Origin of the sequence: Delftia tsuruhatensis NBRC 16741, assembly GCF_001571325.1 — a bacterium.
Classification (GTDB): domain Bacteria; phylum Pseudomonadota; class Gammaproteobacteria; order Burkholderiales; family Burkholderiaceae_C; genus Comamonas; species Comamonas tsuruhatensis.
This window is the reverse complement of the sequence record NZ_BCTO01000030.1, coordinates 1-56,307: the sequence shown is the minus strand read 5'-3', so window position 1 is coordinate 56,307 and position 56,307 is coordinate 1. Positions and strand designations below refer to the sequence as shown.

Here is a 56,307-nt window from a genome sequence, read left to right as displayed (position 1 = left end):
GCCCCAGCCCATGCGGGCCGGATCGTGGTAGCCGGCGAAGGAAAAGTGGTGCTTGGCATCGAGCCAGCCGTGGTTGGCACCGCCAAGGGCTTGGAAGGGACGGCGTTCGATCATGGTGTTCTCCTGCTGCGTTGTGTGTTGCGATGGATGAACTTTATGTTTTGCCGATCAAGAAGAGAATAGAAAATATGCAAAGACATCTATTCCAAAACTTTCATGCCAAGACTTCCTGACCTCGAAGCCTGGGCCGTCTTCGCCAAGGTGGCCGAGACGGGCTCCTTCGCCAAGGCCGCCGCCGAGCTGGGCGTCTCCCAGCCCACCATCTCCAAGGCCATCACGCGGCTGGAGACGCGGCTCAAGACCAGCCTGTTGCACCGCACCTCGCGGCGCATGTCGCTGACGGCCGGCGGCCAGGCCTCTCTGGAGCGGGCCGCGCGCATCCTGGCCGAGGGCGAGGCCGTGGAGGCCGAGATCAGCGAGCAGTCCAAGAGCCTGCGCGGCCCCATCCGCATTGCGGCGCCCATGTCGTTCGGCATCTCGCACCTGGCGCCGGCCGTGCCCGCCTTCATGGCCGAGCATCCCGAGGTCACGCTGGACCTGCACTTCAGCGACGAGCTGATCGACGTCGTGGCCCAGGGCTTCGACATCGCGCTGCGCATCTCCTCGCTGCCCGACTCCAGCCTGCTGGCGCGGCGCCTGTGCACGGTGCGCCTGCTGCTGGTGGGATCACCCGAATACTTCGAGCGCCACGGCCGCCCCACCCATCCGCGCGAGCTGGCGCAGCACCGGGCGCTGCGCTATGTGCACAGCCGCCTGGGCGAGGCCTGGCGCTTCGTGCATGCGCGCCGCGGCGAGTTCGCCCAGGTCGTGCCCACGGCCATGCGCGTGAACAATGCCGAGGGCCTGGCGCCGGCCCTGCGCGCCGGGCTGGGCCTGGCCCTGCAGCCCGAATTCCTGGCCTGGGAAGATTTGCAATCGGGTGCGCTGCAGACCTGCATGGACGACTGGCAGGTGCCCTCCATCGCCCTGCACATCGTCACGCCGCCGGGGCGCGCCCGGCCGGCGCGCGTGCAGGCGCTGATCGATTTCCTGGCCGCGCATTTCGCGCTGGCGCCCTGGGCGCGCGAGCCGCAGGCGTAGATCGCAAAAGGGGAGGGCTTCGGTGGGGGGCTTCGGCCTCAGCTGGCCCAGGAGGCCGGCAGCAGCTGCAGCAGCACCACCGTCATCACCACATAGCGCAGGAACTTGCCGATGGCCATGTAGAACACGCAGGGCCAGAACGGCAGGCGTAGCCAGCCGGCCACGGCGCACAGCGGATCGCCCACCACGGGCAGCCAGCTCAGCAGGCAGGCCTTGGCGCCCAGGCGGCGCAGCCAGACGCGGGCGCGGCGCTCGTGGCGTGACAGATTGCGCGGCGGCTTGGCCCGTTCAGGCGGCAGCCCGGCCAGCCGCCGCTCGCGTGCCGCGCGCCAAGCCTTGTGCGCGCCCAGGCCCATCCACCAGCTGATGGCCCCGCCCAGCGTATTGCCGGCCGTGGCCACGAAAACCGTCTGCCAGAACAGGTCGGGATTGAGCTGGAGCAGGCCGACCACCGCAGGCTCCGAGCCCAGCGGCAGCAGCGTGGCCGAGATCAGGGCCACGATGAACACGGTGCTGAGGCCGAACTGCGGCAGCGCCAGCCAGCCCAGCAATTGATGCATCCAGACTTCCATAGGTGCTGCCAAGTGTAGGTCTGCGCTGGCTGACGCCTTGTCGGCCTGAAGCTATCGTGGGGCCTGGTCCGGAACCACAAAGAACAGGGGGCGTCATGCAGACAGGGCGGATTGCAGGATGGGCGGGATGGGCGGCATTGGGAATGGCAGCAGCCGGCCTGGCCGGCTGCGCCGCGTTGCAGCCATCGCCAGGCAAGGACACCACCGTGGTGGCACAGGCCGCTGCCCAGGCGCCACCGACCCAGGAGGCCGCACCGACCTCGGCCTGGGGCAAGGCGCTGCAGGCCAAGGGCTGCACCCTGCCGGACCCGGCCGTGGCCGACAGGCTGGAGCAGCTGCAGCGCGAGCTGGAGCCTCTGGGCCTGGAGCCGCGTCTGCAAGGCTGCGTGAGCCTGGCCGGTCCCGAGCCCCGCCCGGCCCTGGTGCTGGACGCCTGGGTGACCGACGGGCGCAAGGCCATGGCCGTGGTGCGCGGCCCGCTGGCCGACGGCGAGGCGCTGGACCTGGGGCTTGAGGCTGGGCTGCACGCAGCCGGGCCGCAGAAAGCCGGGCTGCAGAAGGTCGGCCTGCGCCCCATGCCCGACGACCAGGTCTCTCCCGACGTGCAATTCAACCGCCGCTGGTGGCAGGGCCGGCTCGGCGCCTACGGGCTGCAGGCCGTTCCGGGCCAGGTGCGCACCTTCGTTCCCACACCATGAAACCGCTGCGCTGTCTTGTTTTCGCCGCTTGGCCGCCTTGACGGCCCGGTTTTAGCCCTGCTGAAAATTTGGGCAGGTACAATCTTGGTCCTTTGTTGCCGCCCGTTTTGTGATCGGCGCGCGCGTTTTCTCCGGCTTTCCCGATGTCCTCCCTTCCCCTGTCCATAGGCCCCCATGCCCTGGCCAACCGCCTGTTCGTCGCCCCCATGGCGGGGGTGACGGATCGGCCGTTCCGCCAGCTGTGCAAGGCCCTGGGTGCGGGCTATGCGGTCAGCGAGATGGTGACTTCGCGCAAGGACCTGTGGAACAGCCTCAAGACCTCGCGCCGCGCCAACCATGAAGGCGAGCCCGGCCCCATCGCGGTGCAGATCGCGGGCACGGACGCCGAGATGATGGCCGAGGCCGCGCGCTACAACCTGGACCGTGGCGCCCAGATCATCGACATCAACATGGGCTGCCCGGCCAAGAAGGTCTGCAACAAATGGGCCGGCTCGGCCCTGATGCAGAACGAGGCCCTGGCCGTGGAGATTGCCCAGGCTGTGGTAGAGGCCTGCGCCCCGCACGGCGTGCCCGTCACGCTGAAGATGCGCACCGGCTGGTGCGACGCGCACAGGAACGCCGTGGTGCTGGCCCGCCGCTTCGAGGAGGTGGGCATACAGATGCTCACCGTGCACGGTCGCACGCGCGAGCAGGGTTACAAGGGCTTTGCCGAGTACGACACCATCGCTGCCGTCAAGGCGGCGGTGCGCGTGCCCGTGGTGGCCAATGGCGACATCACCGGCCCCGAGAAGGCGCGCGACGTGCTCGCCTACACGGGCGCCGATGCCGTGATGATCGGCCGCGCCGCCCAGGGCCGGCCGTGGATCTTCCGCGAGATCGCGCACTTCCTGGCCACGGGCGAGCACATGGCCCCGCCCCTGGTGGCCGAGCTGCGCCGGCTGCTGCTGGAGCATCTGCAGGACCACTACAGCCTGTACGGCGAAGGCACCGGCGTGCGCAGTGCGCGCAAGCACATCGCCTGGTACCTGCGCAGCCTGCCGGGCGGCGAGGCATTCAGACAACACATCAACACCATCGAGGACTGCGCGGTGCAATGGCAGGCCGTGGCCGACTATCTGGACGCCCTGGGCGCGCAGATGGACCGGATACCAGCCGCCATCGATGCCGGCGCCACAAGCGCCGAATTCGCAGAGCCCGCAGGAATGACAGTATGAGCAACCAGAACATCGAACAATGCGTGCGTGAAAGCCTGGAGGGGTACTTCCGCGATCTCGACGGCGAAAAGCCCAATGGCATGTACGACATGCTGATCCACCTGGTCGAAAAGCCGCTGCTGGAAGTGGTGATGAGCCAGGCCGACAACAACCAGTCCCGCGCCGCCGACTGGCTGGGCCTGAACCGCAACACGCTGCGCAAGAAGCTGCTTGAGCACGACATGCTCTGAGCGGCACGAATTCCCCTTTTTTCAAACTCCCTGCACCGACGCCCATGAACGCCCTGCTCTCCGTCTCTGACAAGACCGGTATTGTCGAATTCGCCCAAGGCCTGCACGCCCTGGGCATCAAGCTGCTGTCCACCGGCGGCACCGCCAAGCTGCTGGCCGAGGCCGGCCTGCCCGTGACCGAGGTCGCCGAAGTCACCCAGTTCCCAGAGATGCTGGACGGCCGCGTCAAGACCCTGCACCCCAAGGTCCACGGCGGCCTGCTGGCGCGCCGCGAGCTGCCCGCCCACATGGCGGCCCTCAAGGAGCACGGCATCGACACCATCGACCTGCTGGTGGTGAACCTCTACCCCTTCGAGGCCACCGTGGCCAAGGCCGGCTGCACGCTGGCCGACGCCATCGAGAACATCGACATCGGCGGCCCGGCCATGGTGCGCTCTGCCGCCAAGAACTGGGCCGACGTGGGCGTGATCACCGATGCCGGCCAGTACGAGGCCGTGCTGGCCGAACTCAAGGCCAACGGAAAGCTCTCCGACAAGCTGCGCTTTGCGCTGTCCGTGGCCGCCTTCAACCGCATTGCCCAATACGACGGCGCCATCAGCGACTACCTGTCCAGCGTGAAGTTCGAGGACGACAAGCTCTCCGAAGCCTACGTGCCAGAGCGCAGCGCCTTCCCGGGCCAGAGCAACGGCCACTTCACCAAGGTGCAGGACCTGCGCTACGGCGAAAACAGCCACCAGCAGGCCGCCCTGTACCGCGACCTGTATCCGGCCCCCGGCTCCCTGGTCACGGGCGAGCAGCTGCAGGGCAAGGAGCTGTCGTACAACAACATCGCCGACGCCGATGCCGCCTGGGAATGCGTCAAGAGCTTCGAGCAGCCCGCCTGCGTGATCGTCAAGCACGCCAACCCCTGCGGCGTGGCCGTGGGCAAGGACGCGCACGAAGCCTATGCCAAGGCCTTCCAGACCGACCCCACCAGCGCCTTCGGCGGCATCATCGCCTTCAACCGCACGGTGGACAAGGCGGCGGCCGAGGCCGTGGTCAAGCAATTCGTCGAGGTGCTGATGGCCCCCGACTTCACGGCCGAGGCGCTGGAAATCTTCAAGCCCAAGGTCAATGTGCGCCTCATGAAGATCGCCCTGCCGGCCGGCGGCGAGCGCGCCTGGGACCAGGGCCGCAACGCCGTGGACGCCAAGCGCGTCGGCTCGGGCCTGCTGCTGCAGACCGCCGACAACCGTGAGCTGGCCCTGGCCGACCTCAAGGTCGTCACCGTCAAGCAGCCTACGCCCGAAGAACTGCAGGACCTGCTGTTCGCCTGGAAGGTCGCCAAGTACGTCAAGAGCAATGCCATCGTGTTCTGCAAGAACGGCATGACCATGGGCGTGGGCGCAGGCCAGATGAGCCGCCTGGACTCGGCGCGCATCGCCTCCATCAAGGCCGAGGCCGCCAAGCTGAGCCTGCAGGGCACGGTCGTGGCCAGCGATGCCTTCTTCCCCTTCCGCGACGGCCTGGACGTGGTCGTTGACGCAGGCGCCACCTGCGTGGCCCAGCCCGGCGGCTCCATGCGCGACCAGGAAGTCATTGACGCCGCCAACGAGCGCGGCGTGGCCATGGTCTTCACCGGCGTGCGCCACTTCCGCCACTGATGGCCGGCCAACTGCCTCCTGGCGCAGACGACGAGGGCGACGACGCCCCCCAGCGGCCCCGCTGGCTGGGCTGGGCGCTCGTGGTCTTCATGCTGCTGGTGGCGCTGGGTGTCTTCAACATCGGCTGGCGCATCATGCGCGGGCCGGCTGTCGGGGCCACCACGGCGCCGGCCGCAGCTGCCGTGACAGCCGACGCGCAGCTGGCCGCCGGCAAGGCCCTGGTGGAAGGCAATGACTGCCTGCGCTGCCACGGCCTGGTGCGCCACTACGTGGGCCCGTCCTTCCAGCAGATCGCCGGCCGCTACCGGGGCCGCGAAGATGCCGCCGACTACCTGGCGCGCAAGATCCGCGAGGGCGGGGCCGGCGAATGGGGCCGCGCCATCATGCCGCGCCACCCGCACATCGATACGGCGCAATCCCTGCAGATGGCGGCCTGGCTGCTGTCCCTCCCTTCTCCCGAACCCGGGAAATCCTGACCATGTCCCGCCTGTTCACCGCCCCCGACGGCCGGCCGCGCTGCCACTGGTGCGCGGCCACGGACAGCTACCTGGCCTACCACGACCGTGAATGGGGCTTTCCCGTCACCGACGACCGGCGCCTGTTCGAGAAGCTCAGCCTCGAAGGCTTCCAGTCCGGCCTGAGCTGGCTGACCATCCTCAACAAGCGCGAGAACTTCCGCGCGGCCTTTGCGGGCTTCGACTTCCACCAGGTCGCGCGCTTCACCGAGGACGACGTGCTGCGGCTGCTGGGCGATGCGGGCATCGTGCGGCATCGCGGCAAGATCGAGGCCGTGATCAACAACGCGCAGCGGGCGCTGGAGATGGTGGAGGCGCAAGGCTCGCTGTCGGCCTTCTTCTGGCGCCATGCGCCGGAGCCCGTGACCGGTGGCGGGCCCGTGTCCGAGACGGCCGAGTCCCGGGCGCTGTCCAAGGAGCTGAAGAAGCTCGGGTGGAAGTTCGTGGGGCCTACGACTGTCTACGCGTTCATGCAGGCCATGGGCCTGGTCAACGACCATGCGCAGGGCTGTGCCGTGCGCGATGAGGTCGAACAGGCGCGCCAGGCTTTTCTTCGGCCCTGACGTGAAAAGAGCCCGCAAGGGCGGGCTCGATCGGCAGGTACGGGCCAGCGTCAGAGCGTCTTGAACACTTCGCGCGCGGCTTCGATGGTCTTGTCGATGTCCTCGTCCGTGTGCGCGGCGCTCACGAAGCCGGCCTCGTACAGGGCGGGTGCGAAGTAGTGGCCGCGCTCCAGCATGCCGTGGAAGAAGCGGTTGAAGCGTGCGCCATCGGTCTTCATGACCTCGGTCCAGGTGCTGGGCAGCTCGGGCAGCAGGTAGAAGCCGAACAGGCCGCCCTGGTGGTCCACGCTGAAGGGCACGCCGGCGGCGTCGGCCTCGGCCTTGAAGCTGGCCATCAGGCGGCCGGTCTTCGCGTGCAGGGCGTCGTGGAAGCCCGGCTCGCTGATCAGCTCCAGCGTCTTGAGGCCGCAGGCCGTGGCAATGGGGTTGCCCGACAGGGTGCCTGCCTGGTAGACCGGGCCCAGGGGCGAGAGCTTTTCCATGATCTCGCGGCGCGCGCCGAAGGCCGCCATGGGCATGCCGCCGCCGATGACCTTGCCCAGCACGGTGATGTCGGGCGCAAAGCCTTCGATCTGCTGGGCGTACAGGCTCTGGGCGCTGCCCAGGGCCACGCGAAATCCGGTCATCACCTCGTCGTAGACCATCAGCGCGCCATGCTCGCGCGTGAGTTCGCGGATGCGGCGCGTGAAGGGCACGCTGGCGCGCACGAAGTTCATGTTGCCTGCAATGGGCTCCATGATCACGCAGGCGATCTGGTCGCCGAACTGGGCGAAGGCCTCCTCGAGCTGGCCCACGTCGTTGTATTCCAGCACCACGGTGTCCTTGACCACGTCCTGCGGCACGCCGGCCGAGGAGGAGGCGCCAAAGGTCGCCAGGCCCGAGCCGGCCTTGACCAGCAGGGCGTCGGCATGGCCGTGGTAGCAGCCGTTGAACTTGATGATCTTGTTGCGGCCCGTGAAGCCGCGCGCCAGGCGCAGCGCGCTCATGCCGGCCTCGGTGCCCGAGCTGACCATGCGCACCATGTCCATGGAGGGCATGAGCGAGAGGATCTTCTCGGCCAGCACGACCTCGCGCTCCGTGGGGGCGCCGAAGGAGAAGCCTTCCAGCGCGGCGGCCTGCACGGCGGCCATCACCTCGGGGTGGCCGTGGCCCAGGATCATCGGACCCCAGGAGCCGATGTAGTCGGTGAACTGCTGGGCGTTCTCGTCCCAGAAATGCGCGCCCTGGGCACGGCGCACGAAGCGCGGCGTGCCGCCCACGGCGTTGAAGGCGCGCACGGGTGAATTCACGCCGCCGGGGATCACGGCCTTGGCGCGTTCGAACAGGGGAATATTCAGGTCAGTGGTCATAGTGCAGGAGTCTGCCATGTGCGGGGGACAAGCCAGAGGTGCCAAGCCAAGGGCCTGTGCCGGCCGCGCAGCCGCTCAGGCGGTGGCCTGCCTCAATGCTTGGTGTCATGAGGGGGCATCACGAAGCCTTCGATGGCCTGGGTGTCGGGGTCCAGTTCGGCGAGGGGCTCGGCGGCGGCCTCGGCATCTTCATCCTCGGGCTCGGGCTGGGCCCAGAACATGCGGTCCGGGATGTAGTGGCCCATGCCGGGGCGAAAGCCGCTGTCCAGGCTGCGGTCCAGGTACTCCAGCGCCTCCTGCGTGGCCAGCCCCAGGTCGTTGCCGCTGGCCACCAGGGCCGTCAGCGCGGCCGACAGGGTGTCGCCCGAGCCGGTGAAGGTGGCGTCGAACATCTCGTACTTGCTGTTGCCCAGCACCGACTGCGCCGTGGCCAGCACGTTGTCCACGAACTGGTCGGGCAGGGGAATGCCGGTGACCAGCACGTAGGGCACTTCCAGGGCCTCGGCCGCCATGGCGATGTCGCGCGCCGTGGGGCTGCGGCTGTTGGTCCAGTCGGGCAGCAGCCAGCGCGACAGCGTACTGTGGCTTCCAACCAACACAGACGTTTGCGGAAGAACAAGTTCCTTGAGGGCGTCCATGTACTGGTCGAGCGGGTCTTCCTCCCACCACGACAGGTCGGGCATGTAACAGACGATGGGGATGTCGGGGTAGTCGGAGGCGATCTCGGCAATCGCTGCCAGGTTGCCCGGGCTGCCCACGAAACCGACCTTGATGGCGGACACGGGAATGTCCTCCAGCACGGCGCGCGCCTGCTCGGCCACGGCCTCGTCGTCAAAGGGGAAATGCTCGAAGATCTTGGCCGAATCGCGTGCGTAGGCACCCGTGACCACGGGCAGCGGATGGCCGCCGACCGAGGCGATGGTGGCGATATCGGCCGACAGGCCGCCCGCCCCGCTGGGGTCGCTGGCGTTGAAGACCAGCACGCAGACGGGCGCGGTTTCGTCCATCGGCTCGGTGTCGGGACTGGGGGAGTTGGAGGGGTTCAATGCCATGGCTCAGCCCAGTGTGCGCCCCGCCAGCGAAGGCCGTGGCGGGTGGTTGTGACTAGATACAATCGTTGCATTCTATGTGAAGGCCCTTTAAGCTGTGACCGACCCCAAAACTTGGATGTGCTTGATCTGCGGGTGGATCTATGACGAGGCGCAAGGCTGCCCCGAGCATGGCATCGCACCCCAGACGCGTTGGGAAGACGTGCCCATGAACTGGACCTGTCCCGAGTGCGGAGCACGTAAAGAAGACTTTGAGATGGTCGAAATCTGAGCGCGGGACCACCCGCGCCGACTCATACATTTCCGGGAGGTTTCTCAGTGACGACATCGGGCGCACCCTTGCGCGTACTCGTGGTGGATGACAGCAATACCATCCGCCGCAGCGCAGAAATCTTCCTCAAGCAGGGCGGGCACGAAGTGCTCCTGGCCGACGACGGCTTCGACGCACTGTCCAAGGTCAACGACTACCAGCCCCAGCTGATCTTCTGCGACATCCTCATGCCCAAGCTGGACGGCTACCAGACCTGCGCCATCATCAAGCGCAACGCGCGCTTTGCTGACACGCCTGTGGTCATGCTCTCGTCCAAGGACGGCGTATTCGACAAGGCGCGCGGGCGCATGGTGGGCTGCCAGGACTACCTCACGAAACCCTTCACCAAAGACCAGCTGCTGCAGGCCGTGGAGCAGTTCGGCAAGCAAACCATAGGAGCACTTTGATGCCCATCCGCAAAGTCCTGGTCGTGGACGACTCCAAGACCGAACTGATGTTTCTGTCCGACATGCTGCAAAAGCAGGGCCTGCAGGTACGCACGGCCGAGAATGGCGAAGAGGCCATGCGCAGCCTGGCCGAAGACCGTCCCGACCTGATCCTGATGGACGTGGTCATGCCCGGCCAGAACGGCTTTCAACTGACGCGTGCCATCACGCGCGACCCGCTGTACGCCGACCTGCCCATCATCATGTGCACCAGCAAGAACCAGGAGACCGACCGGGTCTGGGGCATGCGCCAGGGTGCGCGGGACTACATCACCAAGCCTGTGGATGCAGACGAGCTGCAGGCCAAGATCGCGGCGCTGAACTGATCTGGTGCGCTGCCCATGGCGAACCGTGAAGCACTGCGCGATCTGCAGTCCCGTCTGGCTGGCCGCCTTCAGGCCGCACGCAGCGAAGGCGTCAAGGTGGCGGCCTGGCTGGCCGTCCAGGCCGGCGGGCGCAACTACCTGATGCCGCTGGGCCAGTCCGGCGAGATCTTTCCCTGGGCCGGCGTGCAGCCTGTGCCCTATACAAAGCCCTGGTTCCTGGGCATTGCCAACCTGCGCGGCACCCTGGCCGGCGTGATCGACCTGGCCAGCCTGCTGGGCCACGGCGTGACACGCAGCGAACCGGCGCTGGCCGAGTCCAGCCTGCTGGCGTTCAATGCCGCGCTGGAAGTGAATGCGGCCCTGCTCGTGGACCGCCTGCAGGGCCTGCGCAGCGCCGACGCATTCGTGCGCACCGAGCCTGCGCCCGAGCACTCTCCCGCCTTTTTCGGCCCCGTGCATATCGATGAAGCGGGCCACCGCTGGCAGGAGCTGCAACTGCAGCGCCTGTCCCAAACCTCCGAGTTTCTGAGCATTCGCGCCTGAGTTTCTGAAGGTCGTCCCATGTCATTCTTGCAACGTCTTGCAAATCGCTTCCAACGCAAGCCGGCCGACGCCGGCTCCGGTGCGGACAACAGCATGCTCGGAGACACCGTCTCCCAGGATATGTACGCACTCGATGCGTCACTGACCGTGCAGGGCGCCCCCGACGCCATGCCGGGCCGCGACGGCGGCGCAGCCGTTGACCACGACATGGTGGCCCTGCCGCTGCTGGGCCGCGCGCCTGCCGCGCGCCACCAGCGCACGCTGTCCACCTTGCTGGGTGTGTCGGTGCTGGCCCTGGTGCTGGCGGCGGCCTGGGCCCTGCGCCAGGCCGACGGCTCGGCGCAGCAGCTGGCAGCCACCGGCCAGGCGCTGATGCAGTCGCAGCGTCTGGCCAAGTCGGTCTCGCAGGCGCTGACGGGCGCGGCATCCTCCTTTGTGGACGTGCAGGACAGCTCCGGCGTGCTGGCGCGCAACGTGCGCGCCATTGCCTCGGGCGACGACTCCATGGGCGTGCGCCCGCTGGGCGGCGCCTATGCCGACGAACTGGCCCAGATCACGCCGCTGATGGAGCGCGCCGAGCAAAGCGCCAAGGTGGTGATGGACCAAAAGCAGATCCTGACCCAGGTCGGCGACGCGCTGCGCACCATCAACCGGCAGTCCTCGGACCTGCTGGAGATCGCCGAAACCATCTCCTCGCTGAAGCTGCAGCAGGGCGCCAGCCCGGCGGAAATCTCCGCTGCCGGCCAGCTCGTGATGCTGACCCAGCGTATCGGCAAGTCGGCCAACGAATTCCAGACCGCCGAAGGCGTGAGCCCCGAGGCCGTGTTCCTGCTGGGCAAGGACTTGAACTCGTTCAAGGAAATCTCCGAAAGCCTGCTGAGCGGCAGCAGCGAGCTGCGCCTGCCCCCCACGCGCGACGCCCAGACCCGCGAGCAGATCGAGGCGCTGATCAAGCTCTACGAAGAGACCCGCAGCGAGGCCAGTGCCATTTTGGGCAACCTGCAGGGCCTGGTGTCCGCCCGCGAAGCCCAGACCGCCATCAACGCCGACAGCGAACCGCTGCGCCGCCATCTGGAAGACCTGCAGAACAAGCTGCAAAGCGGCGCCGGCATCGGCTCGCTGCCCATGGGCCTGCTGGCGCTGGCCACGGTGCTGGTGCTGCTGTGCGGCGTGGGCCTGTCCCGCGTGCAGCTGCTCGACAGCCGTCTGCGCCAGGAAGCGGCCGAACGCCGCCAGGAAGAGTCCCGCGTGCAGGAGCATGAAGCCAAGCGCATCAACGATGCGAACCAGGCCGCGATTTTGCGCTTGATGAACGAACTGCAATCGGTGGCCGAAGGCGATCTGACGCAGGAGGCCACCGTGACCGAGGACATCACCGGCGCCATTGCCGACTCGGTGAACTACACGGTGGAAGAGCTGCGCGCCCTGGTGGGCAGCGTGCAGAACACGGCAACGCGCGTGGCACAGACCACGGCCGAGGTGGATGCCAACTCCACCGAGCTGCTGGCCGCGTCGACCGAACAGCTGCGCGAGATCCGCGAAACCGGCCGCTCCGTGCTGGACATGGCAGGCCGCATCAACGAGGTCTCGACCCAGGCGCAGGAATCTGCCCAGGTGGCGCGCCAGTCGCTGGAAGCTGCGGACCTGGGCCTGAAGGCCGTGCAGAACGCCATCGGCGGCATGAACTCCATCCGCGATCAGATCCAGGAAACCTCCAAGCGCATCAAGCGGCTGGGCGAATCCTCGCAGGAGATCGGTGAAATCACCGAGCTGATTTCCGACATTACCGAGCAGACCAACGTGCTGGCGCTGAACGCCGCCATCCAGGCCGCATCGGCCGGTGAAGCCGGTCGCGGCTTCTCGGTGGTGGCCGAAGAAGTGCAGCGCCTGGCTGAGCGCTCGGCAGATGCGACGCGCCAGATCGCGGCGCTGGTGAAGGCGATTCAGACCGACACCCAGGATGCCGTGGCCGCCATGGAGCGCTCCACCCAGGGTGTGGTCGAGGGGGCGCGACTGTCCGACTCCGCAGGTACCGCGCTGACCGAGATCGATACCGTGTCGCGCCACCTGGCCGAGCTGATCGAGCTGATCTCCTCGTCCACCTCGCGCGAGGCCGTCCTGGCCAACGACGTGGCCGAGAACATCCAGCACATTTTCGCGGTGACGGAGCAGACGGGCGAAGGCACGCGCACCACGGCGCAGCAGGTGCGCGAACTCTCGCACATGGCCGAGGAACTGCGCCAGTCGGTGGCGCGTTTCAAGATTGCCTGACCCGGTCCAATATAGCTATGCACAGGCCCTAGGGGCTTGGGGAACTGTCCATGTCAGTGGTTGACGAATCGCAAACGGGCGCGGCGCAGGCCGCGCACACCGAACAGGACCTGGGCCCGCTGGCCTGGGTGCTCGATGAGCTGCGCAAGTCGCTGGAAGGCGCGAGCAAGGCCGTGGCGCGTTTCGTGCGCGATGCCGATGCGGCGCGCGCCTCGGACCTTGAGGAGCTTGACACCTCGGCCCTGCGCATCGCCCGCCAGCAGCTGCACCAGGCCTGCGGCGCCCTCGAAATGGTGGGCCTGGGCTCTCCGGCCCTGGTGCTGCGCGGCATGGAAAGCGCCGTGCAGCGCTTCGTGCAGCGCCCCGAGCTGTGCACCGACCAGGCCGCCGCCACGCTGGAGCGCGCCAGCTTTGCCCTGATCGAATACCTGGAAACCGTGCTGGCCGGCAAGACCGTCTCGGCCGTGGCCCTGTTTCCCCAATACCGCGACACCCAGGCGCTGGCCGGCAACGACAAGGTGCATCCGGCCGATCTGTGGCCTGCCGAGCGCCGCGCGCGCGAGCCCGAATGGGCGCGCCAGGCCGAGCCGCTGGCCTACGGGCCCGATGCCCGGGCCCTGCTCGACGGCGTGGTCCTGCGCATGGTCAAGAGCGATGACCGCGAGGCCGCCGCCCAGATGCGTGACCTGTGCCTGCGCTTTGCCGTGGCCCAGACCGAGGATGTCACCGCACGCAGCTTCTGGAAGGTGGCCGCTGGCTTCTTCGACGCGCAGTCGCGCGGCCTGATCGTTGTCGACCTCTATGTGAAGCGCATGGCCTCGCGCGTGCTGCTGCAGTACGCGGCCATGGCCAAGGGCGACCGCACGCCGCCTGCGCGCCTGCTGCAGGACCTGCTGTTCTTCTGCGCCCAGGCGCGCCCGGCCGAGCAGGCCGGCGCTGCCCTGCAGGCCGTGCGCCAGGCCTATGGCATGCAGGCCCAGCCGCAGGTGGACTACCAGCAGACCCGCTTTGGCCGCTACGACCCGGCCGTGCTGGTGCAGGCGCGCAAGCGCATCACCACGGCGGCGGAGACCTGGTCCGCCCTGGCAGGCGGCGACCGTGCGCGCACCAAGATCGTGGTGGACCAGTTCGCCCAGGTGGCCGAATCCCTGGTCAAGCTGCACCCGGCCAGCCATGGCCTGGCGCGCATGCTGATCAAGGTGGCCGAAACCGTGGCCCGCATCGGCGAGCCGCCGCCGGCGGAACTGGCCATGGAAGTGGCCACCTCCGTGCTCTATCTGCAGGCGGCCTTTGCCACCATGGACATGGGCGACGAGGAACTGGCCGAGCAATCCGCCAACCTGGTCCAGCGCCTGGAGGAATCCCTGCAGGGCGCGCCCGCCCGGCCGCTGGAGCCCTGGATGGAGGAGCTGTACCGCCAGGCCAGCGACCACCAGACCATGGGCTCGGTCGTGGGCGAATTGCGTGCCACGCTGGCCGAGGCCGAGCGGCACCTGGACCAGTATTTCCGCAACCCCGCCGATGCCACCGTGCTGGCGCCGGTGTCTGGCCAGATGGCGCAGATGCGCGGCGTGCTGTCCGTGCTGGGTCTGGACCAGGCCACCCAGGCCATGCAGCGCATGCGCGAAACCGTGGAGCGGCTGGTATTGGGCGAGATCGCCGAGTCAGAACGTGCCCAGGTCTTCGACAAGCTGGGCAACAGCCTGGGCGCCATGGGTTTCCTGATCGACATGCTGAGCTACCAGCGCAGCATGGCGCGCAAGCTCTTTGTCTATGACGAGGCCGAAGGCGGTCTGCGCATCCTGATGGGCCGCCGTGGCCACCGCGCCGACGACGCGGGCAAGGCGCCCGAGCAGCTGCCGGCCCTGGACACCGCCGCCGTGCCGCCGCAGCGCGAAGCCGTTGCCGTGGCCCAGCCGCTGCCCGTGCCCCAGATCCAGCCCGCCGAGACTGCGCAGGACCTGCCTGCCGAACCCGCTGCGGCAGCACCGTCGGTGCCGGCGCCGCCGCCACCCTCCGTGGACCTTGTGCCCGAACCCCTGCCGCAGGCGACTGCCGCCGGGCAGCAAGCGCTGGCCGACGATGCCGAACTGGCGCAATTCGCCAAGGCGCTCGAGATACCCGCCGAAGCGGCTCAAGCAGCTGACGTGGCTGAAGCGGCCGAACCGGTGCCCGGCCCTGCTGCCGCTGCCGCCACGGCTCAGCCCGAACCCCTGCCTGAACCCGTTCCCCCGCTGGCCGGTCTGACCGTCTCGGAAGATGATTCCGACGACGAAATCCTGAGCATCTTCCTGGAAGAGGCCCGCGAGGTCGTGGACAACGGCCTGCAGGCGCTGCGCACCCTGGCCGATGAGCCCGGCAACCTCAGCGAACAGACCACGCTGCGTCGCGCCTTCCATACGCTCAAGGGCAGCTCGCGCATGGTCGGCCTGGATGAATTCGGCGAAGCCGGCTGGGCCATGGAGCAAATGCTCAATGCCTGGCTGGCCGAGCAAAAGCCCATGCCCCAGCCCATGCAGGAGCTGGCCAGCGACGCGCTGCGCGCCTTTGGCGCCTGGGCTTCGGCCATCGAGCGCCAGCAGGCCGATGCCTGGCTGGCCACGCCCTTCCGCGCCGCAGCCGATGCCATGCGCCTGGAAGGCGTGCGCGCCGACGTGGCCCTGGTGCCGCGCGCCGACCGCCGCACGCAGGCCGAGCCTGCCGCGGTCGAGGCGCCGGTGGAGCCCTTCGCCGCAGTGGAGCAGCAGCTGCAGGCCGAGCAGCGGGAAGCCCCCGAGCCGGCCGTGCCCGCCGAGACCGCCGGGCCCGCCGGTGACCTGGACATTGCGCTGGACTTCGGTCTGCTGGACCTGGACCCCCAGCCTGCGGCGGCCGTGCCCGAACAGTCGCAGGGTTCAACGCAGCCGGAGACCGCCGAGGCACCCGCCGCGCTGGCCACCGACGCGGTGGAGGAGCTGGACTTCGCCGCCTTCGAGGCGGCCATGCGCGACAGCGAGCAGGAAGCCCTGGCCGTTGTCTCGGGCGACCAGCCCGCGCTGCCCGGCACAGAGACCGTGCCCGAGGCACATGCCGACGCGCTGCCCGAGCTGCAAGCAGAAGCAGGCGCAGAAGCTGTAGGCGAAGTCGAAGCCGAAGCCGAAGTTGAAGCCGAAGAGCAGGCTCCGCACGCCGCCGTGCCGCTGGCGCCTTTCGAGGGGCTGGATCTGGACCTGACTCCGGCAGCCGCACCTGCCGAGGCCATCGAAGCCGTAGAAGCTTCCGAGGCGGAAACCCCGCAGGAGCTGCATACCGAATCCGTGGCCGATGAGGCGCCTGCGGTGGCTGAGGAGTCCGGCGCACAGGAGCCGTCCGGCGTCGATGCCGATGGCTTCAAGGTCGTGGACGGCCTGCGCATCAGCGCGCCGCTGTACAACGTCTATCTCAACGAGGCCGACGAATGGTCGCGCCGCCTGGACCTGTCGCTGCAGCAATGGGCGACCGAGCCCGGCGAGCCCGTGCCCGATGACGCCATCGCCTTCGCGCATTCGCTGGCCGGCAGCTCGGCCACCGTGGGCTTCAAGGCCTTGTCGGACCTGGCGCGCCTGCTGGAGCATGCGCTGGCCCATCTGCAGCCGCAGCGCTGCGGCACGCCTGAGCAGGTCGCCGCCTGCATTGCGGCTTCCGACGAGGTGCAGCGCCTGCTGCACCAGTTCGCGGCCGGCTTCCTCAAGACACCCCAGCCGGGCGTGGAAGAAGCACTGCAGGCACTGCTGGCGCTGGATATCGAAGTCGCGGACGCTCCGGACAGCCGGCTCGATGCGCTGCTGCCGGAGCCGTTGCCGCAGCCTGGCACGGATGCCGTGCTCGACGCCGGCGCCCATGCGCAGGCCCAGGCACAGGACGTGGCGCCGCTGGCCTATTCCATGCGCCCCCTGGTCAACGACGCACGCCAGGAAGCCGAGCTGCAGCGCCGCATCGATGAGGCCATCGCCCATGCGGTGGCCGTGGGCAACGACCTGGACGACGACATCGACGCCCTGGACGAGGTGGACCCCGACCTGTTCCCCATCTTCGAGGAAGAGGCCATCGAGCTGCTGCCCCGCCTGGGCGCTGCGCTGCGTCGCTGGCATGGCCGGCCTTCCCTGGACGAGGCGCGCCACGAAACGCTGCGCGCCCTGCACACCCTCAAGGGCAGTGCCCGGCTGGCTGGCGCCATGCGCCTGGGCGAAATGGCCCATCGGCTGGAATCCGCCGTCGAGCGGGTCGACAGCGAATCTCCCACGGCCGAGCAGATCGAGCCCTTGCTGGGCAACTTCGACGCATTGCAGGCCGGCTTCGACGTGCTGCGCGTTGCGGGCGAACAGGTGCAGGATGGGCCGCTGGGCCTGGCCGATGGGCCGGACCAGGCCGAGCCTGCCGCCTCTGCGGTGTCTTCTGACGCCACGGCCTCCGACGCCTCGGGCGCTGGCGCATCCCCGGCGCCAGCCGACGCACAGCCGGCTCCTGTCACCGCGCCGCTGCGTGCGGGCGCCCACCAGACGGTGCGCGTGCGCGCCCAGTTGCTGGACCGCCTGATCAGCCAGGCCGGCGAGGTGCTGATTGCGCGCTCGCGTGTCGATGCGCGCCTGGCCCAGGCCCGTGGCTCGCTGGACGAGCTGGCCGGCAACCTGGAGCGCCTGCGCATGCAGCTGCGCGACATCGAGGTCCAGGCCGAGAGCCAGATGCAGTCGCGCCTGGCCCTGTCCAAGGACTCGGCGGCCGGCTTCGACCCGCTTGAGTTCGACCGCTTCACGCGGGTGCAGGAACTCACGCGCATGATGGCCGAGTCGGTCAACGACGTGGCCACCGTGCAGCGCAACCTGCAGCGCGACATGGCGGGCGCCGAGGACGACCTGGTCGCCCAGGGCCGCCAGGCGCGCGAGCTGCAGCGCGACCTGCTGCGCACGCGCATGGTGGAGTTCGACTCCCTGGCCGAGCGCCTGTATGCCGTGGTCCGCCAGACCTCCAAGGAAATGGGCAAGCAGGTGCGGCTGAACATCCTCGGCGGCACCATTGAAATGGACCGGGGCATGCTGGACCGCATGATGCCGGCCTTCGAGCACCTGCTGCGCAACTGCGTGGCCCACGGCATCGAGCCGCCCGAGCAGCGCACCGCTGCCGGCAAGCCGGCCATGGGCACCATCGAAATCATCCTGAGCCAGGAGCGCAACGACGTGGCGCTGTCGGTGGAGGACGATGGCGCCGGCCTGAACCTGCAGCGCATCCGCGACAAGGCCGTGGCCCAGGGCCTGTGGCCCGAGGACCAGACGCTGACGGAGCAGGACGCCGGCCGCCTGATCTTCGAGCCCGGCTTCACCACCGCCACCGAGGTGACCGGCGTGGCCGGCCGGGGCATCGGCATGGACGTGGTGCGCTCCGAGGTCAACGCGCTGGGCGGCCGCATCGAGACCCACAGCGAAGCGGGCCGGGGCAGTGCCTTCCGCCTCGTGCTGCCGCTGACCACGGCCGTCACCCAGGTGGTCATGCTGCGCGCGGGCCGGCTGCTGGTCGGCGTGCCGGCCAGCCTGGTGGAAATTGTGCGCCGTGCGCCCTTGGATCTGCTGCAGCAGGCCTATGCCAGCCACGGCTTTGAAGATGGCGGCGAGACCCTGCCTTTCTACTGGGCGGGCGCGCTGTGGCAGTCCTCCCTGCGCAGCGAGGAAACCGTGGGCCGCACCCGGCCCGTGGTCATCCTGCGCAGCGCGTCGCAGCGCATTGCGCTGCACGTGGACGAAGTGCTGGGCAACCAGGAAGTGGTGATCAAGAACCTCGGCCCCCAGCTGGCCCGCCTGCCCGGCCTGACCGGCATGTCGGTGCTGGCCTCGGGCGCCGTGGTCCAGATCTACAACCCTGTGGCGCTGGCCAACGTCTATGGCGACGAGGTGCGCGCCCGGACCGAAGAGGCCGAGCGTGCCGCCGGCCAGGGCGACGGCGAAGCCGTGCCGGCCAGCGCGGGACCGGTCTCGGTGCCGCTGGTGCTGGTGGTGGACGACTCCATCACCGTGCGCCGCGTCACCCAGCGCCTGCTGCAGCGCGAAGGCTACCGCGTGGCCCTGGCGGCCGACGGCCTGCAGGCCATGGAGCGCCTGGCCGAGGAGCGCCCGACCCTGGTGCTGTCCGACATCGAGATGCCGCGCATGGACGGCTTCGACCTGCTGCGCAACATCCGCGCCGACGAGGCCCTGCGCGACCTGCCCGTGGTCATGATCACCTCGCGCATCGCCCAGAAGCACCGCGAGATGGCGCGCCAGCTGGGCGCCAACCACTACCTGGGCAAGCCCTACTCGGACGAGGAACTGCTGGGCCTGATCCAGCACTATTCCCTGCAAGGGAACAGCACCCAGCCTGCGCCGCTGTCACTGCAGACGGAGACGCAGGTGCTGGGCGAAGAGGCCTGAGCCTCGGCGGCCAGCCCTCGCCCCGCAAAAAAGGAGCAGCCAGCGCTGCTCCTTTTTTCTTGGCTCCGGTGTCTTTGCACCGGCTTCCTTCAGCCCGCCTGCTTGACCACGCCGTAGCGGGCCAGCGTGCGCTCGCGCGCGGCTGCGTGGTCCACCACGGGATGGGGATAGTCCGTGCCCAGCACCACGCCGGCCTCGGCCAGCTCCAGCGGCCGGGCCTGCCAGGGCGCGTGGCGCAGCGCGGCGGGCAGGCGGGCCAGTTCGGGCACGTAGCGCTCGATGAAGCGCGCGTCGGCATCGAACTTCTGGCTTTGCGTGATGGGGTTGAAGATGCGGAACCAGGGCTGGGCGTCGCAGCCCGTGGAGGCCGCCCACTGCCAGCCGCCGTTGTTGGCCGCCAGGTCGAAGTCGTTGAGCTGGCGCGCAAACCAGGCCTCGCCCCGGCGCCAGTCTATGCCCAGATCCTTGACCAGGAAGCTGGCCGCCACCATGCGCAGCCGGTTGTGCATGTAGCCCGTGGTGTTGAGCTGGCGCATGGCGGCATCGACCAGCGGATAGCCGGTGCGGCCCTCGCACCAGGCGGCGTACAGCGCATCGGCCTCGGGGCCGGTATCCCACACGATGGCGTCGTAGGCGGGCTTGAAGCTGGCGTGCACCACGTGCGGATGGTGGGCCAGGATCTGGAAATAGAAGTCGCGCCAGACCAGCTCGGACAGCCAGGTGGCGGCTCCCTCGCTGTCGTGCGGCTGCTGCTGCGTCTGCTCCCAGGCCAGCCTTGCCAGGCGGCGGATGGAGACCGTGCCAAAGCGCAGGTGCACGCTCAGGTAGCTGGGGCCCTTGACGGCGGGAAAGTCGCGCGCCTGCCTGTAGCGCCGCAGGCGCGGCAGGAAGTCGGCCAGCAGTTCCTCGGCGCCAGCGCAGCCCGTGGGCAGGCGCAGGCCGTCCAGCGTGCCGGCCTCAAAGCCCAGGTCGGCTGCGGTGGGCACGGGGCGGCGCTCGCCTTCGGGGCGTGGCGCCAGGCGCTCGGGCAGGTCGCGATCGCTGGGGTAGGCGGACAGGAAGAACGGCGTGACCTGGCGCAGCCAGGCGTTCTTGTACGGCGTGAACACCGAGAACGGCGCGCCGGCCTGGGTCAGCACCTCGTCGCGCGCAAAGACCATGTGGTCCTTGAAGCTGTGCAGGGCCACGCCCTCGGCGGCCAGGGCCTGGCGCACGCGGGCGTCGCGGGCCAGTGCGTCGGGCTCGTCGTCCCAGTTGCAGAACACGGCCTGGGCGCCGAGCTGCCGGGCCAGGGCCGGGATCTGCTCAGCGGGCCGGCCGCGGCGCACGATGAGGCCGGTGTCGGCGCGGCCCGAGGCCTCGCGCAGCGCATCGTCCAGGCCCGTCAGGCTCTGGCAGATGAACTCCACGCGCCGGTCGGCACGGGGCAGGGGGGCGAGGATGTCGTCGTCGAAGATGAACACGCAATGCACCTGCCGGCACTGGCGCAGCGCATGGTAGAGGGCGGCATGGTCGGACAGGCGCAGGTCGCGCCGCAGCCAGACCAAGCCCACAGGGTAAGAAGGTGGCATGGATCGCCGGTAAAATCCGTCGTTATGTCTGCTGAAACTGCGCCTATCAATCTGACGCACCACTTCCTGATTGCCATGCCTGGCCTGGAAGACGAAGCGTTCTCGCGCAGTGTGATCTACCTGTGCGAACACAGCGAGCGCGGTGCGCTCGGTCTGATTATCAACAAGCCCTCGCAGCTTACGCTGGAAGGCCTGCTGGAAAAGGTGGATCTGGCCCTGGGCCGCGAGGACCTTCGCGGCAACCGCGTCTTCAACGGCGGGCCCGTACAGACCGATCGCGGCTTCGTGCTGCACGATCCCATGGTGATCGAAGGCGCGCCCGACGACGAGTCCGCCTACGCCTCGACCATGACCATTCCCGGCGGCCTGGAGATGACCACCTCCAAGGACGTGCTCGAAGCCCTGTCCGACGGCGCAGGCCCCAAGCGCCTGCTGGTCACCCTGGGCTACGCGTCCTGGGGCGAGGGCCAGCTGGAGTCGGAGCTGGCCGAAAACGCCTGGCTCACGGTGGGCGCCGACGCCAACGTCATCTTCGATACCCCGGTCGACGACCGCTATGACCGCGCCCTGGGCCTGCTGGGCCTGCAGCGCTGGATGATCTCGCCCGAAGCGGGGCGCGCATGAGCCTGCCCGCTCCCGAGTCCCAGGCAGCAGCGGCAGCCGGCACGGCCGTGCCGCCCACCGTTCCCTCCCATTTCCAGAGTTTCGTGGCCTTCGATTTCGGGGCCAAGCGCACGGGCTGCGCCGTGGGCACGCGCATGCTGCGCTCGGCCAACCCGCTGCCCACCATCCGCGCCGAGGCCGGCGAGGCCCGCCTGGCCCAGGCCGGCGAGCGCATCAAGGAGTGGCAGCCCGATGCGCTGGTCATCGGCGTGCCCTACCACCCCGACGGCAATGCGCACGAGAACACGGCGCGGGCGAAGAAATTCGGCCGCCAGCTCAAGAGCCGCTTCGGCCTGCCTGTCTACGAGGTGGACGAGCGCTACAGCACCACCGAGGCCCTGGCCGGTGGCGCAAGGGATGCCGATGCGGCCTCGGCCTGCATCATTCTTGAACAGTTTTTGAGGAGTCTTCCATGAGTGAATCCATTGCGGGAGCCGGCAGCCTGGTGCTGGACGCCGAGGCCCTGTACCGCGAACTGCTGCGCGGCGTGCGCAGCCTCATGGGGCCTGAAACCCGCCTGGCCGGCATCACCTCGGGCGGCGCCTGGCTGGTGGAGCGCCTGCACAAGGACCTGAACCTGCCCGGCAACCCCAGCGTGCTGTCCTCGGCCCTGCACCGCGACGACTTCGCGCAGCGCGGCATGGCCACCAGCGCCCAGACGCAGATCGACTTTGACGTCAACGGCGCCGACATCCTGGTGCTGGACGACGTGCTCTACACCGGCCGCACCGTGCGCGCCGTGCTCAACGAACTCTATGACTACGGCCGCCCGGCCTGCGTGCGCCTGGCGGTGCTGGTGGACCGGGGCGGGCGCGAGCTGCCCTTCCAGGCCGACTTTGCCGCCGCGCGCATCGCGCTGCCGGCCGACCGCCTGCTGTCGCTGGCGCGCGATGACGCCGGCGTCTTCCAATTCCGCATCCAAGAGGCCTGACCGTGCTGTACAAGCGCAATCCCCAGCTCAACAAGAACGGCGAACTGATCCACCTGCTGTCCACCGAAGGACTGTCCAAGGACATCCTGACCCACATCCTGGACACGGCGGCCAACTTCGTCAGCGTCAATGACCGCGAGGTCAAGAAGGTGCCGCTGCTGCGCGGCAAGAGCGTGTTCAACCTGTTCTTCGAGAACAGCACGCGCACGCGCACCACGTTCGAGATCGCGGCCAAGCGCCTGTCGGCCGACGTGTTCAACCTGGACATCGCGCGCAGCTCGGCCAGCAAGGGCGAGTCGCTGCTGGACACCATCGCCAACCTCTCGGCCATGGCCGCCGACATCTTCGTCGTGCGCCACAGCGAGTCGGGTGCGCCCTACCTCATCGCCCAGCATGTGGCGCCCCATGTCCACGTGGTCAATGCCGGCGACGGCCGCCACGCCCACCCCACGCAGGGGCTGCTGGACATGTACACCATCCGCCACTACAAGAAGGACTTCGCCAACCTGCGCGTGGCCATCGTGGGCGATGTGCTGCATTCGCGCGTGGCGCGCTCCGACATCCATGCGCTGACCACGCTGGGCGCGGCCGAAGTGCGCGTTGTCGGCCCGCGCACCCTGGTGCCGCCGGACCTGGCGCAGATGGGCGTGCGCGTCTTCCACACGCTGGAAGAGGGCATCCGGGACTGCGACGTGATCATCATGCTGCGCCTGCAGAACGAGCGCATGAGCGGCGCCCTGCTGCCGTCCAGCCAGGAATACTTCAAGAGCTTCGGCCTCACGGCCGAGAAGCTGCGCCTGGCCAAGCCGGACGCCATCGTCATGCACCCGGGACCCATCAACCGCGGCGTGGAGATCGACTCCGAAGTGGTCGATGGCCCGCAGGCCGTGATCCTGTCGCAGGTGTCCTTCGGCATCGCGGTCCGCATGGCCGTCATGTCCATCGTCGCCGGCAACGAGGCTTGAAATGAAGCACCCCCTGAGCGACTGCGTCGCTTCCCCCTCTCTCGCTACGCGGGAGGGGGGCGTACGGGCAGCCGGCGACGCCCTCGCTGCAGGGCGGCCTTTGCTCGGCGTCCCTGAGATGGGCCATGCTTTTTCCATGCCCGGTGTCCTGGACTGAGTTCAGGCGCTTTTTGTGAATGCAAATGTTTTTGATCGCCGCAGGCCGCAGCCCATGCGCCGCCTGCGGTCTACGGGGTAGCAAACCATGAAGATACTCATCCGCAACGGCCGAGTGATGGACCCGGCACGGGGCCTGGACCAGCAGGCCGACGTGGCCATCGACGGCGGCAAGGTGCTGGCCATCGGCAAGGCGCCCGAGGGATTTGCCGCAGAACGCGAGATCGATGCCGCCGGCTGCTGGGTGCTGCCGGGCCTGGTCGATCTGGCCGTGCGCCTGCGCGAGCCCGGCCACGAGCACGAAGGCATGCTGCAGTCCGAGATGGCCGCCTCGGTGGCCGGTGGCGTGACCAGCCTGGTCTGCCCGCCTGATACCGATCCCGTGCTCGACGAGCAGGGCCTGGTGGAGATGCTCAAGTTCCGCGCCGAGAAGCTGCACCAGTCGCGCCTGTTCCCGCTGGGCGCGCTGACGCTGGGCCTCAAGGGCGAGGTGCTGACCGAAATGGCCGAGCTGACCGAGTCCGGCTGCATCGGCTTCGGCCAGGCCGAGGTGCCCATGACCAGCACCCAGACCCTGCAGCGCGCCCTGGCGTATGCGGCCACCTACGGCTACACCGTGTGGCTGCGCCCGCAGGAGCTGTACCTGGGCAAGGGCGTGGCCGCCAGCGGCCCGCTGGCCACGCGCATGGGCCTGTCCGGCGTGCCCGTGGCGGCCGAGACGATTGCCCTGCACACCATCTTCGAGCTGATGCGCGGCACCCAGGCGCGCGTGCACCTGTGCCGCCTGTCCAGCGCCGCAGGCGTGGAACTGGTGCGCCGTGCCAAGGCCGAAGGCCTGCAGGTCACGGCCGACGTGTCCATCAACTCGCTGCACCTGACCGATACCGACATCGGCTACTTCGACAGCAGCGCCCGCGTCACGCCGCCGCTGCGCCAGCAGCGCGACCGCGATGCGCTGTCTGCCGCGCTGGCCGATGGCACCATCGACGCCCTGGTCTCCGACCACACGCCCGTCGATGAGGATGCCAAGGTCCTGCCCTTTGCCGAGGCCGAGCCCGGCGCCACGGGCGTGGAGCTGCTGCTGTCGCTGGCCGTCAAGTGGTCGCAGGACGGTGGCGTGCCTTTGAACCGTGCCCTGGCCGCCATCACGGCATCGCCCGTGCAGGTGCTGGGATCGGCGCTGGGCGAGCTGCAGGGGCAGCTGGGCCGGCTGGCCGAGGGCGGCGTGGCCGACCTGTGCATCGTCGATCCGCAGGCGGCCTGGACGGTCAAGCCCCAGGAGCTGGCCAGCCAGGGCAAGAGCACGCCCTTCGGCGGCTACGAACTGCCGGCCCGCGTGCGCTGCACGCTGGTCGACGGCCATATCGCTTACGAACGCCGCTGAACATGAGCCGTCTGCGCAGGGGAGGGCGCGCCACGCTGCGCGCAGCGCGCCTGTTCGGCCATGTGTGCAAGGGGCTGTGGATCGTGGCCCTGCGCTTTCCGCAGCTGCCCGAGGAGCGCCAGCACGCCCATGTGCAGGCCTGGGCCCTGCAGTTGCTGGCCCATGCGGGCGTGCGCCTGGAGATCCAGGGCGAGCCGCCGAGCCAGGGCCCCGTGCTCATGGTCAGCAACCATATTTCCTGGCTCGACATTCCCGTGCTGCATGCGGCGCGGCATTGCCGCTTCATCTCCAAGTCCGACGTCAAGGGCTGGCCGCTGATCGGCACGCTGGCCACGGCGGCGGGCACGCTGTACATCGAGCGCACCTCGCGCCGCGATGCGCGGCGCATGGTGCAGAGCATGGAGGAATCCCTGCAGCGCCGCGAGATCCTGGCCATCTTCCCGGAAGGCACGACGGGCGACGGCCGCAAGCTGCTGCCCTTCCATGCCAATTTGCTGCAGGCGGCCGTGCAGATCGGTGCGCCCGTGCTGCCCGTGGGCCTGCGCTTCATCGACGGCGCCACCGGCCAGATCAGCCACGCGCCCAGCTACGAGGGCGATGAAACCCTGCTGGGCTCCATCTGGCGCACGCTGTGCGCCGACGACCTGGTCGCCGCCGTCCACTATGGCCAGCCGCAGACGGCCGATGGCCGCGACCGCCGCGTCTGGGCCCAGGACCTGCATGCCGAGGTGGACCGGCTGCGCCAGGCCTGAACCTTGCCAGCGACATGACAGACACCTTCTCGCTTCGGCCCTCGCGGCCCGATGACCTTCCGGCCCTGAACGCCGTGCTCTGGGCCACCTACGACAGCACCTGGAAGCCGCAGCTGACGGCGGACAAGGATGCGCGGTTCCGCGCCTCGGGCCGCACCGCGCAGTACGTGCAGTCGCGCGGCCACCTGTTCTGGGTGGCCGAGTGCGATGGCGTGGTGGCCGGCTTCGTGGACCGCGTGGATGACTTCATCGGCGCCCTGCATGTGCTGCCGGCCTGGCAGGGGCGCGGCGTGGGCCGTGCGCTGCTGGCCCACGCGGAGCAGGCCATGCGCGCCGACGGCCACGCCCAGGTGCGGCTGGAGACCGACAGCTTCAACACCCAGGCCCTGGGCTTTTACACGGCGCAGGGATATGCCACGCTGGACACCTATCCCGACGAGGAATGGGACTGCGGCCTGACCACGGTGCTCATGGGCAAGCCGCTGGCCTGAAGGCCAGGGCGGAGCAGGCCTGCCCTCAGTTGCTGTAGGGCTGTCGCTCCAGCACCAGGTTGGCGAAGTCCTCCACCAGGTCGGCGCCCAGTTCCTCGATGGCGTCGTCCTCCTCGTCAAAGGCCCAGACCACGCGGATGTCCGTGCCCTTTTGCCCGGCCTGGTCCAGCAGCGCGAACAGCGAGCGCAGGCCCATGGTGGAGGCGCTGTTGATGTACTGCAGCTTCATCTCGGCCACGAAGCGAGGAGGCTGGCTGGCCTCGAAATACCGGCCCAGCATGGACAGGATGGGGTTGAAGAAGGGCAGGGGATTTTCGGGATAGCACTCGCCTTCGATGCGCAGAAGCTGCTCGGCCGGCGAGAAGACCACTTCGGGCGTGACGGAGGTGCGTTCGGATTTCAATGCTTGCATGGCGGCAGGTCGGTTCGTTGAAGGACGCCCGGCGTTCAGATCAGCGCCTTGACGTGGAATACGGCATGGGGCGCGGTCTCGGCGGCGTCCTCTCCCGTGGCGATGTGGTACTGCAGCGGTGCCGAGGCATCGCGCGCAATGGTCAGCCAGCCCAGGCCCGCGCCCCGGCTGATGTCGTCGCTGGTGCCGTGGTCCGTGTTGTGCAGCTGGGCCTTGTAGGCGGCCTTGATCTCGGGGTGGCTCATGGCGCGCACGGCATCCAGCTTGGCGGCCAGGCGCGGCACATGCTCGCTGCGCACGGCATTGCTGCAGGCGATCCAGAAGCGGGCCGGCGCCTGCTCGGCGCCCGCCTCCTTGGCACAGGCCAGCGCATCGATGCGGCCCACGCCGATGGCGCCCTGTGGCACGGGCGCACTGAGCGCCTGGCGGGGGCCGGTTTCGGCCGCAGGCAGGGGCGCTGCGTAGTGCAGCACGTTCTGCGCCATCTCGATGAAGGTGGAAAACAGCTTGCGCTTGGCGCTGCTCGATCCGTCCTCGCTGGCCAGGCGGCTCTTGAGCGTGTCGGCCGCCGCCTGGATCACGTGGGGGTTGAAGGTGCCCGCGTAGTACAGCAGCAGGCCGTTGTGCTCGGCCTGGGCGCGCATCTGAGCGAATTCGGCCGGGCTCATGGCTGGCCTTGCACGCAGGTGGCGGGCTGCAGGGCCTGGTTGCGCCAGACCAGCAGAGACACATCGTCGCGCCGGCGCTGCGTGCCCTGCCACTGGGCGAAGGCCTGCCGGAATTCGGCGCAGGCCTGGGCGGCGGGGCGGTCCTGCTGCTCGTGCAGGAAGCGCGCCAGGCGCTTTCTGCCGTGGGCGATCTGGCGCGGCCCACCCAACTGGTCGATGACGCCATCGGTGGCCACCATCAGCAGCGAGCCAGGCGCGACCTCCAGCACCTGCGTGCTCCAGGCCGCGTCGTCGGGCGTGGTCGCATAGCCTATGCCCAGCTTGTCGCCGGCATGGATCTGCACCTGGGCCGCCTCCTGCACGCCGGGCGGCGCCACCAGCAGGTCCAGCCGGGCCGATGCAAAGCGCAGTTGCGTGCCGCAGGGCGACTGCAGGAACAGCGCGGCGTCCAGGCCATCGCTGGAGGTCTTCTCCGCCGGCAGGCCGTCGGCGGGGGCCGCTGGTGCGCCCCAGGCCGGCTGGGCGTCGCGGGTGCGCTGCTGCAGCACGCGCTTGATGTAGCGGTTCATCTGGCCCAGCAGGGCGCCGGGGTCGATGGCGGCGCCGGTGCCGGCGCTGGTGCCGATACCTGCAGGCGCCACGGCCTGTTCGAGGAAGGACAGGGCAATCAGCGTCATGAAGGCGCCCGGCACGCCGTGGCCCGTGCAGTCGAACATGCAGCCCAGCAGGCCCTGCGGTGTGGCACGGAAGAAATACGCATCGCCGCCCACCACGTCGCGCGGCTCCCACAGCAGGCCGTGGTCGGCCAGCTGGCTGGCCAGCACGCGGTCGGACTCGACCAGGTGCGAGCGCTGGATCAGGCTGGCGTAGTCGATGCTGGCCATGAGCTGGCGCGTCTTGTCGGCCTCGATGTCGGACATGGCGGCCATCAGCGCGTGGCCAGTGCCTATGCCTGCATAGCGGCCTTCCTCGACGGTGATGAAGCCGTCCTTGAGCACGCGGCTGCCGCTGGCCAGCGCCTGCTGCACCAGCTGGTCGATGGGCAGGCCGGCCGCCACCACCATGGGCGCGGTGTCGGTGAATACCAGGCAGCTGCGGCGGCCGAACACGTCGCGCGCAAAGGGCCGCGCGTACTGCTCCATGAAGCGCTGGCGGTTGATCAGGCCCAGCGGCCGGTCGTCGGCCACCACGGCCAGGGTTTCGAGCAGGGGCTGCTCGCTGAACAGCCGGTGCACGTCCTCGTTGCTGGTGTCGGGGGGAATCGGCGCCGTGGGCTGGCTGAGCTGGCCTGCGCGGGCCAGCAGGCGTGGCGCGGCGGGCGCAGGGGCAAGCGCCGGAACCGGTGTCGGAGCAGATGCAGCGTGCTGCGTGGAGGAGGGGTCCAGAGCAAACATGGGTGGCCTTGAATTGTCGCAAGATGTGACAGATTCTGGGTTTCACCCATGACCGTCGGATGACAAAGGCCTGGACGGCGCGGCGGCGGCCGCCTGCTCAGGCCGCTGCGGTCTGCGCAGTGCCCTGTCTCTCGCGCGGGAAGGCGACCACGTGATTCATGTCCAGCCGTATGCCCACCCACTCGCCCACCGCATGGTCGTGGTGGCTGGGCACATGGGCCAGCACGCTGTGGCCGCTGGCCAGCTCCAGCGTGTAGAGGAACTCCGAGCCGCGAAACGCCTTGCGCAGGATGCGCGCCTGCACGGGCGAGGCATCGTCGTGCACCACATCGTCGGCGCGCAGCAGCACATCGCACTCGCCGTCCGCAAACTGCGCAGGCAGCGGGCAGGTGGCCGGATCGACCAGATCGCCCAGCGCCGTGCGCGCCACCACGCCGCCGGCACCGCTGGGCGCCAGCGTGGCCGGCACGAAGACGCCGTGGCCGATGAAGTCCGCCACGAAGCGCGTGGCCGGCCGGTGGTACAGCGAATAGGCGTCGTCCCACTGCTGCAGCTGCCCCTGGTGGACCACGCCGATCATGTCGCCGATGGCAAACGCCTCCAGCTGGTCGTGCGTGACGAACAGGGCCGTGGCGCCTGCGGCCTTGAGGATGCCGCGCACCTCATGCGCCAGGCGCTCGCGCAGGTCCACGTCGAGGTTGGAAAACGGCTCGTCCAGCAGCATCAGCTGCGGGCTGGGCGCCAGCGCGCGGGCCAGCGCCACGCGCTGCTGCTGGCCGCCTGACAGCTCGTGCGGAAACCTTCCTGCACTGCCGGCCAGGCCCACCAGCTCCAGCACCTCGGCCACGCGCTCGGCCTGGCGCGCCTTGGGCAGATGGTGGATGCCGAAGGCCACGTTGCGGCCCACGTTCAGATGGGGGAACAGCGCATAGTCCTGGAACACCATGCCGATGCGCCGCTGCTCGGGAGGGAGCGAGAAATCCGCGCTGCCCACGAGCTGGCCGTCGATGCGGATCTCGCCGCCGCTCACGGGCTCCAGGCCCGCCACGGCACGCAGCAGCGTGGTCTTGCCGCAGCCCGAGGGGCCGATGAGCACGCCGATGTCGCCAGCGGCCAGATTCAGCGTGACGCCCTGCACGGCAGGCCTGTCGCGGCCCGGGTAGCGCACCTCGAGTTGGGAGACGGTCAAAAACATGCGGCGATTGTAGAACCGCGCAAATGAATAGAATTCGCATTTGCATTGGCGGGCCAGGGGCATGCCCGGAGCCCGCCGACTCCAGCAGCCCGCAGGCACGTCCGGTCTCGGCGGCACCTCGGCCCACAGGCCGGTGGCTGCCGCGGATCCCGGCCCGTTCCATAGCCCGGCAGCCAGATCCTCCCCCTCATCCTCTAGCCGAGACCTCCGCTTTGCGCCGTCTGTCGTCCGTACTCCGCTCCCTTCCCCTGCTCCTGCTGGCCCTGGTGCTGATGCTGCCCGTGCTGGCCGTGCTCGGCTCCTGGCTGCCTCTGGGGCAGGGCGATGCCCTGGCCGGCTCCATCCTGCGCGAGATGGCCGCCACCGTGCTGCCCGGCTACCTGTGGACCACGGTCTGGCTGGGCCTGCTGGTGGCGCTGGGCGCGGCCATCGTGGGCACGGGCACGGCGGCGGCCGTGACGCTGTTCGACTTCCGGGGCCGGCGCCAGCTGGAATGGCTGCTGCTGCTGCCGCTGGCCATGCCGGCCTATGTCACTGCCTATGCCTATACCGACTTCCTGCAGTTCAGCGGCGCGCTGCAGACCTGGATGCGCGACACCTATGGCCTGGAAGGCCGGCTCCTGCCCGAGGTGCGCAGCCTCGGCGGCGCGGTCTGGGTCTTCATCTTCTCGCTCTACCCGTATGTCTACCTGCTGGCGCGCACCGCGCTGGGCGAGCGCGCCGCGCACCTGATGGAGGCCGCACGCCTGATGGGCGCGCCGCTGTCGCGGCGCATCTGGTCGGTGGCGCTGCCGCTGGCGCGCCCGGCCGTGGCCGCTGGCGTGGCCCTGGTGGTGATGGAGACGCTGGCCGACTTCGGCGTGGTCAGCTATTTCGGCATACAGACCTTCACCACGGGCATCTACAAGGCCTGGCTGTCCATGGACAACCGCATTGCCGCTGCGCAGCTGGCCACCTTCCTGCTGGTGCTGGTGGTGCTGCTGCTGCAGCTGGAGCTGCGCGCGCAGCGGCGCATGCGCTTCGTCACCGGCAGCACGGGCCGCGCCGGCTCGGCCGAGGCGCAGCCGCTGCGCCTGCGCGGCTGGCGCTGCGCGCTGGCCTGGCTGGTGTGCCTGCTGCCTGTGCTCATGGGCTTTGTGGCGCCCGTGTTCTTCATGCTGCGCCCGCTGGCGGCCGACTGGTCGGTGCTGCCCTGGGACCGCTTCCTCGACTGGGCGCTCAACAGCGTGCGCCTGGGCGCCATCACCTCGGTGCTGGCCGTCATCATCGCCGTGGCCCTGGCGTTTGCCGTGCGCCGCCACAAGGAGTCGGCCGTCACGCGCGGCGTGGTGCAACTGGCCAGCCTGGGCTATGCGGTGCCGGGCGCCGTGGTCGTCGTCGGCCTGCTGCTGCCCGTGGGCTGGGTGCAGCAGGTGCGGCCCGAATGGGGGTTTGCCGGCCTGGTCACGGCCACCGCCGTGGGCATTGTCTGGGCCTACCTGGTGCGCTTTTGCGCCGTGGCCCTGCAGTCCATGCAAAGCGGCTATGCGCGCATCGCGCCCAGCCTGGACGACTCGGCCCGCATGCTGGGCGCGGGCGCCTGGGGCATGCTGTCGCGCGTGCACTGGCCGCTGCTCAGGCGCTCCACGGCGGCGGCGGCGCTGCTGGTCTTCGTCGATGTGATGAAGGAGCTGCCCGCCACCATGGTGCTGCGCCCCTTCAACAGCGACACCCTGGCCGTCGTGGCCTACCAGCTCGCGCGCGACGAACGCCTGGGCGAGGCCGCCCTGCCGTCGCTGGCCCTGGTGCTGGTGGGCCTGATCCCCGTGATCATGCTCAGCCGCACGCTGCGCGCCGAGCGCCCGGGCACGGCCCGCTGAGCCTGCGCCGCCGGGCGCTGCAAAGCGCGGCCCGGCAAACCCCGCTACGCTCGCGCCATGCACGCCAGAGTCCTGCGCTATCTCGACGAAGTAGTCCGCCGCGGTTCCATCCGCAAGGCGGCCGAACATCTGCACGTGGCCCCCACGGCCGTCAACCGCCAGATCCTCGACCTGGAGGCCGAGCTGGGCACGCCCCTGTTCGAGCGCATCCACAAGCGCCTGCGCCTCACCCCGACGGGCGAGATGGTGCTGGCCCATGTGCGCGCCACGCTGCGCGAGCATGCGGCGCTGCGCGAGCGCATTGCCGAACTGCAGGGCGCGCGCAGCGGCGAGATCACCGTGGCCGCGACCACGGGGCTGGCCGGCTCGCTGCTGCCCTCGCTGGTGCATGAATTCCGCCAGCGTCACCCGGGCATCGTGGTGCGCATCATCGACCTGCCCCTGAGCGACATCGCGGCCGCCGTGGAAGGCGGCGACGCCGACCTGGGCCTGGCCTACGACCTGTCCGAACGCCCCGCGCTGCGCGCGCTGGCCACCAGCGAATGGCAGATCGGCGCCATCGTGCCGCCCCGGCATGCGCTGGCGCGCCAATCGTCCGTGCTGCTCAGCGAGTGCATAGGCCATCCGCTCATCCTGCCCGCGCCGCCGCTGTCCATCCGCAGCCTGCTGGACGAAGCCTTTGCGCGCAACGCCATCGAGGTCACGCCCGTGGCCGAGTCCACCTCCATGGCGCTGATCCAGCGCCTGGTCATGCTGGGCGAGGGCATCGCCCTGCTCAACCCGCTGGACGTGATGGAGGAGCGCAGCCGCAATGCCCTGGTCTTCGTGCCTTTGCGCGATGCGCATCTGCGGCGGCAGACGCTGGTGCTGACCGGCCGGGCCAGGGGGCAGTTGAGCGCGGCGGGCGAGCTGATGGCCCAGTCCATCGGCCAGGCGCTGGCAAGGCTGTTTGCCGGGGGGCGGTGAGTCTTAGGCACTTGTCCACTTTTTGTGGACACATCGGGCGGAATTCAGCGCTATCGGCAATGGCGTGTCCTTCCTAGACTGGCGGCTTTTCCATTTCGAAGAAGAGAACGCCATGACCTTGATCGCACTGAACGCCGATGTACTCGTCACCATGGATGCGCAGCGCCGCGAGATCCGCGACGGCGCCCTGGTGGCCGACGGCCCGGCCGTGCAATGGGTGGGCGCCACGGCCGATCTGCCGCCGCAGTACCGCCGCATGGTGGACGACGGCACGGCCCAGGTGCTGGACATGCGCGGCCGCGTGGTGATGCCGGGCCTGGTCAACACGCACCACCACATGTACCAGAGCCTCACGCGCGCCGTGCCTGCCGCGCAGGATGCGGAGCTGTTCTCGTGGCTGACCAACCTGTACATGCTGTGGTCGCACCTCACGCCGGAGATGATCCACGTCTCCACCCAGACCGCCATGGCCGAGCTGATGCTGTCGGGCTGCACCACCACCAGCGACCACCTGTACCTGTATCCGAATGGCGCTCGGCTGGATGACTCCATCGCCGCGGCGCAGCAGATGGGCATGCGCTTTCATGCGGCGCGCGGCTCCATGAGCCTGGGCCGCAGCAAGGGCGGCCTGCCGCCCGACGCGGTGGTGGAGGAAGAGGAAGCCATCCTGCGCGACAGCCTGCGCCTGATCCAGCAGTACCACGACAGCGCACGCCACTCCATGCTGCGCGTGGTGCTGGCGCCGTGCTCGCCGTTTTCGGTGACGCGCGAGCTGATGCGCGAGTCCGCCGTGCTGGCGCGTGCGCATGGCGTGTCGCTGCACACCCACCTGGCCGAGAACGACAACGACGTCGCCTTCTCTCGCGAGAAATTCGGCCTCACCCCCGCGCAGTACGCCGAAAGCCTGGGCTGGGTCGGCCCCGATGTCTGGCATGCCCACTGCGTCAAGCTCGATGCCGAGGGCATTGCGCTGTTCGCGCGCACGGGCACGGGCGTGGCGCATTGCCCGTGCTCCAACATGCGCCTGGCCTCGGGCATTGCGCCCGTGCGCACCATGCGCGATGCGGGCGTGCCCGTGGGCCTGGGCGTGGACGGCAGCGCCTCCAACGACGGCGCCCACATGCTGGGCGAGGCGCGCCAGGCCCTGCTGCTGCAGCGCGTGGGCCACGGCCCTGCCGCCATGGGCGCGCGCGAGGCGCTGGAGATCGCCACCCTGGGCGGCGCGCGCGTGCTGGGGCGCGACGACATCGGCGCGCTGGCGCCGGGCATGTCGGCCGACTTCGTGGCCTTCGACATGTCGGGCGTGGGTTACGCGGGCGCAGGCCATGACCCCGTGGCCGCGCTCGTGTTCTGCACGCCCACCGACGTGTCCACCAGCGTCATCAACGGCCGTGTCGTGGTGCGTGACGGCCACCTGCTCACGGCCGACCTGCCGCGCGTGCTGACCCGCCACCGCGAACTGGCCCGCACGCTGTTCGAGCGCGCAGCGGGCCACTGACATCACCCTGCAGCGCGGCAGGCCGGCACCCAGGCCATCGCGGGTGCCGACCTGCCGCGCTGCGCCATTCCCCCGAAGCATCTCCAGGAGGCTCGAAGACCCGGACAGCACTTTCAGGACCCCCACCCTTTTCCGGCACCACTGCCCCGACATACATACAAGCGCCTCTGAAGAGGCCAACGGCCAGGACACAAGGAGACAAGACAATGGAACAACTGCTTTACAAGGTGGAAGACCGACCGCCAATGCTCATCACCACGGTCCTTCTGTCGCTGCAGCACCTGCTGGCGGCGCTGGGCGGCATCATCGCCGTGCCCCTGGTCTTCGGCGGGGCGCTCAAGCTGCCGGCCGACCAGATCGTGGCGCTGGTGAATGCAGCGCTGCTGGGCTCGGGCGTGGTCACCATCGTCCAGTGCAGGGGGGTGGGGCCCGTGGGCATACGGCTGCCCTGCGTCATGGGCACCAGCTTCGCCTTCGTGGGCGCGGGCATCAGCGTGGGGCTGGAGCATGGCGTGGCCGGCATCCTGGGCTCCTCGCTGGTAGGGTCGCTGGTGATGATCGTGGGCAGCTACTTCATGCCCGTGATCCGCCGCTTCTTCCCGCACACCGTGACCAGCGTGGTCGTGACCATGATCGGCCTGTCGCTGACCCCCGTCGCCGTGGACTGGGCTGCGGGCGGCGTGGGCCGCAGCGACTACGGCGCGATCGGCCACCTGGCCATCGCCGGCTTCGTGCTGGTGCTGGTGATCGGCTTCGTGCAGTGGGGCAGGGGCATCGTCTCTGCCTCGGCCGTGGTGCTGGGCATCGCCTGCGGCTATGTGCTGTGCCTGGCGCTGGGCCTGATCGACTTCACCCAGGTGAGCGAGGCCGCGGTCTTCGCCATCCCGCAGCCGCTGACCTTCGGCATGACGTTCCCGGTGGCCGGCATCGTCGCCATGTCCATCGCTTTTCTGGTGACCATCGTCGAGACCACGGGCACCTTCATGGCCCTGGGCGCGGCCACGCAGACGCGCATCGACGGCAAGCGCCTGTCCAGCGGCATGCTGTGCGACGGCGTGGGCTCGGCCTTCGCGGCCGTGATGTCCAGCCCTCCGCTGTCCACCTTCGCCCAGAACGTGGGCGTGGTCTCGCTGACCGGCGTGGCCAGCCGCCATGTGGTCATGCTGACGGGCGTCATGCTGCTGCTGGCCGGACTCTTTCCCGTGCTGGGCGCACTGGTGGTGACGATTCCGCAGCCCGTGCTCGGCGGCGCGGGGCTGATGATGTTTGCCATGATCATTTCTGCCGGCATCCGCATGCTCAGCGGCGCCGAGCACTCGCGGCGCGCCAGCCTGATCATCGCGGTCTCGCTGGGCTGCGGCCTGGCGGTCACGGTGCGCCCGGACCTGCTGGCCCGCATGCCTGCCTTCGTGCGCGAAGTCTTCGGCTCGGGCATTACCGTCGGCGCCCTGGTCGCGGTGGGGCTGAACCTGCTGCTGCCCGGCCGCGAGGTCGATGCCCATCCCGAGGAAGCCGTGGCCTGAGGCGCATTTTCATGGGCCTACACTGCGGCCCATGAACACCACCGCCCCCCGCACCGACATCACCATCTACCACAACAACCGCTGCAGCAACTCGCGCGGCGCGCTGGCCCTGCTGCGCGACAACGGCATAGAGCCGACCATCGTCGACTACATCGCCCAGCCCCTGGACGCTGAGCAACTGCAGGCCCTGGTCCGGCAGCTGGGCATGCCCGTGCGCGAGCTGCTGCGCAGCAAGGAAGCCGTCTTCGCCGAGCTGGGCCTGGGCGATGCATTGGCCAGCGATGCGCAGTTGCTCGCCGCCGTGGCCGAGCACCCGGTGCTGCTCAACCGCCCCATCGTCGTCACGCCCAAGGGCGCGGCGCTGTGCCGCCCGCCGGAGAAGGTGCTGGCGCTGATCTGAGATGCACGGCGAGGCCTCTAAGCCTCGCCTAAGTCTGCCCCTTCAGACTTCTCCCCAACGCAGCAAGGAACGCTGCTTTTGAGGAAAGGTCTGCCATGAACAAGATTCTGTCGACTCCCCGCCGTCTGGTGCTGGCCCTGGTGGCCGCAGGTGCCATCGGCGCCCTGGGCGCCACGGGCGCCGGTCTGGTTGGTGTGGTGCATGGCGATGCGCGTGCCGCCACGTCGCTGTTTGCGCCTGCGGCACAGCCTGCTTCTGCCGCTTCTCCAGCTTCTCCCGCCGGTGCCGTGGCGGCGCCCAACTTTGCCGACATCACGGCGCGCAATGGCGCGGCCGTGGTCAACATCAGCGTGGTCGGCAGCTCGCGTGCCATGGGCGAGGACGGCGACGAGGCCGCAGCGCGCCAGGGGCAGCAGGGCGTGCCGGGCATGGACCCCAACGATCCGTTCTTTGAATTCTTCCGCCGCTTCGGCGTGCCCGGCATGCCGGGCATGGGCCAGGGCCAGCCCCAGCGCGATGTGCCCACGCGCGGCGAAGGCTCGGGCTTCATCGTCTCCAGCGACGGCCTGATCCTGACCAACGCCCACGTGGTGCGCGGCGCCAAGGAGGTGACCGTCAAGCTGACCGACCGGCGCGAGTTCAGCGCCAAGGTGCTGGGCGCCGATCCCAAGACCGACGTGGCCGTGCTGCGCATCGAGGCGAAGAACCTGCCCACGGTGTCGCTGGGCAAGACGGCCGATCTGCGCGTGGGCGACTGGGTGCTGGCCATCGGCTCGCCCTTCGGCTTCGAGAGCAGCGTGACGGCCGGTGTGGTCAGCGCCAAGGGCCGCACCCTGCCGGACGACAGCTTCGTGCCTTTCCTGCAGACCGACGTGGCCATCAACCCCGGCAACTCGGGCGGCCCGCTGTTCAATGCGCGCGGCGAGGTGGTGGGCATCAACAGCCAGATCTACTCGCGTTCGGGCGGCTACCAGGGCGTGTCCTTCGCCATTCCCATCGAGGTGGCCACGCGCGTGCAGCAGCAGATCGTGGCCACGGGCAAGGTGCAGCATGCGCGGCTGGGCGTGGCCGTGCAGGAGGTGAACCAGGCCTTTGCCGATTCCTTCAAGCTCGACCGTCCCGAAGGCGCCCTGGTGTCCAGCGTGGACAAGAGCGGCCCTGCCGCCAAGGCGGGACTGGAGCCCGGCGACGTGGTGCGCAAGATCGATGGCCAGCCCATCGTGGGCTCGGGTGATCTGCCGGCCTTTGTGGGCCAGGCGCTGCCGGGCCAGAAGGTCACGCTGGAGATATGGCGCAACGGCGAGGCCCGCACGCTCAGCGCCGTGCTGGGCGATGCCAGCGACAAGGCTGCCAAGGTGGCCAAGGACAAGCCCGACGCCGGCAAGGGCAAGCTGGGCCTGGCCCTGCGCCCGCTGCAGCCCGAGGAAAAGCAGCAGATCGGCGTGAAGGACGGCCTGGTCGTTGCCGACGCCGCAGGCCCGGCGGCCGAGGCCGGCATCACGCAGGGCGATGTGCTGCTGTCCATCAATGGCTCGCCTGCCGGAGATATCGAGGCCGTGCGCGCCGCCATGGCCAAGGCCGGCAAGACCGTGGCCGTGCTGATTTGGCGCGATGGCAACAGGATATTTGTTCCCGTACGTCTCGGGTAAGCGAAAGGAGGTAAGGGACTGAAAAGCACCTGCACACTGAATTGATCGCACAGCCCCGGCACGAATGTGCCGGGGCTTATTGCATGGGGAATTCAACCGGCCAGTGGCTGGCTATTCCTGCATTCGTGCGGCAATGTGATGGTTGTATTCTGTGAATTCGCGTCCTTTTGCGTTAGCGGTGTTTCAAATTGTGACGATTTGAGATAGAGCGAATACGCTTAGACTGCCGGCCCATCCAGGCGGGCGTGCACCGTTCTGGTTTCAGGAAGAAGCGCCCGCAAGGGCCCATGGCAAAACAGGAAGGGCATGCTTTGAAGCAGGACTACAGCTTGCAGGCGGCGGGTTTGGGCGCATCGTTCGGCGCGCGCGTCATCCTGGCTGAGGTGGACTTCACGCTGCCCACCCACGGCATCACGGCCCTGATGGGCCCCAGCGGCTCGGGCAAGTCCACGCTGCTGCGCACGCTGGCCGATCTCAATGCCGCCAATCCGCGCTTTCGCCGTTGGGGCAGCGTGCGCTACGCGGGCCAGGAATGGGCTGGCGCCATGCAGGCGCCGCGCCTGGTGCAGCAGCAGGCCCGGCTGATGATGGCCAGCACCTTCGACGCCATCGTCGAGCTGGCCCGGCCCCGCCTCAAGCTCGTGCCGCATGCGCTGCGCGACTGGTGCCGCGCGCAGGTGCAGGCCTTCGGCTTTCCCGAGCTTGCGCTGATGTTCGACCAGCCGGCGCTGCAGCTGTCCCCCGTGCAGCAGCGTGCCGTGGCCATCCTGCGCGAGGCGCTGGCCGAGCCGGCCCTGCTGATGGTGGACGAGCCCACGGCAGAGCTTGAGGGCTACGAGGCCTTCGTGCTGCTGGAGCTGCTGCGCCAGGTGGCCCGGCGCACGGCCGTGCTGATGAGCACGCACCACCAGCAGCACGCACAGGCCGTGGCGCAGGACATGCTGCTGCTGGCCGGCGGCCGCATCGCCGAGGCGCAATCCATGGAAGCCTTCCAGCGTGCACCGCTGTCGCTGGCGGGCCAGCAGTTCCTGCGCACCGGCAGCTGTGCCGTGGCCTCTCCCGATGCGCGGGCCGAAGACCTGGAGGAGGGCGTGCCCCTGCCTCCTCCGCTGCCTGCAGCGGCCGTGGCCGCGATCTCCGAATTCCTGTCGGACGCAGTGGCCGCCGAGCCTGCATCCGAACCCATGCCTGCACCTGAGCCCGTACCCGTGCCTGCGCCGGTACCCGCACCCGCACCGACACCCGCTGCCGCTGCAGCAGCCCGGCCGCGCGCCGTCAATCCCTCCGTGCTGGTGGACTGGCAGCCGCTGGTGGCCGACCCGCAGGCCGTGCCGGCCAGCCGTGGCCCCAGCGGCTTTGCCTGGCTGGTGCCGGGCCGGCTGGCGGGCGCGCCGCAACCGGGCGTGGTGCAGTCCATGGACTTCGACCTGAAGGCCCTGCGCGGCTGCGGCGTCACCGTGCTGATCACGCTGACCGAAAACGACCTGCCGCAGGAGCCGCTGCAGCGCCATGGCCTGCGCAACCTGCACCTGCCGGTGCGGGACCACGAATCACCGTCGGTGGCCCAGATCCAGATGCTGCTGGCGCGCATGTCGGCCATGCTGCGCGCGGGCGAGGTGCTGGCCGTGCACTGCCTGGCCGGCCTGGGCCGCACGGGCACGGTGCTGGCCGCATGGCTGGTGCGCGAGGGCCTCACCGCCGACGAGGCGCTGCGCCGCGTGCGCCTCATCGATGCCCAGTACGTGCAGTCCCAGGCCCAGGAGGACCTGCTGTATGCGTACGAAGTGGCACTGCTGCTGAAGATGGGCTGACCGATCACATCCATTCACAAAAAAGGAAAGCTGCAATGAGCCTGGATAACGTTTTGAGCGAGGTGGCCGGTTCGGTGCCCGAATGTCTGGCCATCGGCTATGTGGATGCCGCCTCCGGCATGCTGCTGGCCATCCGCACGGTGGACTCGCATCCGCGCGAAGTCATCGATCTCGTGGCCGCTGCCACGGCCGACCTGTTCAACGGCCCCAACGTCTCGATGATCGAGAGCCTGTTCAAGAAGTCGCGCGGCCTCAAGGACGACGGCCACCACTACTTCCAGGAACTCATCGTCAACAGCGACAACCTCATCCACGTCTTCCTGCGCGGCAAGCTCATGCCCGACTACGTGGCCGTCTTCGTCTGCCGGCGCACGGCCAACCTGGGCATGGCGCTGACCAAGGCCCGCATGGCCATGCCGAAGATTGAAGCGGCGGTGTGACCGCCGCTCACCCCCTGAGTCGCTGCGCGCCTTCCCCCTCTCTAATCGCTTCGCGAAGGAGGGGGACGACAGCCTCGCGGCGGGGCGGCGCGGCCGGCTTAGGCCCTTGCTCGCTGTCCCTGACGTTTGAGCGCGCCAGTTTCGGGCGGCATGTGCCTCAGAACTGAGCCAGCCTTGCAGGGAGCTATTCTTCTGCCATGCGCTTACTGCTTGTCGAAGATGACGCCATGATCGGCGAGGCCGTGCAGACCCTGCTGCGCGGCGAGGGCCATGCGGTGGACTGGGTCCGTGACGGCCTGCAGGCCGATGCGGCCCTGTGCCCCGGCCCGGGTGGCGGCCATGGCTATGACATGGTGCTGCTGGACCTGGGCCTGCCGGGGCAGGACGGTTTGCAGGTGCTGCGCCGCCTGCGCGGGCGCCGCGACCGCACGCCGGTGCTGGTGGCCACGGCGCGCGATGCCGTGCGCGACCGCATTGCCGGGCTGGATGCGGGGGCCGACGACTACGTGGTCAAACCCTATGACCTGGACGAGCTGCTCGCGCGGCTGCGTGCGCTGGCGCGCCGGGCGTCGGGCGCAATGGATCCGCTGTACGAGCGCGAAGGCGTGCGGCTCAATCCCGCCACGCGCGAGGCCAGTGTCGAGGGGCGCGACGTGGTGCTTTCCGGCCGCGAATGGGCGGTGCTGGAGACGCTGCTGGCGCGCCCGGGCAGCACGCTGTCGCGCCAGCAGATCGAGGACAAGCTCTACGGCTGGGGCGACGAGGTCAGCAGCAACGCCATCGAGGTCTACATCCACGGCCTGCGCAAGAAGCTGGGCGCGGGGCTGATCCTCAATGTGCGCGGCGTGGGCTACATGGTGCCCAAGCCATGACGGCGCCGGCTTCCTCTGTCATCGCCCGGCTGCGCGGCCGCCTGCCCGGCGCACTGGGCACGCGGCTGCTCCTGTTCCTGGGGGCGGCCATCGTGCTCACCGCGCTGCTGCAGGGCCTGCTGGCCTACCGCAACGCGCTGCTGCAGACCGACACCTTGTTCGACTACCAGATGCAGCAGACCGCCTTCGCGCTGCGCGCCGGCCTGCCGGTGGATGCGCGCGGCAGGCCCCAGGGCACGCCGCCCGAGGATGAGAACCACGAATTCATCGTCCAGGTCTGGACCAACGAGGGCCTGCGCATTTTCGAGTCCGCGCTGGGTGCGGCATTGCCGCAGATGGCCGTGCTGGGCTTTGCCGATGTGCCCGCGCGCGGCACCGTCTACCGCGTGTTCTCGCTGCAGACGCGCTCGCAGGTGATCCAGGTGGCGCAGGACATGCGCGTGCGCCGCACGCTGGCGCGCGATGCCGCCTGGCAAAGCCTGCTGCCCATCGCCTTGCTGGCGCCCGTGCTGGCGCTGGCCGTGTGGTGGGTGGTGCGCAGTTCGCTGGCGCCCGTGCAGCGCGTGCGCCGCGAGCTGGCCGCGCGCCGCCCGCAGGACCTGGCCCCCGTGCCTGCCGAGGGCCTGCCCGACGAGGTGCGGCCCCTGGTGGCCGAGCTCAACGCGCTGCTGCAGCGCGTGGGCCAGGCCTTCGAGGCGCAGCAGCACTTCGTGGCCGACGCCGCGCACGAGCTGCGCTCTCCGCTGGCCGCGCTCAAGCTGCAACTGGTGGCCTTGCAGCGCGCGCCCGATGCGGCCGCGCATGACGAGGCCGTGCAGCGTCTTTCGGCCGGCATAGACCGGGCCACACGGCTCGTCGAACAATTGTTGACATTGGCGCGGCAGGAAGCCCAAGGCACGGTACAAGGCACGGCCCCAGGCCCGCAAGGCATGCAGGGGCAGCACGGCGCTGCCACGGCCGCACCTGCCGACGTGGACCTGCGCGAGGTGGTAGAGCAGGCCCTGGCGGACCAGGCCGTGGCGGCCCAGCAGCACGGCCTGGACATGGGCCTGAGCGAGTCCCCGCATCTGCGGCAGTCCTTTGCCGTGGCGGGCGACGCACAGGCCTTGCAGATGCTGGTGCGCAACCTGCTGGACAACGCCATCAAGTACGTTCCGCAAGGCGGCCGCGTCGATGTGGGCTGGCGCAGCGATGCCCAGGGCCGCGCGCTGGTGGTCGAGGACTCGGGCCCCGGCATTGCCGAAAGCGAGCGCGAACTGGTGCTGCGGCGCTTTGTGCGCGGGCCTTCAGCGGCTTCTGCGGGCCAGCAGGCGCAGGGCAGCGGACTGGGCCTGGCCATCGTGCAGACCATTGCCCAGCGGCATGGAGCACGCCTGCTGCTCGACCGCTCGCCCACGCTGGGCGGCCTGCGCGTGCAGGTGATATGGCCGCCTGTGTCGGCCTGCTGACAGCGGCGCGTGGCGCGCAGGCTTGTCGGCCTGCAGCGCGGCCGGGATGCTTCCCGCCTGCGTCTGGCCGGGTCACAATCCCCAAATTGGTGCCGGCCCGCCTGCCTTCCCATTCCCTCATCAGGCGCGCGGGCAGTCTGCTTCCGTCGTCATTTCGAGAGGTATTTCATGGAGTCCCTTGTCCAGCGCCTGTCCCAGTCCGTGACCCAGGCGCATTCTCTGGAAGAGTTGACGCGGCCCCTGCTGCAAATGCTCGAAGAGAGTACGCATCTGGAGTCCACCTATCTCACCACCATCAACGAAGAACAGGGCCAGCAGCGCGTGCTGTACGCGCGCAACGCGAGCGAGATGCAGATTCCCGAAGGCCTGGTCGTCCCCTGGGGCGACACGCTGTGCAAGCGCGCCCTGGACGAAGGCCGCATGTACACGCCCGATGTCGGTGCCTGCTGGGGCGACTCCGAGGCCGCGCGTGAACTGGGCATTCGCACCTACGCCAGCGCCCCGGTACGCTTTTCCGACGGCCAGCTCTACGGCACGCTGTGCGCGGCCAGCAAGACCTCCCAGGCGTTGAGCACCGAGGCCCAGGGCCTGCTGCGCCTGTTCGCCAACCTCATCGCCGAGCGCGTGGAGCGCGAGCAGCTCATCACCAGCCTGAGCAAGGCCAACCAGGAGCTGGCGGCACTGGCCTTGCTGGACCCGCTGACCGGCCTGCCCAACCGGCGCTGCCTCACCGACGAGCTGGGCCGGCTGATTGCGCGCTGCGCACGCAGCCAGGAATGCGTGGTGGTGGGCTTCATCGACCTGGACCGCTTCAAGAACGTGAACGACGAGCACGGCCACGAGGCCGGCGACGCACTGCTGCGCGCCATGGGAGAGCGCCTGTCCTCCCATCTGCGCAGCGCCGACATGCTGGCGCGCTTCGGCGGTGACGAGTTCGTCTTCATCGGCGTGGGCCCGCTGTTCGGCAGCGAGGCCGACGCCGTATCGCGCGACCTGCAGCAGCGCCTGTCGGAGGCCTCGGTCATGAAGGTCGAGCTGCCCGATGGCAAGACGCTGGACTACGGCGGCGCCAGCGTGGGCGTGGTCTGCCTGCGGCCGGACTCCATTGACGCCGACGACGCGCTGCAAAAGGCCGATGCGGCCATGTACCGCGTCAAGATGGCACGCAGCCGCGGCGCCAGGGGCACCGCGCTGCATTGAGCTAGCCGCAGGCACTGGTCCGGCGGCCAGGGCCTGTTGCTGCCTTGCTCTGGCCTGTCTGGCGGCTTCTCGCGCGCGCTCTTCGCTCTTGTTTCTTTCCGTCTCAGCCTGCTGCCAGCATGGGCTGCCTGCGCTGCAGCTCCACGGCGGCATGCTGATGGCCGCTTGCCGCCTCCAGCTTGAAGGCGCCCACCGTGCGCACCAGATCGCCGGCCTGGCCGCGCAGGCTGGAGGCCGCGGCGGCCATCTCCTCCACCAGTGCCGAGTTCTGCTGGGTGGCCTGGTCCATCTGCGTGACCGCCTGGCCGATCTGGGCCACGCCCGAGCTTTGCTCGGAACTGGCGGCGCTGATCTCGCCCATCAGGTCCGTCACGCGGCGTATGGCGTCCACCACCTCGGCCATGGTCGTGCCGGCCTGGTCGGCCAGCGCGCTGCCGTTGTGCACGCGGCTGGTGCTGTCGGTGATGAGCTGCTTGATCTGCTTGGCGGCCTCGGCACTGCGGCTGGCCAGGCCGCGCACCTCGGTGGCCACCACGGCAAAGCCTCGGCCCTGTTCGCCGGCGCGTGCCGCTTCCACGGCCGCGTTCAACGCCAGGATGTTGGTCTGGAAGGCAATGCCATCGATCACGTTGATGATGTCGGCGATCTGCCGGCTCGATTCGCTGATGCCGCGCATGGTATCGACCACCTGCCGCACGACTTCGCCGCCCTGCTCGGCCACGGTGGAGGCGCCCAGGGCCAGCTGGTTGGCCATCTGCGCGTTGTCGGCGTTCTGGCGCACGGTGGAGCTGAGCTGCTCCATGGAGGCTGCCGTCTGCTGCAGCGCGCTGGCCTGGCTTTCGGTGCGCGAGGACAGGTCCTGGTTGGCCTGCGCGATCTGCCCGCTGGCCGCCGCCACGCTGACCGATCCCTGGTGCACCTGGCGCACCACGCCGCGCAGCCCCTCCTGCATGGTCTGCAGTGCGCGCAGCAGCATGGACACCTCGTCCTTGCCGCGCACATCGATGTGCCGCGTCAGGTCTCCCGCCGCCACGGCATCGGCCGTATGGATGGCCTGTCGCAGCGACCGCGCCATGTTGCGGATGATGGACCAGCCCAGCAGCACTCCCAGCAGCACGCCCCCGATGATGGAGCCCACGGCCACCGCAAAAATCACCTGGTACAGCGATTGCGCGGCCTCGTATTCCTCCTTGGCGACGCGGGTCTGCAGCGCGGTCAGCTGCACGATCACATCACGCAGCGGCGCGTACAGCGCCTCGTCCTTGTCGATCAGCAGCTGCCGGGCCAGCTCCAGGTCACCGGACAGCAGCGCCTGCTGGGCCGGCTTCAGAAAGCCCTGCAGGAACAGCGCGCGCACGGCCTCGAAGCGGTCGGCCAGCTGCGCCTCTTCCTCTGTCATCCGGGTCTGGCGGAACGAGGCCCAGGCCTTGTTCACGTCGTTGATGTTGGTCTGTATCTCCTGCTGCTTTTGCTGCGTGTATTCGGGCAGGTGCACGGCAATGGCGCCCGAGACCGCATTGCGGTTGCGCAGCAGCAGGCGCTGCACTTCCAGCAGATCGCCCAGTGCGACCAGGCGCTCTTCATAGACCACCTTGAATCGGCGGTTGGACTCGCTGATTCCATAAAGCCCGAAAGCGCCGATCACGATCATGAGCAGTGAGAGAAAACCAATCAAGGCGGTCAGGCGAGTCGATAACTTGAAATTATTCATACTGCGTCCTTTGCATGCATTGCGGATGGTTGGTGGGTACTCGCGTTGTCAGGCCGCCCCGTGATGGCTCACATCTCTCGCAAAAAGAACTCGGTCGTGAAAATGAGATTTCATTCACGGTAAATGCCCGGTCTGCACAAAGGCTCACAGGCACCCGGAAACGGCGATGCTGGCTTGCCGATGGCCTGCGTGGCCAATGGCGATCCATGTTGTATTGGTTTGTAAACTATTTGTTACAAACTATAGTATGAATCGGATGGAGCAGGCAATACCAGCTTTTCAGGTATTCGCCCTGGCCTGATAGGGGTTCTCTGCCCATTGCTGCGGCAGGAAGAGACGGCCTGTGCCCGGGGCCGTCCCTGGCCGGCGCCGCGCGCCGGACGGGCCCGCCTAGAATCCGCGTTTGCGCGTGGCCGCTGGCACGCTTTCACGAAAGAGATCCATGAAACCCAAAACACTGGCCGGTGCGCTGGCCGCCCTCTGCGTGGCTGCGGCCGGACTGCTCTATGCATCGCCCTATATCGCCCTGCACCAGATCGGCAAGGCCGTGGAGCGCCGCGACGCCCAGGCCCTTTCCGGCTACGTGGACTTCCCTGCGCTGCGCGAAAGCATCAAGGGCCAGATGATGGCCAGGCTGCAATCCCAGATGGGCGGCTCGGGCGACAGAGCCTCCAACCCCCTGGCCGGCTTTGGCCAGCAACTGGCCCAGGGCCTGGTCAGCCAGTTCACCGAGGCGCTGGTCTCGCCCGACGGCGTCATGCTCATGCTGGAAAAAGGCAAGCCCGGCAAACCCACGGACGTGGCCGCCGCAGGCGTGGGCGTGGACACCCAGGGCGGGCCGCCGCGCAAGGACTACTCCGTGGAGTACCAGGGCTGGTCCAAGGTCTTCGTGCACCCGCGCGGCGAGCCGGGCGGCTTCGTCTTCAGGCGCGAAGGCCTGATGGGATGGAAGCTGGTGGCCGTGAAAATGGATTGACAGGGGCGGGCCTGCGGCCTTCGCCCCGGCGCTTTATCCCTGGTGCAGTACCTTCATCACATGGCGCTTGCCCAGCCGCAGCGCACGGGCATCGGCCTCCTGCCGCGTGTCGCAGCCCTGGTCTTCGGTGACTGCTCCCAGGGCCTTGCCGCTGGCCACCTCCAGCAGCGTGGCGCGGGGCAGCCAGGCGCCGGGCGTGACATCGCTGGGCAGTGATGCTGGCGTGATCCGCACGCCCATGTAGAGAAGACTGTCCATGGCTTGCCAATATCCCGGGGGGCTCAGCCTGCCAGCGGCGGGCGCGGCAGGGCCAGCCACTGCTGGACGGCGGGGTGCTGCCACTGCCGGCGCGCATAGGCGGCCAGCAGCGCAGGCACGGCGTCGCCGTTGAGCACCAGGCGGTTGAGCATCAGCGCCAGGTCCACATCGGCAATCGACCACGGGCCGGCGATGTGGTCGCCCTCCGAGCGGATGAAGGCTCCGGCCACCGAAAACAGCTTGCGCGCCGCCGCTTGGCCCGCATCCGACAGCGGCGTGGGCGTGGGGCGGTAGAACACCACCTCGGTGCTGCGCTCCGAGCGCAAGGCCATCAGATCGCTGCGCAGCCAGGCCTGGACCTGGCGCACACGGGCGCGCGCCTGCGCATCCTCGGGATAGAGCCGGGCGCCGCCAAAGCGCTCTTGCAGATACTCGGAAATCGCCGACGACTCCGACAGGCTGAAATCGCCGTCCACCAGCGTGGGCACCCGTGCCGTGAGCGATGCCGCCACATAGTCCGCCCCGGTGTTCTGTCCCACCGAAAGGTCCAGCGTGCGCAGCTCGAAGTCAATCCCCTTGACCTTCAGCGACACGAACACGGACAGGGCATAGGGAGAGGTGAATTGCGAATCGGCGTACAGCAGCATGAGGGCCTTCCAGGGAAACTGCATGGGGATGGGGGCACCGATGGTAGCCGAGTGGGCAGCCGGATGGCCGGGCCGGCCATGCCTCGGCCCAAACCCCGCAGTCCCAGGATCACACCTTCAGCGACCGCTCGATATCCGTCAGCTTGTAGCGGGCCAAGGCGAGGTTGCCACGGGCCTTGTCCAGCACCAGGTAGAGAAACAGCCCGGGGCTGTTGGGGATGAGGCGGATCAAATGGTATTGGTCGCCCAGGGTGATCAGAATATCTTCAATGCCCTTGCGCAGTCCCAGCGACTCCATGGTCTTGAGCTTGGCCCGCACCACCTGGGTATTGCCTGCCGCAGCAAGCTCCAGATCCACGCCGCTGCCGGCCTGGGCCAGGCACATCCCGCTTTGATGGTCCACAAGGGCCGCCGCCATGGCGCCTTCGATGGAAATAATGGATTGCATGGATTGGGACAGATTGCTTGACATTGAAACTTCTCTTTTTCTGGAATCGGTGTTGTCACCGGATGAAAATCGGGCTGAGAGCTTTTGCAGCTCTTCGATCAGAACAAACCAAAGTGTTTCTGAACTGCTGTCGGGTAATCGGTAAAGCTGAATGGATTCATGGTGCGGCATCCGCATTTGCTTGAGCGCTATTTCTTCCATGATGGCGCTTGGCATCATAAAAATGCGTACGCAACGCACGGCCTCATTCAATGCTCTCTGAAACAATTCCCTGGCCTGATGCACGGCGCCGGGTCCGATCAGTAGTACCAGGGCGCCCGGCGCCGAGGGCTCGCACAGCGGCTCATCCCTCCCCGGAGGTCCGCCCCAGTCGATGACAGGGGCGCTTTCCGAGTCCGCCAGCCTCACGGCAACCCGCGGCTTGCCGGGGGCGTAGGCCACGCCCAGCTTGGCCAGGGCGCGGCCGCCCAGGCTGGAAGTCAAATCGATCACCCGAACGCCACAAGACATTTTTCAAGCACACAAGACAGAGGACACCGCCAAGCGACGGAATGCTGCGAACTCTATATCAATTAGTTACATGTGTTTCTTGCTGCTTGAAAGACTTGGGTGGAAAAAGGGAATTGGATGCCTTGAGAAAATGCAAACAATTGTGAATTGAAGGGCAATTTTTTTAATTCTGTAGGCATTTTCTGACAGAAAGTGCACGTCAATGCGAAGAGTGCAGAAAATAGCAAACAGATACAATCGTTGCCAGACCAGCCCATTGTCGGGCGCCAATCACCCATTCAGCGCTGAATAACAAGGGCTTCCATGCGCGGCATCCGCTCCATCCTGTCCAGGCTCGGCCTGCGTTCCGATTCCCCAAGCTCCCAACTGAAGGCCTTGTACAGCACCCAGGCCGTCCTCGAGCTCGATCCCCAGGGCCACATCCTCTTCGCCAACGCGCAGTTTCTGGACCTCATGGGCTATGAGCTGGACGAGCTGCGCGGGCAGCACCACCGCATCTTCCTGGATCCGGCGGATGCGCAGGCCAGGGACTATCGGGACTTCTGGGCACGGCTTGCGCGCGGGCAGGCCTTTGTGGGCCGGTGCCGGCGCATCGACCACCAGGGACGTGAGGTCTGGCTGCAGGCCAACTACAGCCCCGTGCTCGACAGCCGTGGACAGGTGCTGCGGGTCGTCAAGTACGCCATGGATATCTCGGCCGAAGTGCTGCGCGATGCCGAAGCCAGCAGCCAGCTGGCGGCGGTAGGCAGGGCCCAGGCCGTGATCGAGTTCGGTCTGGACGGCAGCATCCTGCGCTGCAACCGCAATTTTCTGCAGGCCATGGGCTATGCATCCGAAGACGAGCTGGTCGGCCGGCACCACAGCATATTCGTGGCCCCGCAGGAGCGCAGCTCGGCCGAGTACGCGGCCTTCTGGGCGCACCTGTCGCAGGGCAAGCACTACCGGGGCCAGTTCCGGCGCATAGGGCGCCTGGGCAACGATGTCTGGATCGAGGCCAACTACAGCCCCGTGCTCAACCAGTCCGGCCAGCCCTTCAAGGTGGTGAAGTACGCCACCGACATCACGCAGCGCTACGAGGCCACGCGCCTGGTGCAATCGGCTTTCGAGCAACTGCAGCAATTGGTGCGCGACAGCGCTGCCCAGGCGCATGACGCGCATGCCCAGGCGCGGGACGTGACGCGCATTGCCCAGCGCGGCGACGTGGCCCTGGACAGCGCGGTCGACGCCATGTCCAGCATCTCCAGCAACTCCCGTCGCATCGGCGAGATGGTGGGCCTGATCGATGGCATTGCCTTCCAGACCAATCTGCTGGCGCTCAACGCCGCCGTCGAAGCCGCGCGTGCGGGCGAGCAGGGGCGCGGGTTCGGTGTCGTGGCCGGCGAAGTGCGCAGCCTGGCCCAGCGCTGCGCCGAGGCGGCCAGGGAGGTCAAATCCGTCATCGGCGCGTCTGCGGCCAGCGTGCAGCTGGGCTTCGAGCGTGTGAATGAATCCGGCGACATGATGAAGCAGATGCGCGCGGCTGCCGTGAATGCCAGCGACATCATGGACACCATCATCCAGGCCTCGCAGGCGCAGGACACGCGCCTGGGCGAGGTGCGCGAAGCCGTGCTGAGGCTGGAGAACGTCGTCGTCCAGAGCTGAGCCGCGCCCCGCTCATCCCAGGCGGCCCATGCCGCCTTCAAAGATATGGCGCACGTCGCGCAGGACCGGCGCGCCCCAGCCATCACGGTGCTCGCCATGCAGGGCGGCGGCCACGAAAACGATCTCCGTCAGCTGCGCAATGCGCGCCGCCATGCCGTGCGCCACGACATGGGTCTCCGTGTCCTGGCGATGGCCCATCTGCATCAGCGCCTGTGCCAGCTGCTGGGCCTCGTAGTTGGCCTGGCGGGCCAGCTCGCGCCACTGTGCGGGCGCGGGATCGGCAACGCTCTCCGCCTGCAGCCTGGCCAGCGTGTCACGGGGAAAAACGATGTGGTCCGCCGGCGTTTCAGAGATCTGTGAGAGCGCCAGCGCCGCCTCGGCCAGCAGGCCGGAGCGCGGGGCGGATTCCGCATGGCCGGGCACCAGGCGCGCCGCGTTGATGCAGGCCGCCACGTCAAAGGCCATGTTCTGCGGGTCCTGCAGGTCCTGCGATGAGTCGGCCTGCGCGGCACTGCGGGCCACACCGCTGGCAATGCGCAGCAGGCGGTCGGATTCGACGCCGTGCCGGTGGTCTTCGGCGGTCATCGCGGCCGGCCGGAGCGCTTCAGCCGCCTGCTGAAACAGCGCGCGGTACGCCGCAGCGAGCTTCTTGCGCGACGGTTTGGCGGCGGAGTGCTTCATGGACCTCCTTCGTGCAACGTACAGGCGCGCAAAGGAGCCGCCTGAGGGGTCAGGTAGTATTTGGAGTCAAGGTCTACAAGGTACATCGCTATTGCACGGAAATCCGTGGTCGTCAACAAGATGAATGCAGAAATCCGTGTAATTTTTGGTGAACGCCTTCGTCAGGAGCGCGAGCGTCTCGGCCTGTCTCAAGCGGACATGGCCAAGCTGGGCGGCACCAAAATGCGCACTTATCAGGACTGGGAGCGTGACGTGGCAACCGTCAGCGCCGAGTTTCTTGCACGGATTTCTGCGCATGGCCTGGACATTTCCTTTGTGCTGACCGGCCTCCGCTCGTTTGACCCGAACGCCATCCAGCATGAGCGCCCCGAACCCACCCTCGCGGCCCGCCTGCAGCAGGAGCGCCAGCGCCTGAACCTCAGCGAAGCCGAACTCGCCCGCAAGGCCGGCCAAGCCAAACAGGTCCTGCAGCAATTCGAGTCCGGCGCCCTCGTCCCCGACGCCACGGCGCTGCAGCAATTGCACCTTGCCGGCGTCGATATCTGCTACGTGCTGCTGTCCCTGCGCTCCCATGCGCCCGACGCCGATGTACAGGCACTGCTGGCGCATTACGGCAAGGCGACGGACGCCGGGCGTGCGCTGGTGCGAGGGGTGGCGGAGCTGGCCGGGCGGGGGTGAGGCTCACCCTCCACAAGGTTCAGTGTCTTGTCGCCCGGCCCAGCGACGTGCGCGGCTTGCCGTGCAGAAGGCGCCGCAGGACATAGGGCAGGCGCCAGGCGGGCCGCAGCGATGGGCCTGTGCGCTCCACAAAGAGCAAAACGGCAGCAACAGCCATGGCCGGCAGGTGCCAGGCCGCGGGAAAGGCGAAGGGCGCCAGCATCCACGGCCAGCATGCCGTGGCGCATGCCACGCCGGTTCGCAGTCCGTGCTGCAGGCTGTCCCGGTTGGCCGTGGGGCCGCTGGCGGCCACGGGGTACAGCCTGTGGCAGGCATTGTGGGCGCGCGTTCCTGCGGGCGATGAACTCCACAGGACCGCCACGGCAATGCAGGCAAGAATGAGCGCGGGATGCGCGGCTGCGTGCAAGAGGGCGGCAAGCGGCACCATGACCAGGCCGGCCGCCATCCACACCAGCGCATAGCCCGCAAGCAGCAGGCCCGCCGCCAGCAGGCGCCGGCGGGCCACGCTCGATCGCATGGCGTGGCGCACCTGCCGCAGTGCCAGCAGCGGCATCATGGCCAGAACCATGGCCAGCCATGCCACACCGAGGATGCCGAGCGTGTGCCCGTCCAGCACCAGCGGCGACAGGTCGGCCAGCGTGACCGAGGACAGCGAGCCGCACAGCGACAGGCCGGGCGTGGCAGGCGGGCTGATGGCCAGGCTGATGAAGCCTGCCCCCGACACGGCCATCAGTGCTGGCGCGGGAGCGGTCCGCAGGTCTCTCAGCAGCGCGTCCATACGCGGGCCTTAGCGGGTGGCGTCCTGTGCGACCACGCTCACGCGGTCCACGGTGATTTCGCGCCCGGGGTCGGCTTCGGGCTGTTCGATGGCCACGTTCAACTGGTCCAGACTGCCGCCTGCGTCCAGGATGGCCTGCGTGGCATCGGTGATGTCGATGGTGGCGCCCAGTCCGTTGCCTCCATGCGGTCCGTCGCTGGCCGAGGCCTTGGCCAATCCGAACAGGGCGACGGTGTCTGCATGCCGCGCCGCCGCCCCGGGCGAGCCGATGGAGACCGTCAGCACGCCGCTGGGCGCATTGCCGCGAATGCCTTCCAGGTGAAGAAAGTAGCGCTGTGGCCGCGGCAGCGCGGCGCCTGCCTGCAGCAACTCGACCTTTGCGGCACCGGGGTCCGCGATCGATACGGTGGTCAGCCGCGGCGTGCGGCCCACGATGACCCGCTCCGCATTGGAGCCCAGTACACGCGGCGCGGGCGGCGGGACCGTCGAGAATTCTGCGGGCATGTCGATCTCCTGCGGTGTGAGGCCTGCCGTGCTGGCCGTCAGCGTGGTGGCGCCCGTGCCGCTGGTCAGATTGTCATAGTCAGGGGCCAGCGCACCGCCAGGCAGGGTTTCACCCGGATCATAGGAGGCCAGCTTTCCTTCGGTGTCCGGCATGACGAAGCCGCGGCCGGCAGGTCCGTTGCTCCAGGCGGCGCTGTTGTCCTGGATGTTGCCGGGCTGGGTCAGCCAGGCGGCCCAAAGCCGGTCCACATTGCAATGGTGCACCCAGAAAATCGGGTCCAGGGCGGCATAGTCGGGGTCTGACATGAATCCATAGGGCTCCTGCAGTCCGCCGACCATGATGTGAACCAGATTGTGCGGATTGGATTCAATGGCGCCAGTGTCGCTGCCGTCATGGGAAAAGGCGGTGATGCCACCGCCGTATTCCAAGGTGCCGGGAGCGCTGGTGAAGCGGTGGTAGTCCTGGCAACCCAGCGTGATATCACGGGGAATGTCAGGCGTTGGTCCCAGGCGCTTTGACCCATTGCGCCTGGCCTTGGCCAGGAAATTGGGAGAACCATCCGGCAATTTCTCTTCCAGGAAAGCCTGGGGTATGTTGCGTGCGGCCTGATTGCTGGAATTCAGGTAGTTCCAATAGGGAAGCGCCCAGTCCGCAGGACCGCCAAGCTCCTTGACGGTCTTCGCCACAATGGCTTCGAATGCGGCGAGATAGCCGCGATGCCAGGGAAGAAAGTACCAGGTGCCATGCTGGCATTGGTCCCACATCTCCTCGGTTTCGGATGTGGGTGGCAAAGGGTCCTTGGCCGAAAGCACGCCGGCACTGATCCAGCCGCTCTTGTTGATGCCATGAATGGCGGCAAGATATCTCCAGCTGGTCCTGTCCGTAATGGGAAGAGAGTAAAGGTGCCCCACGGCCTTGGAATACCAGATCAGCGTTTCATTCCAGATAGTTCCACCTTGATTGACATCACGACGAATTCCAGTCATTGCGTTCTCCTCCATGAAAGTTGGAGACTGGAGTGTATGAAGGCGGATTTTATTTTGCAAGGAATTGTTTTTTTATTGTGTCGGGTAGGGCATTTCAATTGATATTGAGATCGCATCCACATTGCGATCATCTCAATGGGATTGAATTGAGGATTTCCAGTATTGATCCATGGTAGGCATTGAGTCAGCTGACGGTGACGATTTTTTGTGTTGGAGCCGGGTTCTGGGTTCTTGCCATGGAGCTATCAAGGAAATGCATTGAGGGACGGCAGAGAGCGGTAAGCCCGGTTGCTCGTTTCGCGGCCGGTGAAATGAAAAAAGCCACCCGAAGGTGGCTTTTGTTTTCAGCCCTGGCGGCGGCGCATTCTTGCGATGCCGAACATGGCCAGAAGGGACGACAGCGCGATGATGCCCCATTCAGACAGGGTGGGAATCGCCGCAGTGCTGGCGGGTGCTGCCAGCAGTGCAAAGCCTCCCGGATCCTGGATGGATTGGTTGGCTATGCCGTCGTTGTCGCCGAGCCCGCCGTCGGTCAGCGTCAACGTGGCGCTCAGCCGGTCCGATGCCAGCACAGCACGGTTGGCAGGCAGTTGGTACCAGTGTGGTTGAGCACATGCTGCGCCTTGGCAGTTGAAACCATCAGGGCTGGGGCCGTACTTCATGTATACCGCGCCTGCAGGCACCGGTGTGCTGAAGTTCAGGGTGACGGTTGCATCGCTGCCCAGGTTGCCGCTGCTGAGATTCAGCGAGAGCAGTCCAGAGGGGAAAGTCACGCCTTGCGGAGCGGTCGCGGGTGGCGTGGTGCTGAAGCTGGCGTTGCTCACCTGCCAACCGTTGGCTGTCTGCAGTGCGACCATTGCCTTGCTGCCTCCAGCGGTGGACCAGGGGGCTTCGCAGCTGTTGGCGCTGCCGCCGTTCAAGCCCTGGCACTGCCAGGTGTATTTGCCACTGGCGCTGGAGATCGCCGTAGCCGTGCCCGCGCTGCACAGGCCCGCTGCAGGGGCCAGTGCCGTGGCTTGGCCCGCCGCCGTGCCACAAGCGCCAGCGACTGGCACCTGTACATCAACGTTGTGCACGGTTCCTGTCGCGAAGCCCCCTGCAATGGGCTTGGCTGCTGCGGTGCTCTCGATGCCGGTGCCGCTGCTGTTGAGGTCCAGGCGCAGGCTGCCCGTGCCGCTGATGGCAGTGACGGGTACAGTCCATGTGATGCCGTTGTCGGCACTGGATGGCGTGCCCATCGTGCCGGTGGCGGTGCCTGTAGTGGTCAGCGCGAAATCGGTGCCATCCACTCCGTTGACCGCTTCGCTGAAGGTCACTGCGAAATTGATGCTTGTGGCGCTGGCTGATGGTGTGCCCTGCGGGGCAATCGATGCCACCGAGGGTCCACCCGGCGTGGCACTGGCGACGACGTTGCCGAGGAAGTCACCCCAGATCCAGAAAGAAGAGGCGCCGGCTGCGGCAGATATCGTCTTGGTTTCCGTATCGGTGGCGACATCAATGACATGGACTGTGCCATTCGATGTAATGGCATACAACGCCGCATCGTTTGCCGAGATACCAAGCCCTGTAATGGTAGATGCTGGACCGTTCAGTGTGATCGAGGTTTGCGTTGAGGTGTTAGCAGTGTCAACAATGTGGAGTACATTATTTCCTCCTCCGACATACAGCTTGCTGCCATTTTTGCGTACTGCGACTTTACTAGCGGCACCTTGAAGTCCAGTTATTGGTATCTGAGTAACCGAATTATCCGATAAGTTAAGCAGATAAACAATTGGGGCTGAATTGTTGGAAGCGTAAAGCTTTCCGCTGCCTGTGGGGTCATAAGCTAACCCATAACCATTAGTGGTGGTATTTGGGAGCGTGGACAACGTGTTAGTTGCTGTGTCCAGTTTTTGGATTACCCCAGAATCGCACCGTACGTAAAGCGATGCGCCATCAGCGCTTAGTGCAGAGGCGATGGTCTGGCATCCGGTGCTCAGGCTGTTCGTTATCTGTTTTGTGGTGGCGTCAATGACATGCAGCTTTTGACCGGAGTAGTCACTGACATAAGCTATTGTGCCATTTAAAGAAAAAGTTATGGCTACAGAGCCTCCAGTACCATTGATTACTGTCTTCAGTGTGTTGTTTGTCGTGTCAATGACGCCTAGTTTGTTGTTTGATAGATATTGCCCGAACCACGACTCATTGTTGGCGCCTGGTCGCAATGCAAGAGTGTAGATGTTATTATTTAACGTTGCGTCCATGCTTGCTGGACTTAATGTGGTGGAAAGTTCGCCAGTCGCGGTATTGATGACCGAAATTGTTCTGCTGCCTGAATTGGGAATGTAGGCGTAATCGGCGGCGCTTACGGCACAGGCAATGAGTGAGAGCGAAGCGGCGGCGAGGACGTGCTGCAAAGAACGGCGCTGAATCATGTGTGGACACCTTTGAGGAAAAACCCTGAAAGCTTGCAATGCACGCCTTGAGGATTGGGGAGGCTGGAAAGAAGACTTGCTTGGACCGGAGGTTTGGGCCTTGGTCTCATAGTGAGACTTTTGCTACAAATTAGAACAAAAAGAAACATTCTGAATCTGAGCAAGTCTGAGCAGATCGCGTTGCCAGGCGCGTCATCAGGGGGTGCTGGGGTAGGAGAGAGTTGCGGAACGCCACTACACATTAGTTCTTCCGCCACTGATCTTTAGTTTTTTCGGGGCGCGCCCGCGCTGCCCAGCGGCGAAGCGAGGCCTGCAGGAGCACACAGAACTTCCGGCGAAAGGCTGGCGCTGAATCACCATGCAGCCTTGCGGGCTGTGTCCTAACGTCGCATCGAGGGCGCCCCTGGCCGTGGGGCTGAGCGCATCCAAAATCAGCCAGCCGTGCAGAGTGACTGCCCTAGATCAGGCGCGAACGAGACCGAAGCCTCGGCTGGTGACCTCTGTGGAGTCGAAGGGAGGGAAGCTCTGGGCTGCTGCCGGT

Annotated in this window: 51 protein-coding genes (1 of these 51 only partly in view); 34 read left to right on the top strand and 17 right to left on the bottom strand. The window is 67.8% G+C overall.

Going from position 1 to position 56,307, the window contains the following annotated elements; genetic code table 11:
• A protein-coding gene (locus tag DTS01S_RS15455; protein WP_016447948.1) for a pirin family protein crosses the window boundary here: on the bottom strand, positions 1-114 show its start. It extends 591 nt beyond the left edge of the window; only the first 114 of its 705 coding nucleotides appear in the window; the start codon lies at positions 112-114; the stop codon falls past the left edge of the window.
• A gap of 102 nt (positions 115-216) precedes the next feature.
• Between DTS01S_RS15455 and DTS01S_RS15450 the strand changes: the two genes are divergently transcribed.
• On the top strand, positions 217-1,140 hold the full coding sequence (locus DTS01S_RS15450) for a LysR family transcriptional regulator (protein ID WP_016447947.1): 924 nt from the start codon (positions 217-219) through the stop codon (positions 1,138-1,140).
• Positions 1,141-1,178: 38 nt separating this feature from the next.
• On the opposite strand, the gene DTS01S_RS15445 is transcribed toward DTS01S_RS15450, so the two are convergent.
• The gene (locus tag DTS01S_RS15445) at positions 1,179-1,700 is read right to left on the bottom strand and encodes a YqaA family protein (protein ID WP_016447946.1); all 522 of its coding nucleotides are present in this window, start codon (positions 1,698-1,700) and stop codon (positions 1,179-1,181) included.
• Positions 1,701-1,807: 107 nt separating this feature from the next.
• Here DTS01S_RS15445 and DTS01S_RS15440 point away from each other — a divergent pair, with 107 nt between their 5' ends.
• From DTS01S_RS15440 to DTS01S_RS15415, 6 genes are all read left to right on the top strand, one after another.
• Positions 1,808-2,410: a hypothetical protein gene (locus DTS01S_RS15440; protein WP_026062572.1), complete on the top strand. Its 603-nt coding sequence runs from the start codon at positions 1,808-1,810 to the stop codon at positions 2,408-2,410.
• A 143-nt stretch (positions 2,411-2,553) separates the two neighbouring features.
• Positions 2,554-3,624, top strand: coding sequence for a tRNA dihydrouridine synthase DusB (dusB, locus tag DTS01S_RS15435; protein WP_017406139.1), 1,071 nt, complete (start codon positions 2,554-2,556; stop codon positions 3,622-3,624).
• Positions 3,621-3,854 (top strand): Fis family transcriptional regulator, encoded by a 234-nt coding sequence (locus tag DTS01S_RS15430; RefSeq protein WP_016447943.1) that lies wholly within the window; start codon positions 3,621-3,623, stop codon positions 3,852-3,854. Before dusB ends, DTS01S_RS15430 begins: the two co-directional genes overlap by 4 nt.
• Before the next feature lie 44 nt (positions 3,855-3,898).
• On the top strand, positions 3,899-5,497 hold the full coding sequence (gene purH, locus DTS01S_RS15425) for a bifunctional phosphoribosylaminoimidazolecarboxamide formyltransferase/IMP cyclohydrolase (RefSeq protein WP_061288049.1): 1,599 nt from the start codon (positions 3,899-3,901) through the stop codon (positions 5,495-5,497).
• Positions 5,497-5,973, top strand: a complete 477-nt coding sequence (locus DTS01S_RS15420; RefSeq protein ID WP_061288047.1) for a c-type cytochrome — start codon at positions 5,497-5,499, stop codon at positions 5,971-5,973. Before purH ends, DTS01S_RS15420 begins: the two co-directional genes overlap by 1 nt.
• A gap of 2 nt (positions 5,974-5,975) precedes the next feature.
• Positions 5,976-6,575: a DNA-3-methyladenine glycosylase I gene (locus tag DTS01S_RS15415; RefSeq protein ID WP_017406136.1), complete on the top strand. Its 600-nt coding sequence runs from the start codon at positions 5,976-5,978 to the stop codon at positions 6,573-6,575.
• A 50-nt stretch (positions 6,576-6,625) separates the two neighbouring features.
• Here DTS01S_RS15415 and hemL read toward each other — a convergent pair whose 3' ends face one another.
• Together hemL and thiD are read right to left on the bottom strand one after the other, a co-directional pair.
• Entirely contained in the window at positions 6,626-7,942 is a 1,317-nt protein-coding gene (hemL, locus tag DTS01S_RS15410) for a glutamate-1-semialdehyde 2,1-aminomutase (protein WP_370671617.1), read from the bottom strand.
• A 74-nt stretch (positions 7,943-8,016) separates the two neighbouring features.
• Positions 8,017-8,976, bottom strand: a complete 960-nt coding sequence (thiD, locus tag DTS01S_RS15405; protein WP_016453190.1) for a bifunctional hydroxymethylpyrimidine kinase/phosphomethylpyrimidine kinase — start codon at positions 8,974-8,976, stop codon at positions 8,017-8,019.
• A gap of 115 nt (positions 8,977-9,091) precedes the next feature.
• Here thiD and DTS01S_RS29685 point away from each other — a divergent pair, with 115 nt between their 5' ends.
• The 6 genes from DTS01S_RS29685 to DTS01S_RS15380 are packed head-to-tail and all read left to right on the top strand — an operon-like array spanning position 9,092 to position 19,285.
• A complete protein-coding gene (locus DTS01S_RS29685; RefSeq protein ID WP_017406135.1) occupies positions 9,092-9,244 on the top strand; it encodes a rubredoxin in 153 nt (50 codons plus the stop codon).
• Between the two features lie 47 nt (positions 9,245-9,291).
• Positions 9,292-9,690 carry a response regulator gene (locus DTS01S_RS15400; RefSeq protein ID WP_016447937.1) on the top strand — a complete coding sequence of 133 codons (399 nt, stop codon included), beginning with the start codon at positions 9,292-9,294 and terminating at the stop codon, positions 9,688-9,690.
• Positions 9,690-10,055 (top strand): response regulator, encoded by a 366-nt coding sequence (locus DTS01S_RS15395; protein WP_016447936.1) that lies wholly within the window; start codon positions 9,690-9,692, stop codon positions 10,053-10,055. Before DTS01S_RS15400 ends, DTS01S_RS15395 begins: the two co-directional genes overlap by 1 nt.
• A 15-nt stretch (positions 10,056-10,070) precedes the next feature.
• The gene (locus DTS01S_RS15390; protein ID WP_016447935.1) at positions 10,071-10,598 is read left to right on the top strand and encodes a chemotaxis protein CheW; all 528 of its coding nucleotides are present in this window, start codon (positions 10,071-10,073) and stop codon (positions 10,596-10,598) included.
• Between the two features lie 18 nt (positions 10,599-10,616).
• Positions 10,617-12,869, top strand: a complete 2,253-nt coding sequence (locus tag DTS01S_RS15385; RefSeq protein WP_016447934.1) for a methyl-accepting chemotaxis protein — start codon at positions 10,617-10,619, stop codon at positions 12,867-12,869.
• A 50-nt stretch (positions 12,870-12,919) separates the two neighbouring features.
• The gene (locus DTS01S_RS15380; protein WP_061288042.1) at positions 12,920-19,285 is read left to right on the top strand and encodes an Hpt domain-containing protein; all 6,366 of its coding nucleotides are present in this window, start codon (positions 12,920-12,922) and stop codon (positions 19,283-19,285) included.
• Between the two features lie 89 nt (positions 19,286-19,374).
• Here the strand turns inward: DTS01S_RS15380 and DTS01S_RS15375 are convergent, their stop codons facing one another.
• Positions 19,375-20,856, bottom strand: coding sequence for a cryptochrome/photolyase family protein (locus DTS01S_RS15375; protein ID WP_061288040.1), 1,482 nt, complete (start codon positions 20,854-20,856; stop codon positions 19,375-19,377).
• Between the two features lie 24 nt (positions 20,857-20,880).
• Between DTS01S_RS15375 and DTS01S_RS15370 the strand changes: the two genes are divergently transcribed.
• The 7 genes from DTS01S_RS15370 to DTS01S_RS15340 all read left to right on the top strand — a co-directional run bounded on the left by DTS01S_RS15370 (position 20,881) and on the right by DTS01S_RS15340 (position 26,198).
• A complete protein-coding gene (locus tag DTS01S_RS15370) occupies positions 20,881-21,480 on the top strand; it encodes a YqgE/AlgH family protein (protein ID WP_012203507.1) in 600 nt (199 codons plus the stop codon).
• Entirely contained in the window at positions 21,477-21,935 is a 459-nt protein-coding gene (gene ruvX, locus DTS01S_RS15365; protein ID WP_012203508.1) for a Holliday junction resolvase RuvX, read from the top strand. The genes DTS01S_RS15370 and ruvX overlap by 4 nt, the downstream gene beginning before the upstream one ends.
• Positions 21,932-22,450 (top strand): bifunctional pyr operon transcriptional regulator/uracil phosphoribosyltransferase PyrR, encoded by a 519-nt coding sequence (gene pyrR, locus DTS01S_RS15360; protein WP_013804027.1) that lies wholly within the window; start codon positions 21,932-21,934, stop codon positions 22,448-22,450. The genes ruvX and pyrR overlap by 4 nt, the downstream gene beginning before the upstream one ends.
• A gap of 2 nt (positions 22,451-22,452) precedes the next feature.
• Complete coding sequence (locus tag DTS01S_RS15355) at positions 22,453-23,415, top strand: aspartate carbamoyltransferase catalytic subunit (RefSeq protein WP_012203510.1); 963 nt, start codon at positions 22,453-22,455, stop codon at positions 23,413-23,415.
• Between the two features lie 244 nt (positions 23,416-23,659).
• Positions 23,660-24,955: a dihydroorotase gene (locus DTS01S_RS15350; protein ID WP_046986993.1), complete on the top strand. Its 1,296-nt coding sequence runs from the start codon at positions 23,660-23,662 to the stop codon at positions 24,953-24,955.
• A gap of 2 nt (positions 24,956-24,957) precedes the next feature.
• Entirely contained in the window at positions 24,958-25,707 is a 750-nt protein-coding gene (locus DTS01S_RS15345) for a lysophospholipid acyltransferase family protein (protein WP_016453195.1), read from the top strand.
• Between the two features lie 14 nt (positions 25,708-25,721).
• Entirely contained in the window at positions 25,722-26,198 is a 477-nt protein-coding gene (locus tag DTS01S_RS15340) for a GNAT family N-acetyltransferase (protein ID WP_016447927.1), read from the top strand.
• 25 nt (positions 26,199-26,223) lie between these two features.
• On the opposite strand, the gene DTS01S_RS15335 is transcribed toward DTS01S_RS15340, so the two are convergent.
• The 4 genes from DTS01S_RS15335 to DTS01S_RS15320 all read right to left on the bottom strand — a co-directional run bounded on the left by DTS01S_RS15335 (position 26,224) and on the right by DTS01S_RS15320 (position 29,867).
• Positions 26,224-26,610, bottom strand: coding sequence for a DUF1987 domain-containing protein (locus tag DTS01S_RS15335; RefSeq protein WP_016447926.1), 387 nt, complete (start codon positions 26,608-26,610; stop codon positions 26,224-26,226).
• 35 nt (positions 26,611-26,645) lie between these two features.
• On the bottom strand, positions 26,646-27,278 hold the full coding sequence (locus DTS01S_RS15330) for a DUF6272 family protein (RefSeq protein ID WP_061288038.1): 633 nt from the start codon (positions 27,276-27,278) through the stop codon (positions 26,646-26,648).
• Positions 27,275-28,672: a SpoIIE family protein phosphatase gene (locus DTS01S_RS15325; protein WP_061288037.1), complete on the bottom strand. Its 1,398-nt coding sequence runs from the start codon at positions 28,670-28,672 to the stop codon at positions 27,275-27,277. Before DTS01S_RS15325 ends, DTS01S_RS15330 begins: the two co-directional genes overlap by 4 nt.
• A 97-nt stretch (positions 28,673-28,769) precedes the next feature.
• The gene (locus tag DTS01S_RS15320; RefSeq protein WP_061288097.1) at positions 28,770-29,867 is read right to left on the bottom strand and encodes an ABC transporter ATP-binding protein; all 1,098 of its coding nucleotides are present in this window, start codon (positions 29,865-29,867) and stop codon (positions 28,770-28,772) included.
• Positions 29,868-30,079: 212 nt separating this feature from the next.
• Here DTS01S_RS15320 and DTS01S_RS15315 point away from each other — a divergent pair, with 212 nt between their 5' ends.
• From DTS01S_RS15315 to DTS01S_RS15265, 11 genes are all read left to right on the top strand, one after another.
• The gene (locus DTS01S_RS15315; protein ID WP_061288035.1) at positions 30,080-31,726 is read left to right on the top strand and encodes an ABC transporter permease; all 1,647 of its coding nucleotides are present in this window, start codon (positions 30,080-30,082) and stop codon (positions 31,724-31,726) included.
• A gap of 57 nt (positions 31,727-31,783) precedes the next feature.
• Entirely contained in the window at positions 31,784-32,692 is a 909-nt protein-coding gene (locus tag DTS01S_RS15310; RefSeq protein WP_012203519.1) for a LysR family transcriptional regulator, read from the top strand.
• A 112-nt stretch (positions 32,693-32,804) separates the two neighbouring features.
• Positions 32,805-34,190, top strand: coding sequence for an 8-oxoguanine deaminase (locus DTS01S_RS15305; RefSeq protein WP_013804017.1), 1,386 nt, complete (start codon positions 32,805-32,807; stop codon positions 34,188-34,190).
• Positions 34,191-34,396: 206 nt separating this feature from the next.
• Complete coding sequence (locus DTS01S_RS15300; protein WP_013804016.1) at positions 34,397-35,713, top strand: nucleobase:cation symporter-2 family protein; 1,317 nt, start codon at positions 34,397-34,399, stop codon at positions 35,711-35,713.
• A 31-nt stretch (positions 35,714-35,744) separates the two neighbouring features.
• Complete coding sequence (gene arsC, locus DTS01S_RS15295) at positions 35,745-36,113, top strand: arsenate reductase (glutaredoxin) (RefSeq protein WP_016447918.1); 369 nt, start codon at positions 35,745-35,747, stop codon at positions 36,111-36,113.
• Between the two features lie 95 nt (positions 36,114-36,208).
• Complete coding sequence (locus tag DTS01S_RS15290; RefSeq protein ID WP_017405433.1) at positions 36,209-37,762, top strand: Do family serine endopeptidase; 1,554 nt, start codon at positions 36,209-36,211, stop codon at positions 37,760-37,762.
• A gap of 287 nt (positions 37,763-38,049) precedes the next feature.
• Positions 38,050-39,573, top strand: a complete 1,524-nt coding sequence (locus DTS01S_RS15285) for a phosphatase domain-containing putative toxin (RefSeq protein WP_254788019.1) — start codon at positions 38,050-38,052, stop codon at positions 39,571-39,573.
• 35 nt (positions 39,574-39,608) lie between these two features.
• On the top strand, positions 39,609-40,013 hold the full coding sequence (locus tag DTS01S_RS15280) for a hypothetical protein (protein WP_012203525.1): 405 nt from the start codon (positions 39,609-39,611) through the stop codon (positions 40,011-40,013).
• A gap of 197 nt (positions 40,014-40,210) precedes the next feature.
• A complete protein-coding gene (locus DTS01S_RS15275; RefSeq protein ID WP_017405435.1) occupies positions 40,211-40,885 on the top strand; it encodes a response regulator in 675 nt (224 codons plus the stop codon).
• On the top strand, positions 40,882-42,333 hold the full coding sequence (locus DTS01S_RS15270) for an ATP-binding protein (RefSeq protein ID WP_017405436.1): 1,452 nt from the start codon (positions 40,882-40,884) through the stop codon (positions 42,331-42,333). The genes DTS01S_RS15275 and DTS01S_RS15270 overlap by 4 nt, the downstream gene beginning before the upstream one ends.
• A 168-nt stretch (positions 42,334-42,501) precedes the next feature.
• Positions 42,502-43,533, top strand: a complete 1,032-nt coding sequence (locus DTS01S_RS15265) for a sensor domain-containing diguanylate cyclase (protein ID WP_016453209.1) — start codon at positions 42,502-42,504, stop codon at positions 43,531-43,533.
• 103 nt (positions 43,534-43,636) lie between these two features.
• Here DTS01S_RS15265 and DTS01S_RS15260 read toward each other — a convergent pair whose 3' ends face one another.
• Positions 43,637-45,244, bottom strand: coding sequence for a methyl-accepting chemotaxis protein (locus tag DTS01S_RS15260; RefSeq protein WP_016447912.1), 1,608 nt, complete (start codon positions 45,242-45,244; stop codon positions 43,637-43,639).
• Between the two features lie 442 nt (positions 45,245-45,686).
• Here DTS01S_RS15260 and DTS01S_RS15255 point away from each other — a divergent pair, with 442 nt between their 5' ends.
• On the top strand, positions 45,687-46,220 hold the full coding sequence (locus tag DTS01S_RS15255; RefSeq protein WP_017405438.1) for a DUF2939 domain-containing protein: 534 nt from the start codon (positions 45,687-45,689) through the stop codon (positions 46,218-46,220).
• Between the two features lie 33 nt (positions 46,221-46,253).
• On the opposite strand, the gene DTS01S_RS15250 is transcribed toward DTS01S_RS15255, so the two are convergent.
• The 3 genes from DTS01S_RS15250 to DTS01S_RS31220 all read right to left on the bottom strand — a co-directional run bounded on the left by DTS01S_RS15250 (position 46,254) and on the right by DTS01S_RS31220 (position 47,573).
• Entirely contained in the window at positions 46,254-46,478 is a 225-nt protein-coding gene (locus DTS01S_RS15250) for a hypothetical protein (RefSeq protein ID WP_026062392.1), read from the bottom strand.
• 23 nt (positions 46,479-46,501) lie between these two features.
• Positions 46,502-47,125: a glutathione transferase gene (gene yfcF, locus DTS01S_RS15245; protein ID WP_061288094.1), complete on the bottom strand. Its 624-nt coding sequence runs from the start codon at positions 47,123-47,125 to the stop codon at positions 46,502-46,504.
• A 109-nt stretch (positions 47,126-47,234) separates the two neighbouring features.
• Positions 47,235-47,573, bottom strand: coding sequence for a hypothetical protein (locus tag DTS01S_RS31220; protein WP_017405441.1), 339 nt, complete (start codon positions 47,571-47,573; stop codon positions 47,235-47,237).
• Positions 47,574-48,386: 813 nt separating this feature from the next.
• Here DTS01S_RS31220 and DTS01S_RS15235 point away from each other — a divergent pair.
• Positions 48,387-49,724 (top strand): methyl-accepting chemotaxis protein, encoded by a 1,338-nt coding sequence (locus DTS01S_RS15235; RefSeq protein WP_017405442.1) that lies wholly within the window; start codon positions 48,387-48,389, stop codon positions 49,722-49,724.
• Between the two features lie 12 nt (positions 49,725-49,736).
• Here the strand turns inward: DTS01S_RS15235 and DTS01S_RS15230 are convergent, their stop codons facing one another.
• Positions 49,737-50,405 carry a hypothetical protein gene (locus DTS01S_RS15230; RefSeq protein WP_017405443.1) on the bottom strand — a complete coding sequence of 223 codons (669 nt, stop codon included), beginning with the start codon at positions 50,403-50,405 and terminating at the stop codon, positions 49,737-49,739.
• 105 nt (positions 50,406-50,510) lie between these two features.
• Here DTS01S_RS15230 and DTS01S_RS15225 point away from each other — a divergent pair, with 105 nt between their 5' ends.
• Positions 50,511-51,083: a helix-turn-helix domain-containing protein gene (locus tag DTS01S_RS15225; protein WP_254788017.1), complete on the top strand. Its 573-nt coding sequence runs from the start codon at positions 50,511-50,513 to the stop codon at positions 51,081-51,083.
• A 19-nt stretch (positions 51,084-51,102) separates the two neighbouring features.
• Here DTS01S_RS15225 and DTS01S_RS15220 read toward each other — a convergent pair whose 3' ends face one another.
• From DTS01S_RS15220 to DTS01S_RS31055, 3 genes are all read right to left on the bottom strand, one after another.
• Positions 51,103-51,861, bottom strand: coding sequence for a copper chaperone (locus DTS01S_RS15220; protein ID WP_016447904.1), 759 nt, complete (start codon positions 51,859-51,861; stop codon positions 51,103-51,105).
• Positions 51,862-51,870: 9 nt separating this feature from the next.
• A complete protein-coding gene (locus DTS01S_RS15215; RefSeq protein WP_254788015.1) occupies positions 51,871-53,412 on the bottom strand; it encodes a tyrosinase family protein in 1,542 nt (513 codons plus the stop codon).
• A 284-nt stretch (positions 53,413-53,696) separates the two neighbouring features.
• Positions 53,697-55,766 (bottom strand): IPTL-CTERM sorting domain-containing protein, encoded by a 2,070-nt coding sequence (locus DTS01S_RS31055; RefSeq protein ID WP_254788013.1) that lies wholly within the window; start codon positions 55,764-55,766, stop codon positions 53,697-53,699.
• Positions 55,767-56,307 lie beyond the last annotated feature (541 nt).

Bases quoted from the DNA above. Each gene is read 5' to 3' on its own strand.
- DTS01S_RS15450 (WP_016447947.1), top strand. From the start codon at position 217: ATGCCAAGACTTCCTGACCTCGAAGCCTGGGCCGTCTTCGCCAAGGTG.
- DTS01S_RS15445 (WP_016447946.1), bottom strand. From the start codon at position 1,700: ATGCATCAATTGCTGGGCTGGCTGGCGCTGCCGCAGTTCGGCCTCAGC.
- DTS01S_RS15440 (WP_026062572.1), top strand. From the start codon at position 1,808: ATGCAGACAGGGCGGATTGCAGGATGGGCGGGATGGGCGGCATTGGGA.
- dusB (WP_017406139.1), top strand. From the start codon at position 2,554: ATGTCCTCCCTTCCCCTGTCCATAGGCCCCCATGCCCTGGCCAACCGC.
- DTS01S_RS15430 (WP_016447943.1), top strand. From the start codon at position 3,621: ATGAGCAACCAGAACATCGAACAATGCGTGCGTGAAAGCCTGGAGGGG.
- purH (WP_061288049.1), top strand. From the start codon at position 3,899: ATGAACGCCCTGCTCTCCGTCTCTGACAAGACCGGTATTGTCGAATTC.
- DTS01S_RS15420 (WP_061288047.1), top strand. From the start codon at position 5,497: ATGGCCGGCCAACTGCCTCCTGGCGCAGACGACGAGGGCGACGACGCC.
- DTS01S_RS15415 (WP_017406136.1), top strand. From the start codon at position 5,976: ATGTCCCGCCTGTTCACCGCCCCCGACGGCCGGCCGCGCTGCCACTGG.
- hemL (WP_370671617.1), bottom strand. From the start codon at position 7,942: ATGGCAGACTCCTGCACTATGACCACTGACCTGAATATTCCCCTGTTC.
- thiD (WP_016453190.1), bottom strand. From the start codon at position 8,976: ATGGCATTGAACCCCTCCAACTCCCCCAGTCCCGACACCGAGCCGATG.
- DTS01S_RS29685 (WP_017406135.1), top strand. From the start codon at position 9,092: ATGTGCTTGATCTGCGGGTGGATCTATGACGAGGCGCAAGGCTGCCCC.
- DTS01S_RS15395 (WP_016447936.1), top strand. From the start codon at position 9,690: ATGCCCATCCGCAAAGTCCTGGTCGTGGACGACTCCAAGACCGAACTG.
- DTS01S_RS15390 (WP_016447935.1), top strand. From the start codon at position 10,071: ATGGCGAACCGTGAAGCACTGCGCGATCTGCAGTCCCGTCTGGCTGGC.
- DTS01S_RS15385 (WP_016447934.1), top strand. From the start codon at position 10,617: ATGTCATTCTTGCAACGTCTTGCAAATCGCTTCCAACGCAAGCCGGCC.
- DTS01S_RS15380 (WP_061288042.1), top strand. From the start codon at position 12,920: ATGTCAGTGGTTGACGAATCGCAAACGGGCGCGGCGCAGGCCGCGCAC.
- DTS01S_RS15375 (WP_061288040.1), bottom strand. From the start codon at position 20,856: ATGCCACCTTCTTACCCTGTGGGCTTGGTCTGGCTGCGGCGCGACCTG.
- DTS01S_RS15370 (WP_012203507.1), top strand. From the start codon at position 20,881: ATGTCTGCTGAAACTGCGCCTATCAATCTGACGCACCACTTCCTGATT.
- ruvX (WP_012203508.1), top strand. From the start codon at position 21,477: ATGAGCCTGCCCGCTCCCGAGTCCCAGGCAGCAGCGGCAGCCGGCACG.
- pyrR (WP_013804027.1), top strand. From the start codon at position 21,932: ATGAGTGAATCCATTGCGGGAGCCGGCAGCCTGGTGCTGGACGCCGAG.
- DTS01S_RS15350 (WP_046986993.1), top strand. From the start codon at position 23,660: ATGAAGATACTCATCCGCAACGGCCGAGTGATGGACCCGGCACGGGGC.
- DTS01S_RS15345 (WP_016453195.1), top strand. From the start codon at position 24,958: ATGAGCCGTCTGCGCAGGGGAGGGCGCGCCACGCTGCGCGCAGCGCGC.
- DTS01S_RS15340 (WP_016447927.1), top strand. From the start codon at position 25,722: ATGACAGACACCTTCTCGCTTCGGCCCTCGCGGCCCGATGACCTTCCG.
- DTS01S_RS15335 (WP_016447926.1), bottom strand. From the start codon at position 26,610: ATGCAAGCATTGAAATCCGAACGCACCTCCGTCACGCCCGAAGTGGTC.
- DTS01S_RS15330 (WP_061288038.1), bottom strand. From the start codon at position 27,278: ATGAGCCCGGCCGAATTCGCTCAGATGCGCGCCCAGGCCGAGCACAAC.
- DTS01S_RS15325 (WP_061288037.1), bottom strand. From the start codon at position 28,672: ATGTTTGCTCTGGACCCCTCCTCCACGCAGCACGCTGCATCTGCTCCG.
- DTS01S_RS15320 (WP_061288097.1), bottom strand. From the start codon at position 29,867: ATGTTTTTGACCGTCTCCCAACTCGAGGTGCGCTACCCGGGCCGCGAC.
- DTS01S_RS15310 (WP_012203519.1), top strand. From the start codon at position 31,784: ATGCACGCCAGAGTCCTGCGCTATCTCGACGAAGTAGTCCGCCGCGGT.
- DTS01S_RS15305 (WP_013804017.1), top strand. From the start codon at position 32,805: ATGACCTTGATCGCACTGAACGCCGATGTACTCGTCACCATGGATGCG.
- DTS01S_RS15300 (WP_013804016.1), top strand. From the start codon at position 34,397: ATGGAACAACTGCTTTACAAGGTGGAAGACCGACCGCCAATGCTCATC.
- arsC (WP_016447918.1), top strand. From the start codon at position 35,745: ATGAACACCACCGCCCCCCGCACCGACATCACCATCTACCACAACAAC.
- DTS01S_RS15290 (WP_017405433.1), top strand. From the start codon at position 36,209: ATGAACAAGATTCTGTCGACTCCCCGCCGTCTGGTGCTGGCCCTGGTG.
- DTS01S_RS15285 (WP_254788019.1), top strand. From the start codon at position 38,050: ATGGCAAAACAGGAAGGGCATGCTTTGAAGCAGGACTACAGCTTGCAG.
- DTS01S_RS15280 (WP_012203525.1), top strand. From the start codon at position 39,609: ATGAGCCTGGATAACGTTTTGAGCGAGGTGGCCGGTTCGGTGCCCGAA.
- DTS01S_RS15275 (WP_017405435.1), top strand. From the start codon at position 40,211: ATGCGCTTACTGCTTGTCGAAGATGACGCCATGATCGGCGAGGCCGTG.
- DTS01S_RS15270 (WP_017405436.1), top strand. From the start codon at position 40,882: ATGACGGCGCCGGCTTCCTCTGTCATCGCCCGGCTGCGCGGCCGCCTG.
- DTS01S_RS15265 (WP_016453209.1), top strand. From the start codon at position 42,502: ATGGAGTCCCTTGTCCAGCGCCTGTCCCAGTCCGTGACCCAGGCGCAT.
- DTS01S_RS15260 (WP_016447912.1), bottom strand. From the start codon at position 45,244: ATGAATAATTTCAAGTTATCGACTCGCCTGACCGCCTTGATTGGTTTT.
- DTS01S_RS15255 (WP_017405438.1), top strand. From the start codon at position 45,687: ATGAAACCCAAAACACTGGCCGGTGCGCTGGCCGCCCTCTGCGTGGCT.
- DTS01S_RS15250 (WP_026062392.1), bottom strand. From the start codon at position 46,478: ATGGACAGTCTTCTCTACATGGGCGTGCGGATCACGCCAGCATCACTG.
- yfcF (WP_061288094.1), bottom strand. From the start codon at position 47,125: ATGCTGCTGTACGCCGATTCGCAATTCACCTCTCCCTATGCCCTGTCC.
- DTS01S_RS31220 (WP_017405441.1), bottom strand. From the start codon at position 47,573: ATGCAATCCATTATTTCCATCGAAGGCGCCATGGCGGCGGCCCTTGTG.
- DTS01S_RS15235 (WP_017405442.1), top strand. From the start codon at position 48,387: ATGCGCGGCATCCGCTCCATCCTGTCCAGGCTCGGCCTGCGTTCCGAT.
- DTS01S_RS15230 (WP_017405443.1), bottom strand. From the start codon at position 50,405: ATGAAGCACTCCGCCGCCAAACCGTCGCGCAAGAAGCTCGCTGCGGCG.
- DTS01S_RS15220 (WP_016447904.1), bottom strand. From the start codon at position 51,861: ATGGACGCGCTGCTGAGAGACCTGCGGACCGCTCCCGCGCCAGCACTG.
- DTS01S_RS31055 (WP_254788013.1), bottom strand. From the start codon at position 55,766: ATGATTCAGCGCCGTTCTTTGCAGCACGTCCTCGCCGCCGCTTCGCTC.